The sequence below is a fragment of the Roseibium sp. MMSF_3247 genome (assembly GCF_030733765.1).
Taxonomy (GTDB): Bacteria; Pseudomonadota; Alphaproteobacteria; order Rhizobiales; family Stappiaceae; genus Roseibium.
Window position 1 is genome coordinate 55,671 of record NZ_JASHII010000004.1, and the last position, 55,359, is coordinate 111,029.

General features: G+C 55.6%; 61 protein-coding genes and 1 tRNA gene (1 of these 62 cut by a window edge). 42 read left to right on the forward strand and 20 right to left on the reverse strand.

Features of this window, described 5'->3' with window-relative positions:
* Positions 1-186, forward strand: partial view of a FliM/FliN family flagellar motor switch protein gene (locus tag RBB44_RS14130; RefSeq protein ID WP_008192565.1) — the 3' portion only. It extends 81 nt beyond the left edge of the window; the window shows 186 of its 267 coding nt (coding positions 82-267); its start codon lies off the left edge, out of view; its stop codon occupies positions 184-186.
* A gap of 120 nt (positions 187-306) precedes the next feature.
* A tRNA-Leu gene (locus tag RBB44_RS14135) sits at positions 307-393 on the forward strand.
* A gap of 427 nt (positions 394-820) precedes the next feature.
* Here RBB44_RS14135 and RBB44_RS14140 read toward each other — a convergent pair.
* From RBB44_RS14140 to RBB44_RS14155, 4 genes are all read right to left on the reverse strand, one after another.
* Complete coding sequence (locus RBB44_RS14140; RefSeq protein WP_306148375.1) at positions 821-1,471, reverse strand: NAD(P)-dependent oxidoreductase; 651 nt, start codon at positions 1,469-1,471, stop codon at positions 821-823.
* 192 nt (positions 1,472-1,663) lie between these two features.
* Positions 1,664-2,428 carry a DUF3750 domain-containing protein gene (locus RBB44_RS14145; RefSeq protein WP_306148376.1) on the reverse strand — a complete coding sequence of 255 codons (765 nt, stop codon included), beginning with the start codon at positions 2,426-2,428 and terminating at the stop codon, positions 1,664-1,666.
* Positions 2,429-2,509: 81 nt separating this feature from the next.
* A complete protein-coding gene (locus tag RBB44_RS14150; protein ID WP_306148377.1) occupies positions 2,510-3,235 on the reverse strand; it encodes an SUMF1/EgtB/PvdO family nonheme iron enzyme in 726 nt (241 codons plus the stop codon).
* 170 nt (positions 3,236-3,405) lie between these two features.
* Positions 3,406-4,137, reverse strand: coding sequence for a dienelactone hydrolase family protein (locus RBB44_RS14155; protein WP_306148378.1), 732 nt, complete (start codon positions 4,135-4,137; stop codon positions 3,406-3,408).
* A 264-nt stretch (positions 4,138-4,401) separates the two neighbouring features.
* On the opposite strand from RBB44_RS14155, the gene RBB44_RS14160 reads away from it, so the two are divergent.
* Positions 4,402-4,962, forward strand: a complete 561-nt coding sequence (locus RBB44_RS14160; protein ID WP_306148379.1) for a hemerythrin domain-containing protein — start codon at positions 4,402-4,404, stop codon at positions 4,960-4,962.
* Between the two features lie 27 nt (positions 4,963-4,989).
* On the opposite strand, the gene RBB44_RS14165 is transcribed toward RBB44_RS14160, so the two are convergent.
* Positions 4,990-5,154, reverse strand: a complete 165-nt coding sequence (locus RBB44_RS14165; RefSeq protein ID WP_306148380.1) for a DUF2805 domain-containing protein — start codon at positions 5,152-5,154, stop codon at positions 4,990-4,992.
* Positions 5,155-5,260: 106 nt separating this feature from the next.
* The gene (locus RBB44_RS14170; RefSeq protein WP_306148381.1) at positions 5,261-5,842 is read right to left on the reverse strand and encodes a heme-binding protein; all 582 of its coding nucleotides are present in this window, start codon (positions 5,840-5,842) and stop codon (positions 5,261-5,263) included.
* A 261-nt stretch (positions 5,843-6,103) separates the two neighbouring features.
* Here RBB44_RS14170 and RBB44_RS14175 point away from each other — a divergent pair, with 261 nt between their 5' ends.
* Positions 6,104-7,090, forward strand: a complete 987-nt coding sequence (locus RBB44_RS14175) for a zinc-dependent alcohol dehydrogenase family protein (RefSeq protein WP_306148382.1) — start codon at positions 6,104-6,106, stop codon at positions 7,088-7,090.
* Between the two features lie 140 nt (positions 7,091-7,230).
* Here the strand turns inward: RBB44_RS14175 and RBB44_RS14180 are convergent, their stop codons facing one another.
* Positions 7,231-7,605 (reverse strand): PAS domain-containing protein, encoded by a 375-nt coding sequence (locus RBB44_RS14180; RefSeq protein ID WP_133946906.1) that lies wholly within the window; start codon positions 7,603-7,605, stop codon positions 7,231-7,233.
* 194 nt (positions 7,606-7,799) lie between these two features.
* On the opposite strand from RBB44_RS14180, the gene RBB44_RS14185 reads away from it, so the two are divergent.
* From RBB44_RS14185 to mgtE, 4 genes are all read left to right on the forward strand, one after another.
* The gene (locus RBB44_RS14185) at positions 7,800-8,159 is read left to right on the forward strand and encodes a DUF2237 family protein (RefSeq protein WP_306148383.1); all 360 of its coding nucleotides are present in this window, start codon (positions 7,800-7,802) and stop codon (positions 8,157-8,159) included.
* Positions 8,160-8,282: 123 nt separating this feature from the next.
* Positions 8,283-8,738, forward strand: a complete 456-nt coding sequence (locus RBB44_RS14190) for a DUF1499 domain-containing protein (protein WP_306148384.1) — start codon at positions 8,283-8,285, stop codon at positions 8,736-8,738.
* Positions 8,739-9,038: 300 nt separating this feature from the next.
* Positions 9,039-12,293 (forward strand): EAL domain-containing protein, encoded by a 3,255-nt coding sequence (locus tag RBB44_RS14195; RefSeq protein WP_306148385.1) that lies wholly within the window; start codon positions 9,039-9,041, stop codon positions 12,291-12,293.
* Between the two features lie 549 nt (positions 12,294-12,842).
* Entirely contained in the window at positions 12,843-14,258 is a 1,416-nt protein-coding gene (mgtE, locus tag RBB44_RS14200) for a magnesium transporter (protein WP_306148386.1), read from the forward strand.
* Between the two features lie 18 nt (positions 14,259-14,276).
* On the opposite strand, the gene RBB44_RS14205 is transcribed toward mgtE, so the two are convergent.
* The gene (locus RBB44_RS14205; RefSeq protein WP_306148387.1) at positions 14,277-15,017 is read right to left on the reverse strand and encodes a MarR family winged helix-turn-helix transcriptional regulator; all 741 of its coding nucleotides are present in this window, start codon (positions 15,015-15,017) and stop codon (positions 14,277-14,279) included.
* A gap of 145 nt (positions 15,018-15,162) precedes the next feature.
* Between RBB44_RS14205 and RBB44_RS14210 the strand changes: the two genes are divergently transcribed.
* Positions 15,163-15,588, forward strand: a complete 426-nt coding sequence (locus RBB44_RS14210; protein ID WP_209174959.1) for an organic hydroperoxide resistance protein — start codon at positions 15,163-15,165, stop codon at positions 15,586-15,588.
* 77 nt (positions 15,589-15,665) lie between these two features.
* Here RBB44_RS14210 and RBB44_RS14215 read toward each other — a convergent pair whose 3' ends face one another.
* Positions 15,666-16,580: a hypothetical protein gene (locus RBB44_RS14215; RefSeq protein WP_306148388.1), complete on the reverse strand. Its 915-nt coding sequence runs from the start codon at positions 16,578-16,580 to the stop codon at positions 15,666-15,668.
* A gap of 290 nt (positions 16,581-16,870) precedes the next feature.
* Complete coding sequence (locus RBB44_RS14220; protein WP_306148389.1) at positions 16,871-18,808, reverse strand: tetratricopeptide repeat protein; 1,938 nt, start codon at positions 18,806-18,808, stop codon at positions 16,871-16,873.
* A 171-nt stretch (positions 18,809-18,979) separates the two neighbouring features.
* On the opposite strand from RBB44_RS14220, the gene RBB44_RS14225 reads away from it, so the two are divergent.
* The 11 genes from RBB44_RS14225 to RBB44_RS14275 all read left to right on the forward strand — a co-directional run bounded on the left by RBB44_RS14225 (position 18,980) and on the right by RBB44_RS14275 (position 26,860).
* On the forward strand, positions 18,980-19,402 hold the full coding sequence (locus tag RBB44_RS14225) for a VOC family protein (RefSeq protein ID WP_306148390.1): 423 nt from the start codon (positions 18,980-18,982) through the stop codon (positions 19,400-19,402).
* Positions 19,403-19,457: 55 nt separating this feature from the next.
* Entirely contained in the window at positions 19,458-20,168 is a 711-nt protein-coding gene (locus RBB44_RS14230; RefSeq protein WP_306148391.1) for a GH25 family lysozyme, read from the forward strand.
* A gap of 79 nt (positions 20,169-20,247) precedes the next feature.
* Entirely contained in the window at positions 20,248-20,646 is a 399-nt protein-coding gene (locus RBB44_RS14235; protein WP_306148392.1) for a MerR family DNA-binding transcriptional regulator, read from the forward strand.
* Between the two features lie 2 nt (positions 20,647-20,648).
* The gene (locus tag RBB44_RS14240) at positions 20,649-21,092 is read left to right on the forward strand and encodes a PaaI family thioesterase (protein ID WP_306148393.1); all 444 of its coding nucleotides are present in this window, start codon (positions 20,649-20,651) and stop codon (positions 21,090-21,092) included.
* Positions 21,093-21,094: 2 nt separating this feature from the next.
* The gene (locus RBB44_RS14245) at positions 21,095-21,553 is read left to right on the forward strand and encodes a GNAT family N-acetyltransferase (protein WP_306148394.1); all 459 of its coding nucleotides are present in this window, start codon (positions 21,095-21,097) and stop codon (positions 21,551-21,553) included.
* Positions 21,550-22,722, forward strand: a complete 1,173-nt coding sequence (locus RBB44_RS14250) for an isovaleryl-CoA dehydrogenase (protein WP_008189642.1) — start codon at positions 21,550-21,552, stop codon at positions 22,720-22,722. Before RBB44_RS14245 ends, RBB44_RS14250 begins: the two co-directional genes overlap by 4 nt.
* Before the next feature lie 488 nt (positions 22,723-23,210).
* The gene (locus tag RBB44_RS14255; RefSeq protein WP_133946921.1) at positions 23,211-23,570 is read left to right on the forward strand and encodes a YciI family protein; all 360 of its coding nucleotides are present in this window, start codon (positions 23,211-23,213) and stop codon (positions 23,568-23,570) included.
* A 31-nt stretch (positions 23,571-23,601) separates the two neighbouring features.
* Positions 23,602-24,840 carry an RNA polymerase sigma factor gene (locus RBB44_RS14260; RefSeq protein WP_306148395.1) on the forward strand — a complete coding sequence of 413 codons (1,239 nt, stop codon included), beginning with the start codon at positions 23,602-23,604 and terminating at the stop codon, positions 24,838-24,840.
* A 53-nt stretch (positions 24,841-24,893) separates the two neighbouring features.
* Complete coding sequence (locus RBB44_RS14265) at positions 24,894-25,388, forward strand: SET domain-containing protein (RefSeq protein WP_306148396.1); 495 nt, start codon at positions 24,894-24,896, stop codon at positions 25,386-25,388.
* 153 nt (positions 25,389-25,541) lie between these two features.
* The gene (locus tag RBB44_RS14270) at positions 25,542-26,048 is read left to right on the forward strand and encodes a hypothetical protein (RefSeq protein ID WP_306148397.1); all 507 of its coding nucleotides are present in this window, start codon (positions 25,542-25,544) and stop codon (positions 26,046-26,048) included.
* 122 nt (positions 26,049-26,170) lie between these two features.
* Positions 26,171-26,860, forward strand: a complete 690-nt coding sequence (locus tag RBB44_RS14275) for an SDR family NAD(P)-dependent oxidoreductase (protein ID WP_306148398.1) — start codon at positions 26,171-26,173, stop codon at positions 26,858-26,860.
* Between the two features lie 38 nt (positions 26,861-26,898).
* Here the strand turns inward: RBB44_RS14275 and RBB44_RS14280 are convergent, their stop codons facing one another.
* Positions 26,899-27,210, reverse strand: coding sequence for a multidrug efflux SMR transporter (locus RBB44_RS14280; protein WP_306148399.1), 312 nt, complete (start codon positions 27,208-27,210; stop codon positions 26,899-26,901).
* Positions 27,211-27,364: 154 nt separating this feature from the next.
* Between RBB44_RS14280 and speB the strand changes: the two genes are divergently transcribed.
* The 8 genes from speB (at position 27,365) to RBB44_RS14320 (ending at position 34,408) form a co-directional block, all read left to right on the forward strand.
* Positions 27,365-28,342: an agmatinase gene (speB, locus tag RBB44_RS14285; protein WP_306148400.1), complete on the forward strand. Its 978-nt coding sequence runs from the start codon at positions 27,365-27,367 to the stop codon at positions 28,340-28,342.
* Positions 28,339-28,725: a cupin domain-containing protein gene (locus RBB44_RS14290; RefSeq protein ID WP_306148401.1), complete on the forward strand. Its 387-nt coding sequence runs from the start codon at positions 28,339-28,341 to the stop codon at positions 28,723-28,725. The genes speB and RBB44_RS14290 overlap by 4 nt, the downstream gene beginning before the upstream one ends.
* A gap of 170 nt (positions 28,726-28,895) precedes the next feature.
* Positions 28,896-29,852, forward strand: a complete 957-nt coding sequence (locus RBB44_RS14295; RefSeq protein ID WP_306148402.1) for a TAXI family TRAP transporter solute-binding subunit — start codon at positions 28,896-28,898, stop codon at positions 29,850-29,852.
* Positions 29,853-29,914: 62 nt separating this feature from the next.
* Positions 29,915-31,702, forward strand: a complete 1,788-nt coding sequence (locus tag RBB44_RS14300; protein ID WP_371932266.1) for a TRAP transporter permease — start codon at positions 29,915-29,917, stop codon at positions 31,700-31,702.
* Between the two features lie 35 nt (positions 31,703-31,737).
* Positions 31,738-32,172, forward strand: coding sequence for a hypothetical protein (locus RBB44_RS14305; RefSeq protein ID WP_209174975.1), 435 nt, complete (start codon positions 31,738-31,740; stop codon positions 32,170-32,172).
* A 31-nt stretch (positions 32,173-32,203) separates the two neighbouring features.
* Entirely contained in the window at positions 32,204-32,608 is a 405-nt protein-coding gene (locus RBB44_RS14310) for an ACT domain-containing protein (protein WP_306148403.1), read from the forward strand.
* Positions 32,609-32,755: 147 nt separating this feature from the next.
* Entirely contained in the window at positions 32,756-33,604 is an 849-nt protein-coding gene (locus tag RBB44_RS14315; protein ID WP_306148404.1) for an adenylate/guanylate cyclase domain-containing protein, read from the forward strand.
* Positions 33,605-33,793: 189 nt separating this feature from the next.
* Positions 33,794-34,408 (forward strand): ATP-dependent Clp protease proteolytic subunit, encoded by a 615-nt coding sequence (locus tag RBB44_RS14320; protein WP_133946931.1) that lies wholly within the window; start codon positions 33,794-33,796, stop codon positions 34,406-34,408.
* A 64-nt stretch (positions 34,409-34,472) separates the two neighbouring features.
* Here the strand turns inward: RBB44_RS14320 and RBB44_RS14325 are convergent, their stop codons facing one another.
* Positions 34,473-34,877, reverse strand: coding sequence for a Clp protease ClpP (locus RBB44_RS14325; protein ID WP_306148405.1), 405 nt, complete (start codon positions 34,875-34,877; stop codon positions 34,473-34,475).
* Between the two features lie 59 nt (positions 34,878-34,936).
* Here RBB44_RS14325 and RBB44_RS14330 point away from each other — a divergent pair, with 59 nt between their 5' ends.
* The 3 genes from RBB44_RS14330 to RBB44_RS14340 all read left to right on the forward strand — a co-directional run bounded on the left by RBB44_RS14330 (position 34,937) and on the right by RBB44_RS14340 (position 37,967).
* Positions 34,937-35,812 (forward strand): aldo/keto reductase, encoded by an 876-nt coding sequence (locus RBB44_RS14330; RefSeq protein WP_306148770.1) that lies wholly within the window; start codon positions 34,937-34,939, stop codon positions 35,810-35,812.
* A 9-nt stretch (positions 35,813-35,821) separates the two neighbouring features.
* Positions 35,822-36,628 carry a YdcF family protein gene (locus RBB44_RS14335; RefSeq protein WP_306148406.1) on the forward strand — a complete coding sequence of 269 codons (807 nt, stop codon included), beginning with the start codon at positions 35,822-35,824 and terminating at the stop codon, positions 36,626-36,628.
* A gap of 91 nt (positions 36,629-36,719) precedes the next feature.
* Entirely contained in the window at positions 36,720-37,967 is a 1,248-nt protein-coding gene (locus RBB44_RS14340; RefSeq protein WP_306148407.1) for an adenylate/guanylate cyclase domain-containing protein, read from the forward strand.
* Here RBB44_RS14340 and RBB44_RS14345 read toward each other — a convergent pair.
* Positions 37,850-38,608 carry a DUF599 domain-containing protein gene (locus RBB44_RS14345; protein WP_306148408.1) on the reverse strand — a complete coding sequence of 253 codons (759 nt, stop codon included), beginning with the start codon at positions 38,606-38,608 and terminating at the stop codon, positions 37,850-37,852. The two genes, RBB44_RS14340 and RBB44_RS14345, sit on opposite strands and share 118 nt — an antisense overlap.
* Positions 38,609-39,025: 417 nt before the next feature.
* On the opposite strand from RBB44_RS14345, the gene RBB44_RS14350 reads away from it, so the two are divergent.
* Entirely contained in the window at positions 39,026-39,148 is a 123-nt protein-coding gene (locus RBB44_RS14350) for a hypothetical protein (RefSeq protein WP_286189900.1), read from the forward strand.
* A gap of 101 nt (positions 39,149-39,249) precedes the next feature.
* Here the strand turns inward: RBB44_RS14350 and RBB44_RS14355 are convergent, their stop codons facing one another.
* Both RBB44_RS14355 and RBB44_RS14360 read right to left on the reverse strand, forming a co-directional pair.
* Positions 39,250-39,732 (reverse strand): hypothetical protein, encoded by a 483-nt coding sequence (locus RBB44_RS14355; protein ID WP_306148409.1) that lies wholly within the window; start codon positions 39,730-39,732, stop codon positions 39,250-39,252.
* 146 nt (positions 39,733-39,878) lie between these two features.
* Entirely contained in the window at positions 39,879-40,763 is an 885-nt protein-coding gene (locus RBB44_RS14360; RefSeq protein WP_306148410.1) for an SDR family oxidoreductase, read from the reverse strand.
* Between the two features lie 121 nt (positions 40,764-40,884).
* Between RBB44_RS14360 and RBB44_RS14365 the strand changes: the two genes are divergently transcribed.
* The 3 genes from RBB44_RS14365 (at position 40,885) to RBB44_RS14375 (ending at position 42,859) form a co-directional block, all read left to right on the forward strand.
* A complete protein-coding gene (locus RBB44_RS14365; protein ID WP_306148411.1) occupies positions 40,885-41,319 on the forward strand; it encodes a DUF1489 family protein in 435 nt (144 codons plus the stop codon).
* A gap of 119 nt (positions 41,320-41,438) precedes the next feature.
* Positions 41,439-42,158, forward strand: a complete 720-nt coding sequence (locus tag RBB44_RS14370) for a VWA domain-containing protein (RefSeq protein ID WP_306148771.1) — start codon at positions 41,439-41,441, stop codon at positions 42,156-42,158.
* Positions 42,155-42,859 (forward strand): DnaJ domain-containing protein, encoded by a 705-nt coding sequence (locus RBB44_RS14375; protein WP_306148412.1) that lies wholly within the window; start codon positions 42,155-42,157, stop codon positions 42,857-42,859. Before RBB44_RS14370 ends, RBB44_RS14375 begins: the two co-directional genes overlap by 4 nt.
* Positions 42,860-42,877: 18 nt before the next feature.
* Here RBB44_RS14375 and RBB44_RS14380 read toward each other — a convergent pair whose 3' ends face one another.
* Positions 42,878-44,575, reverse strand: coding sequence for an SPOR domain-containing protein (locus tag RBB44_RS14380; protein ID WP_371932267.1), 1,698 nt, complete (start codon positions 44,573-44,575; stop codon positions 42,878-42,880).
* Positions 44,576-45,298: 723 nt separating this feature from the next.
* Between RBB44_RS14380 and RBB44_RS14385 the strand changes: the two genes are divergently transcribed.
* The 3 genes from RBB44_RS14385 to clpA all read left to right on the forward strand — a co-directional run bounded on the left by RBB44_RS14385 (position 45,299) and on the right by clpA (position 48,821).
* Entirely contained in the window at positions 45,299-45,628 is a 330-nt protein-coding gene (locus RBB44_RS14385; protein WP_209178783.1) for a phasin family protein, read from the forward strand.
* Positions 45,629-46,031: 403 nt separating this feature from the next.
* A complete protein-coding gene (gene clpS / locus RBB44_RS14390; RefSeq protein WP_008195276.1) occupies positions 46,032-46,364 on the forward strand; it encodes an ATP-dependent Clp protease adapter ClpS in 333 nt (110 codons plus the stop codon).
* A 12-nt stretch (positions 46,365-46,376) separates the two neighbouring features.
* Complete coding sequence (gene clpA / locus RBB44_RS14395) at positions 46,377-48,821, forward strand: ATP-dependent Clp protease ATP-binding subunit ClpA (RefSeq protein ID WP_306148413.1); 2,445 nt, start codon at positions 46,377-46,379, stop codon at positions 48,819-48,821.
* A 74-nt stretch (positions 48,822-48,895) separates the two neighbouring features.
* On the opposite strand, the gene RBB44_RS14400 is transcribed toward clpA, so the two are convergent.
* The 4 genes from RBB44_RS14400 to RBB44_RS14415 all read right to left on the reverse strand — a co-directional run bounded on the left by RBB44_RS14400 (position 48,896) and on the right by RBB44_RS14415 (position 52,571).
* Positions 48,896-49,366 carry a DUF427 domain-containing protein gene (locus tag RBB44_RS14400; RefSeq protein ID WP_306148414.1) on the reverse strand — a complete coding sequence of 157 codons (471 nt, stop codon included), beginning with the start codon at positions 49,364-49,366 and terminating at the stop codon, positions 48,896-48,898.
* Positions 49,367-49,432: 66 nt separating this feature from the next.
* On the reverse strand, positions 49,433-50,374 hold the full coding sequence (locus RBB44_RS14405) for an NAD(P)/FAD-dependent oxidoreductase (protein ID WP_306148415.1): 942 nt from the start codon (positions 50,372-50,374) through the stop codon (positions 49,433-49,435).
* The gene (locus RBB44_RS14410) at positions 50,371-51,588 is read right to left on the reverse strand and encodes an FAD-binding domain-containing protein (protein WP_306148416.1); all 1,218 of its coding nucleotides are present in this window, start codon (positions 51,586-51,588) and stop codon (positions 50,371-50,373) included. Before RBB44_RS14410 ends, RBB44_RS14405 begins: the two co-directional genes overlap by 4 nt.
* Positions 51,589-51,686: 98 nt before the next feature.
* On the reverse strand, positions 51,687-52,571 hold the full coding sequence (locus RBB44_RS14415) for a LysR substrate-binding domain-containing protein (RefSeq protein WP_306148417.1): 885 nt from the start codon (positions 52,569-52,571) through the stop codon (positions 51,687-51,689).
* A 104-nt stretch (positions 52,572-52,675) separates the two neighbouring features.
* On the opposite strand from RBB44_RS14415, the gene RBB44_RS14420 reads away from it, so the two are divergent.
* From RBB44_RS14420 to RBB44_RS14435, 4 genes are all read left to right on the forward strand, one after another.
* The gene (locus RBB44_RS14420) at positions 52,676-53,380 is read left to right on the forward strand and encodes an SDR family oxidoreductase (RefSeq protein ID WP_306148418.1); all 705 of its coding nucleotides are present in this window, start codon (positions 52,676-52,678) and stop codon (positions 53,378-53,380) included.
* A 106-nt stretch (positions 53,381-53,486) separates the two neighbouring features.
* The gene (locus RBB44_RS14425; protein ID WP_133946948.1) at positions 53,487-54,248 is read left to right on the forward strand and encodes an AzlC family ABC transporter permease; all 762 of its coding nucleotides are present in this window, start codon (positions 53,487-53,489) and stop codon (positions 54,246-54,248) included.
* Entirely contained in the window at positions 54,245-54,598 is a 354-nt protein-coding gene (locus tag RBB44_RS14430; RefSeq protein WP_306148419.1) for an AzlD domain-containing protein, read from the forward strand. Before RBB44_RS14425 ends, RBB44_RS14430 begins: the two co-directional genes overlap by 4 nt.
* 85 nt (positions 54,599-54,683) lie before the next feature.
* A complete protein-coding gene (locus tag RBB44_RS14435; RefSeq protein WP_306148420.1) occupies positions 54,684-55,343 on the forward strand; it encodes a glutathione S-transferase family protein in 660 nt (219 codons plus the stop codon).
* Positions 55,344-55,359 lie beyond the last annotated feature (16 nt).

The following is a 55,359-nucleotide window of genomic DNA, read 5'->3' on the forward strand; positions in this document are numbered from 1 at the left end:
ATGGGCCGCGGAGCGGTGATCGATCTTGATGTGGATGAAGATGACGACGTCAAGATCTACGCCAACAACACGCTTGTGGCAAAAGGGCAGGTGGTGCTGCTCGGTGAACGCATCGGCATTTCGATCACGGAAGTCCTGATGCGGCCGCCGGAGACCCGCCCGATGCGCACAGAAGGACCGCTTTAATCCGGCGCTTTTAAAAAAGTTAGGCGCCTGTGAATTATTGCAAGCTCGGCTCTTGCGCCTCCCAAAACCTTTTGCTACATGGAGCGCCTCGACGCGATCAGCGCCGAGAAAATTGACTAAGCGGTCGTGGCGGAATTGGTAGACGCGCAGCGTTGAGGTCGCTGTGGGCTAACCCCCGTGGAAGTTCGAGTCTTCTCGACCGCACCATCAATCACACTACCAAGTGATTGAGTTCATAAAGAAGCCGGCCCTTGGGTCGGCTTTTTTGTTTTTGGTATTCACCCCGTTTTTCGCGTCGACTACTGGCCTCGGAATTCTGAAGTTCGCGCACCCTTCGGGACCGCGTTTCTGATATGGTCGTACCTTCAGTTCAAAAAAAGACCCACCAACTGGCGTTGGCGGGTCAGCAGGAGGAGAACGCAATATGCTGCAGGGGGAGCGCAGCAGGCCTTGCGTTGAGACAAGATCCAAGATCGGGATCTAAGTTTGTTACGCACTCATTTTTGATATGGATTTTCAGATGTTGGAATTTTTGATGTGATTTTCGGTTTTTTCAGAGCTGGACAGGTTTTCTTATGTCCTGAGATCCAACCGGCTATCCATCGCCTGATGAGATGAGAGCTGGGTCAAGAGATCACAAAGGCCAGCGGATCAAGACCGGTTTTTTGCAGCCAAGCGGTTCGTCTGACAGCCGGCTCGCGATGAAATCGGCTACGTCCGCGCGCGCAATGATGCCATTGCGCCATTTTTTCGGGTCTTCCAGAACCTTGTACCGCCCGGATTTGGGTTGATTTGTCAGAACGCCCGGCCGAACAATCAGATAATCAAGCCCGCTTTCCGAGATCATCGCTTCCTGCGTGGTTTTATCCGCATATGCGCGTCCGAGAAGCGCCTTGAACGGGAGGCGCTGCAGCGGATTGATGGCTGAGCGGCTATCACCGGCCCCAAATCCCGTCACGGCTATGAGACGGTTGATGTTGGCATTCACCATCGCCGGAAGCAGCACCTGGGTGGCCTTCGAAAACAAGGTTACGGGGCCTGTGATCATGTCCAGGGAAGCCGGAACGCCTAAAGTCAGGACCACTGTGTCGATACCGCCGAGTGCGCGATCGATGTCGCCGCGATCCAACGCATTGCCTTGGATTGCTTCAATCGCGCCGGTATTACCGATCGGAGTTGTTCCACTGCGAGACATTGCGCGCACGGCGTGCCCTTTTTCCGCAACTGCTAGACAGACTGCTTTGCCAATGCCCCGGCTGGCGCCGATCACCAATATGTTCGCCATCAGACCTCCAAATCCTGTTCGTTGAGCGTTTTTGAGCACTCATGCCTGCGGATAAAAATCGGCGAGGAAGGTCAACCGGCAAGCGTGGCCAAACACCGCAGGAACGATTTTTGTAAGGAGAGGCGTGCCGATCAAAGATTGGTTGGGGCATCGCTGATCAGGGCAGTTGCTCTGCCCTTCGCCCAGCGATCTTCAGGCCGAAGGCGTATTTCCGGGCGAAAAACCGATGCGTCCGATCATTGGCAATTTCAGAGAAAAATCTTTGAGATCAATGCCGTAGGTGAGGCCCAAGATATTGAGCTCCAATCCTTCTTCCCAGGCAACCAAAACCCCAAAGAGCCCCATCAAGGACAGTTGGTAGCCGGTGCCACTCGGTGCTGAGGCCCACAAACCGGAGGCTAGGTAGTCCTTGCCAACAGCGGTAGGGGGCAGGTCCAGCCGCAATTCAGGGAGCACTCTGCCAAGATGGGCGACAAATGTATTGGAGTTTGGGCCGGGCCAGACTGTGTAGATGCTGTTGAATTCGTAGGCGTCAATGGCAGTTTGCAGGCGTACAATCGCCTCGTTTGCCGGTTCGCCGCGCAGTTCTGCCAGAAGCTCTGGTTCGGAGCCAAACCATCGGCTGTCCGGTGCACGCCGGGAGGCCCGGACGGCGTTGCCGCCGTAGCGGACCCGCCACCCCGTGACTTCATAAGTGGTAAAATGATCGGCATTCGCCGGTTTCACGGATATCCAGCTGTGGACACCAAAATAGCCGCGCCAGCTGAACGCCCGCGCCGCATAAACCTGAACGATCGCCTGCTGTTCCGTCCGCGGATCTGGCGCAATGCCAATGGGCTCCCGGTTGGCAGTGCTCCAGTGGGTGTCCTGTGACCGGACGCCCGACAGATAGGCGGTCAGCCCCAGCGCCAAATTGAACAGGATAAAACAGGCACTCCAAATCAAGAGCCGACGCATTTTGTTCCTTTCGTCATGGAGGTTCTTGATTGGAGGCAATTTGGGTTTTCTTTTGACAAAGACACTGGCAGCGCACTCCGCCTACAAAGACCGGGCACAGCGAAAGCCGATATAGACCACCGCTGTGCCAGCTGGTTTTGTTGCGATGTGATCCCGATGCATTTGCCGCGGCCCATACCACCAGGAGCCACCGCGCGTGGTTTTTTGACCGCCCGCGCCATTGTCGGTCCACTCCCAGACGTTCGCGCCCATATCGAAGAGACCGTTGACACCGGGCCGTGTTGTTCCGGCTGGAGTATGGCCGGTGCCACGGCGCAATACAGCACTGACGTCAATAGCTGGTGAGGCGCCGCAACCCTCAAGACAGTTGGCGCCTTCTGGGCTCTTTCCGGTCGGGTAGGGGTATGTCACACCCGGTTCGAAGGGCGCGGGCGGTGAGATCCGGCGCTCCGTGTAGGCGGCTTCGACCCACTCCGCATCAGTCGGAAGACGTTTTCCGCGCCAGGCGCAATAAGCTGATGCCTCCTCGAAGGTCACGTGCACGGCGGGCTCCGTGTCCAACGCGGGAAGTCCGAAGGGCGTTCGCCATGTCCAGCCAGGTTTTTGAACCCAGCCGGATTCATACACTTCCCCGCCGCCCGCGATTTCCGCCGAGGTCGTTGTGTTTGTGGCATCAATGAACTCGCGGAAGGCGCCGATTGTGACCTCGGTCCTGTCTATTTCAAAGCTGCCGATATTGACCATCTCTTCAGCATTCGCGTTGCCAGCGAAAGCGAGCATAAGAAACAGGCACGTCAAACTTCGCATAAGCACTTTCTTTGTCGTCTCTGGTTTGCCCTCAGAGGTGGACGGGCAATTATTTGCGATGGGCTTCCCGCCGAAGCCGCGTGCAGCACCGCTTTTGGAATGTTTACTCGGATCGAGCCGTCGTCCGGGACTGCGCGGTTTGGTGGCCGCGCAGGAGTAAAATGACGCCCTCAGAGCTGTTCGCTCAAGAAGGTCGAGAAGGCATCCCAGCTCGCGGTGTCAGCCCGTTCCTGGTAACGGTTCGAGCCGAAGACTGTGAAGGCATGGGGCGCGCCAGAGTATACTTCTATGGAGTATGGCGTGCCGACGGTTTCCAGCTCTTTGGCGAGCGTTGCAACATCATCCAGCGTGATTGATGTGTCGGCGCCACCGTGCAAAACCAACAGCGGTGGTTCGTTGCCGGTCCAGGATTGACCTTCGGGTGTGGACAGTCCGCCATGAAAGCTGGCATAGCCGGTCGCCATGCCGGACATGTCGCTGCGGGCCATTTCAAGGGCGACCGCACCACCAAAGCAGTACCCCATAACCACCATTTGGGTGTCACCTGCCAGTTGTTTCGCCTGATCAACACCTGCTTGGATAAGGGACCTCATGCGATCGCGGTCCTGATAGAGGGCACCGGTCGCAGCCCGACGATGGTCAACTGTTTCGGTTGGTGTGTCATTGCCGAACATATCAAGGGCGAAGGCGTTGTACCCCATGTCTGCGAGCATATCCGCCCGTTTGCGTTCGTAATCGGTCATGCCGTCCCAGTCATGAACGATCAGAACAAGGCCTTTCGGGTCTTCAGCCTTGGCAAAGTATCCGGTGAAGGCTTCTCCGGAGACATCATAGGCAACATCTTCGGCTAGGGCTGGACCGGTCAGCATTATCGCAGCCAGAAGCGGTATCGTGAAACGCATATCAAATCCCACCTTGTATCGAGTCGTTAACGTGCTCTGCGGCCTCCGCCGCTGACCAAACGTCAGATAGAACAGGTGGGCTCCATGGCAATCTCGTGTGGGTTTGCGCTAGTGTGACTGCACGTGAGGTATGCCGAAACACGTGAAGCCCTTTGAATGCGGCGCCACAGCGCTATATCCCGACTGCGCCAATACTTTTTTGAACCATTGCCCCCGACAGAAAGCTTAAACGGCAGTGTTGGGTGCCTTTTCCTGCGAAGTCTTATGGACGAAAAGCTCTCATTGAACTATCGAACCGCGCTTCCGGACGCCTTGCGCGTGCTTTTGGAGGACTATCCACGCACCGGATGGTCGCAAGATGCTGGCTACAACGGTCTGATCCAGTTCTGGCTCGAACGGCACATGATGTTTCGCGATCTTCTCGCGCGCCTGAATTCCCTGTGCGAGCATCGGCTAGACAAAGTGATTGCGCCAGAGGTCTTTGCATCAAACCTTGCCCAATACGGATCCCTGCTGGTTTCTGAGTTGCATGGGCACCACACGATCGAAGATCACCACTATTTTCCAGTGCTTGTGTCTAAAGACCGTCGGCTCGCTCAAGGCTTTGAGTTGCTGGACTCCGATCACCATTTGCTGGACGCCTGTTTGCAGGGTTTCGTTGATCAGGCCAACGCCGTCTTGTCTCAGACGAATGAAGAAACAAACGCTGTCTCTGTTTTCCATGAAACAGTTGTGCGTCTTTCCGGAAAGCTTGATCGCCATCTGATAGATGAAGAAGAGCTCGTTGTACCGGTCCTGCTGAAGTACGGCGCGCATGGTTTGTGAGTTGCCAGCAGCTCTTCCTACGCAACGTCATTTGTAATGCGCGCGCCGGTCGGAGAACTTGCGGACCCGCTTGCGCCAGGCCCGGTAGCTGGAGGGTTTCAAGCGATCCCGCATCAGCGCTTTGACTTGTGGTTCATAGAGCCCGTATTCCAGTTCAATCTCGGCAAAACTGAGGTGATCGGAAAGGGCCATCTCGATCACCTCACTTGCATGCTCTTCAGACAGCTGGGAGGGATCCGTCAGCTTTTTGCGTCGAGTTGAAGACTTGCTTTTGATTGGCAGCCTGTCTTGTTCAGCGTTACTCGACCTCAATTTGAACCTCGTTATATCTATTGGCCGGGAGCACAGACGGTGCATCATAAAATGCGAAGGAGACCGGGCCGGTTGTTGTAAAACCGTTCTCTGTGAGACTGGCAAGCAAATGCATCGCCTCATCCGCGAAATTCTCATCCGACCAGCGGCCGGAGAAACTGCGAACCGCTACCTTTCGTTCGCCAAGCGTCGTTGCTTCAATGCGTGTATTGACCGGCTCTGTTGCGGAGGCTGCGTCGACACCGTCAGGCATAAAGAAAAACATCTCCCAGTCACCATCCATCAGATCGCTTGTCGCGCCTGATCGCGGAGATACGTTGTTTGAACCACACGCCCGCTGCAAAACCGGCGCGGTCATGTCGTAGTGATGCCGGTCTTCGTTGTTTCCGGTGATGTAGCTGTAAAGGGCATTGAAGCCGCTTCGGGTTGCCGCGCTCCGGCCGTTGCTTTCGACAATCCGGACCGCAGCTGCTGGTGGGTAGTGCCGGATCTCGAACTGCCTGTGTTCCTGCAAAAGCTCATAAGCGGGCTGCTGAAGCGTCGCCCGATCGTGATTTGCGCGTACCATCAAGGTCTCCATGACAGGTGTTGTAGAGCCAAATGGTGCACTGGCGAACGAATGCCAGTCCCATCTGTTCGCCCGGATGCGGCATATTTGACAAACCCCTCTAGAATTGCGGGGTCGGCAAACGGGCCAGCAATTTGTATTGGGATCGATCAGTCCAGCTTTTATTAGCAAAATCCGAAAACAGAATGCTGAATTGGCCAGTTTATAGGGAAAATAAAAAATCTCATCTTCGCGGCAACACGCTGTTCAAGGAGATGATGTATGAAAGCGATGGTCTTAAAGGCATATGGTGAGGCTGCTGAATTTGATGCTGTCCAATTGCCGGATCCTGAGGTGAAGCCCGGACAAGTGCTCGTGCGTATTGGTGCGACCAGCGTCAACACTGTTGATACGATGATAAAACAGATGGGGACCGACCTTCCGCTGTCTCCAGAGTTGCCAGCCCTCTTGGGAATGGACTTTGCCGGCACGGTTGAGGCCGTGGGCGAGGGCGTTGACGGCTTTGCTCCGGGCGATGAGGTTTATGGCTGCGCTGGTGGGCTGGCCGATCTGCCGGGCGCATTGGCGGAACTGATGGCAGTTGATGCGCGGCTTATTGCCAAGAAGCCCCAGTCTTTGACCATGCGCGAGGCAGCAGCACTTCCGCTTGTTGGTATCACCGCGTTTGAGGGTCTCACCCGCGCAGGCGTCAAAGCAGGCCAAAAGGTTCTGGTTCATGGTGGCGCTGGTGGAGTTGGACATGTTGCAGTCCAGCTTGCGAAGCATTTTGGTGCGGAGGTCTATGCGACCGGCTCCAAAGACGCGCAATTGTCTGCGATCAAAGGATACGGTGCGACAGCCATCAACTATACGTCCGAGGCGGTCGCCGACTATGTGGCGAAATACACGGATGGCCAGGGTTTTGATGTTGTCTTTGACTCCGTCGGCGGCGCCAATATGGCAAACTCATTCGAGGCAGCAGCGCTGAACGGAAACGTCGCGTCTACAGTGGCACTGGTCGAGCTTGACTTGAGCGTCGCCCACTTCAAGGGCCTGTCCCTTCACGTGGTCTTTATGCTGATCCCCATGCTGCATGATTTCAAACGCTCAGAGCACGGCGTCATCCTCACCAAACTTGCCGAAATCGTTGATGCTGGAGCGCTGAAACCGCTCTTGGATGCAACAAGTTTTCACCTTCCGGAAGTTGGGGCGGCCTATGACCGGCTGACAAGCGGGCAGGCGATCGGCAAGGTCGTTGTGGAGCTGTAGTCGCAATATAGTTTGAAGGCGGGAAACGAGTTTAACTCGCATTTCTCCGCCAATAAAATAGGCCGCCTGACTGTTCTGTTGAGGCGGCCTTTGCCAATCAACAAGCTCGAGCACCGCGTTCGATATCGGACGTGCGCTATTTAAACTGGGTTTTGCGCACCAGCGAAAAAAGTCAGTCGACCATCGCCATCGAAGATTGGCCTGATGCGCAACCGGTTCATGAAGGGCGTGCCGTCTTTTCGATAGTTCAGAATGTCGATTGTAAAGCGCGTTTGGGCCTTCAAACCTTGGCGAATCGCTTCGATCGCGAAAGGATTGGTTTCCGGACCTTGAAGGAAACGGCAATTGCGTCCAACGGCTTCCGCCGATGTGTACCCGGTCTGGCGTTCGAATTCTTCACTAACAAAGATCATCGGATTGTCAGGGACATTTGGATCGGAAAATACGACGCTCATGTCCTGTTCTTCTGTTTCCAAAAGAGATCTCAGTTGATCGTCAGTTAGAGAGGTGACCATCGCGCTTTCCTCCGGATTTTATCTTGCGGCATGACCATAGAAGATCTCATCGGCGCGCCATATTCAACAAAAGCGCAAGCTGAATTCTCCGGGCCTCCCTGATGCCGTCCGCCTTGTCGCCTGGATGTCTTGCTCTATCTGGCTGGCGACTGACCGCAAAGGCAACTTACCTCCATTTTTGACGGAAGCTTTGCATGGCAAAGAACATTCTTGGCGATCTTCTCGAGAGCTGTTGTACCGACCCGATGACCGGATATCTTCGGGATGGGTTTTGTGCAACGCATGATCAAGACCGAGGGAGCCATGTTATCTGCGCTGTGGTGACGGAGGAATTTTTATCCTTCACCAAGGCACGCGGGAACGATCTACAAACGCCCATTCCAGCCTTCGGTTTTCCCGGGCTTAAGCCGGGAGATGGTTGGTGCCTATGCGCCCTTCGCTGGAAGGAGGCGCATGAAGCGGGGGCGGCGCCAAAAATCAAAGCTCGTGCAACTCATGAAAGTGCTCTTAGATTCGTACCGAAGGATGTGTTGCTTGCCTATCGGATTGATTGATGTGCGCTGCGATGAAGCAGGTGCAAGCTCTGCTTTGAACCGCTTTGGCGAAAAACATCAACGGCTGTCCGGCACCTGCTTCAGGCAAAATTCACGTGGCTGCTCTTTGCCTCGGAGGACATCATGAACGGTTTGCAACTCAGTTTCGGCAGTTCATGGCTCTGGGGCTTGGTCGCGCTTGTTGTGGTGTTATGCGGAGTGGGGGCGGCCCTGTTTTTCCGCTTTGTGCCCGTGACCAGAGCGGATGTTCCTGCGGTGACAACGCGGTCCGCCGTTGGAGACGCGGAACTCGCCGGTGGGTTTTATGCGGTCCGCCGGCTTCAGGCCGTCAACCTCTCGGCACTGGAACAGCAGATTGCTGAGACCGCCCGCACACAACGCGTGTCAGGTTCACTGGATGATTTGCCGCTCGTATTCGTTCATCGCTCGAAGGTGTGGGGGTTTCCGGATGTCACCCAGGTCTGGGTGGAGGGCGATTTCGTCCACGTCTACTCGCACCTTGTTTATGGTGGCTCTGATCTTGGCGTGAACCAGGACCGGATGGTTGGTTGGTTCGCAGCTCTTGGCATTCAGCCTTAAGGGCCTGGCACGGCCAAATTCTGAATTGTTGTAGACGTCGCTTCGGCGCACCCGCTTTTGGTTTTAGCGCTGAAAAGCACCGACCAAAGCCGACGATTTGAGCTAGCAGGGTTTGAAGACCATTGGCATTATATGCAGTTGAACAAGTCACACGTTAGAGCTCAAGAAAATTTCTTTGTATATTGCGCTGAATTTACAGGCTTGTGTTCGTGTTTTCTTTAGTCTTTGCTCATGAATATGACTGTTGGGGCGTTGTTTTGCCTTAGAGGAATTTGCGCGTGTGATCTGATGTGAGTGCCAATGAAGCAACCTGCTCAGTTTGACGAGAAGTCCCGCTTTGAAGCTCCGGAATACGATCTCCTGTGTGCCGCATATGAAAATCTGCCGCAACCTGCTTGGGTTTTCGACAGAGCTGGCCGGTATGTCTTCCAAAACAAACTTGATCGAGAAGCCTTCGGGAACCTGATCGGCAAACGGGCTGATGAAACACGCATGCCCAAGGAGCAGGTCGAGCTTTGGGCCACGATGCACAAAAACGTATTGGCGGGGGAAACGGTCCATTGCATGACCGAAACTGAGACCCGCCATGGCCGTATCATGTCTGAAACGACCTTGGTGCCGCTCATAATAGGCGGCCGCATCGTCGGCGGGATTGGTGTTGCGACAGACAAGACTGCGCTTGTGGCGGCAGAACGGCAAAAAGCTGCGGCGCAAGCGCGTCTGGAAACTCTTTTGGCCCTATCGTCCGATTGGTTGTGGGAAGCGGATGCAGAACATCGACTGACGCGCATCCAGGGCGATGATGGCTTGATGGTCAAGCAATTCCCGGACTGGACCGGCAGCAAGCTCTGGGAAATCATAGAAGACAAATCGGACCTCGACGGCAACCCGGCAAAATTCCATGATGTCTTGACCAACCGGCAAGCCATTGAGGGCTTTATCTGTGAGCTCCGAGGGCGCGATGGATCTGCGTCCCATTTTGAGGTCCACGGTGAGCCGCGTTACGATTCCAAGGGCAATTTTCTAGGCCATTGGGGCGTTGCACGCGATGTAACTCGCAGGGAAGCTCTGACTCGGCGTCTGAAGTTTGCCGATCAGATTATCAACGCGACGAGAACACCGGTCATCGTTGGAGATGCAGATGGTGCCATCGAATGGGTAAACCCGGCTTTCGAAGAACTGACTGGATATTCCTTGGAAGAAGTCGCAGGCCGTAAGCCTGGCCACTTCCTGCGCTGTGACGAAACCGATCCTGAAACGTCCGCCCGTTTGACAGCCGCGATCCGGGCAGGCGAACCGGTTCGTGAAACCATACTTAACCAATCAAAATCTGGTCAAAAGTATTGGCTGGATATGGAAATTCGCCCGCTTCGAAATGATGCTGGTGTTTTGACCGGGTATATGGCGATAGAGGCCGATGTGACCGATCTCGTTGGGAGTCGGCAGCGATTGCAGGCGATTGTCGACAACGTCACGGCGGGTGTGGTCCTTCATGGTCAAAACGGCGAGATTATTGCCGCCAATCCAGAGGCTTGCCGTCTTCTTCATATGAGCGAAGCGCAAATGCGTGGTCAGGAAATCATGGACCCGACTTGGGGCACGATATTTCCTGATGGCCGTCCAATGGGTGGAGAAGAAATGCCGTCGACCGTTGCGCTGCGCACCGGCGAGCCGGTCATGAACCAGATTGTTGGGGTCAAACGTCCGGATGGCGGGGTGCAATGGCTGAGGGTGAATGCGAGGCCCACAAGATCTACGCCGACAGGAGAGCAAGAAGTGGTGGCCAGTTTTGTGGACATCACAGCTGAGGAAAACCATAAGCGCGAGCTTGAAGAGGCGCGAACCCTCCTGAGGGATGTGATTGAAACAATACCAGACGCTGTTGTTGCATTTGATAGCAACGACCGTTTGATCATGTGCAATCAAGCTTACCGTTCCAACTATGCCGATACGGCGCCTGCCATCGAGGACGGGGTGACGTTCCGCGAGATGTTGATGCATGGGCTTGACATAGGGCTTTATGCGGATGCGGGAGATACTCCGGAAAAACAGGAACGCTGGTTAAAGCGGAGATTGGAATCGTATCGAAATCCCAAGTCCATCTTGGTGGAAAAACTCACCGATGGTCGATGGGTTCAAATTCGTGAACGGGTTTCAGACAGGGGTGTCAGCGTTGGTGTACGCACAGATGTAACATCTCTGAAAAGGGCGGAAGAAGAGATCCGCCGGATTGCCGATACGGATTCGCTGACGGGCGCTGCCAACAGGAACGTTATGATCCGGGAGCTTTCCACAATAGCGGAAAGAGCAAAGGCGGCGTCAGAGAGCGCGCTGTTCGGGATCGTGGACCTGGATCAGTTCAAATCCGTCAATGATACACTGGGGCATGATGCCGGTGATCTTCTGCTGCAGGAAACCGTTGCCCGTCTGGAACGGTTTGTTGACAAGGCCGGTGGCGGCACGGTCGCCCGTCTTGGTGGCGATGAGTTCGCATTTATCGTTCCGGGCCTCGGTGGCCTTGATGGTGGGCTCTCCGATATGCCTGGCCTTCATGCCGCGCTCTGCCAGCCGGTCCAGCTTGGCTCGCGAACAATCCCTTCAACGGTTTCAATGGGTTTGGCGCGCGTGCCGGCCGATGGAGACACATCTACTGAAATCTTCAAGAGTGCAGACCTTGCGCTCTACCAGGCCAAAGCGTCCGGTCGGAACGGATGGCGATGTTATGACGAGCTCTACAGGCGTAGCCTTGAGCGGCGCCAAGACCTTGCGCTAGGGTTGAAGGCAGCGATCGCGAACGATCAGATTACTGTTGCCTACCAGCCTCAGGTTGAGGCGGCAACGGGCCGTTTGGTGGGTTTCGAAGCTTTGGCGCGCTGGGCGCAAAACGGAGCGCCTGTATCGCCCGCTGAATTCGTGGCCATTGCTGAGGATGCGGGCCTCGGTGTTCCCTTGGGCTGCGCCGTGATCAAGGCGGCGTGCCGCGACTTTGCAAAGCTGATCGATGAGGGATTTGATCCTGGCCGTTTGGCGATCAATCTATCGACGTCTCAGCTGTGCGACCCGGAATTCCCGGATCGCGTTGCGCGCCAGTTGGACAATTTAAAGGTCCTGCGGGGGCGGCTTGAGTTTGAAATCACGGAAACGGTGCTTCTGGACCAGCGTTTCGAGGAAATCCATCGGAATTTGGTTCGGTTGCATGAGTTTGGTGTGCTGATCTCGCTTGATGATTTCGGTACCGGCTATGGATCCCTCAAACACCTTTTGCGGCTGCCGATCAACAAAGTGAAAATAGACAAGTCCTTCGTCGAAAACCTTGATACGAGTGAAAGCGCGGCCACAATCGTCAAAACAACCATTATTCTGGCAAAGAGCCTTGGTATGGGCGTTGTTGCTGAAGGCGTCGAAACCCGGGCACAGCGAAATTTTTTAATTGAGGCCGGGTGTTCGGATATCCAGGGTTTTCTGATCAGCAAGCCGGATAAACTGGTCAATGCGTACCAGGCTGCGTTGGATGCTGAGCAGGATGACTGCCCGGAAAGCTCCTGGAGCATTTAGGTACGTTTCGATTGTTCATCGGCTGAAATGGTTTTGCGAATCGAGCAGGGGTGGCGGATACCTAGGAGATGGCAAAGCACACCTGCGAACGATTGTTTTCAGTACCCATGCCTCGAATGAAGGTCCTTATTGCTCTGGTCGCGCTCCTTTTGTGGCTGCCGGTTGTCCATTCGCAAGAGTTTACGCCAAACAAGTCTTCGCTTGGTTCCTTGACCTGCCAGCAGCTTTGGTATGTGGAGCAGGAAGTGTTGGCAGAAGGCCGCGTATGCTTGAAGAGCCAGCGGGCACAAAACGCGTTCAAACGAGCCAAGCCTTGTGTTTCCTATGAGGAAAGAATTTTGCCGGCGAAGGTAAGGGATTATCTCTCAGCGGTGCGCGAAACGGCAACTTTGAAGAAGTGTTCCTGACTGGACGGGTTTTCGTTAAGCCTGTGGACCTTCATCGCTTTTCCGGTGGCGCTTTTGTACATCTGCCGTTACTTCTGGAGGCACCTGCAAATAGGATGCAGCTGCTTCCGGCAAGAACGCACGGAACCAAAGGGAGGGCGAAATGAGCAATGCTGCCGAGCTTGACATGCCCCCTTCACCCGAGCTGCAGATCCCGGTTCGCGACGAGGACGAACGGCTTAATCCGGACTTCATTTCGGCCGTAGAAACCGCAATCGCGGCGGAAGACAAATCCGGGCTGTCAGCAATTGCAGCTGATTTGCACGAAGCAGACACGGGAGACCTACTTGAGGCCTTAAATCCGGATGACCGAGCCGCCTTCATCCGGCTTCTCGGCGAGGATTTTGACTACACCGCCTTGACGGAGACGGACGAGGCGGTCCGTCTGCAGCTTCTGGAAGACCTGCCGAACGAAGTCATCGCGGAAGGGCTTGGCGAACTTGATTCCGATGACGCGGTCTACATCCTTGAAGATCTGGACGAAGACGACCAGGCTGCAATCCTTGAGGAACTGCCCTATGCGGACAGGGCCCAGCTCAAAAAGGCGCTGGATTATCCGGAAGACAGCGCCGGCCGCCGCATGCAAAGTGAGTTCATCGCGGTAGCGCCGTTCTGGACCGTTGGCCAGACCATCGATTACATGCGCGAAGCGCGGGATCTCCCGGATGACTTTTATGAGATCTACGTTGTCGATCCCTCGTTCAAACTGTTGGGGTCTGTCCATCTCGACAAGATCTTGAGAACCAAGCGGCGCGAAAAAGTCACCTCGATCATGGCCGAGCGGCTGGACGCCGTCCAGGCGACGGAAGATCAGGAAGAGGTCGCACGCCGGTTCGAACGCTACAATCTTGTATCTTCTGCGGTGGTTGACGAAAATGACCGGCTTGTCGGCGTTTTGACTGTCGACGACATCGTTGACGTCATCCAGGAAGAAGCCGAAGAAGATCTGCGTGCCCTCGCCGGGGTGGGCGATGAGGAAATTTCGGACAATGTTATGACAATTGCGAGGTCCCGGTTGACCTGGCTGGTTGTCAATCTTGGCACCGCGGTTCTGGCGTCTGTCGTGATCGCGCTTTTCGAGGACACAATCGAAGCGATGGTTGCACTTGCCGTTCTGATGCCGATCGTGGCGTCGATGGGGGGCAATGCCGGCACCCAGACGATGACCGTTGCCGTCCGGGGTATCGCAACCCAGGAACTCAGCGCCCGGAACCTGATGCGGGTTCTCAATCGCGAGGTCCTCGTCAGCTTTTTGAACGGACTGGCATTGGCCGTCCTGATCGGTGTGACCGCCTGGTTGTGGTTTTCAAGCGTTGGGCTTGGCGTTGTGATCGGCAGCGCCATCGTGATCAATATGCTGTTTGCCGGTTTGTCCGGCCTGTTGATCCCGATCGCACTCGACCGGCTCAATATTGATCCGGCAATCGCATCGAGTGTGTTCGTGACAACCGTGACGGACGTCGTCGGTTTCTTTGCCTTTCTCGGCATTGCCGCCCTTTGGTTCGGTTTGCCGTTTTAAGGATCCGAAGACCTTGCATCAGTTGAGGTCAGTGTTTCTGAGGTTATCCCGCAATTTCATAATCTTGGTTTGAAGATCAACGATCTCCTCAAGGCTCAGGCCAGTTGACGAGAAAATGCACTCTGCAAAATGTTCGGTCTTTTTTTGAAGGTTTCGGCCCATTCGGGTGAGCTTCAGGATCACCTGCCGTTCGTCCTTGGTGGAGCGGGTGCGGGTGAGGAGACCCATGGCTTCCAGGCGTTTCAACAGCGGTGTGAGCGTGTTGGTGTCCAACTGAAGTTTTTGCGTGATCGCCCCGACCGGGACGTTGTTCTTGTCCCACAAGACAGTCATGGCAAGAAACTGCGGATACGTCAGACCGACGTCTTTCAGCAACGTTTTATAGACACCGTGCATCGCATGGTTCGCCGAATAGAGCGAAAAGCACAGATACTTGTCGAGCGGCAGCGGGCCATCAGGACGGATCCCCAGCGTGTCGATGCCGTCGGATTTCTCGCCGTTTTCAATTGGATTTTCTACGGCTGCGTCCGATGTGTTCGCCGAATTGTCAGCGGTTTCATCTTCTGGATCGGTGACTTCAACTGCTTCCACATCCGAAGCCATGGCTGCCGTTTCAGCGGTCTTTTTGGCCTTCCGTTTCTTTGGCTTGGAAGACTTTTCCGGCGCAGCTGACTTTTTGTCTTTGTTGGGTTTTTCATCTTCGGGCGCATTGAAGCCGATTGCGTCCAGAAGAGACATTTGATTGGTCGTCGTGCTCATAATCCGCCTTATAAATCGCGCGCGACTTGATCGCAACCTATTGACGTTTTTGCCAGTGCAGCTTATGTGGGTAAATTATATCGTGCGCGATATAAAATAATGCCATCGGGCAAATCCAGTTTTAACGTTGTAAGGGAATGATGAGATGAGCGTTGAAGTGCTTTATGAAACGAAAGCAAAGGCAACCGGCGGGCGCGATGGAGCGGTTGAAACCCTTACCGGATCGTTTAAGACCAAGCTGACGACGCCGAAAGAACTCGGTGGTGCCGGAGGTGAAGGCAACAACCCGGAAGAGCTGTTTGCGTCCGGTTACGCAGCCTGTTTCATCGGGGCCATGAAATTTGTTGGCAGCCAGGAAAAAATCGCGGTCCCTGCAGACACATCCATCACTGCGACAGTCGGCATTGGCCCGAGATCCGAGGGTGGATTTGGTTTGGAGGTCGCTCTGGAGGTTTCGGTTCCGGGCATGGACAAGGCTGAGGCCGAAGCGCTGGTCGCCAAGGCGCATGAAGTATGTCCGTATTCCAATGCGACCCGCGGCAACATCGACGTGAAATTGTCGGTCGTTTGACGTGATCCGCCGGTTCATCTCCAAAGGTGGACCGGCAATCTATTTTAGCCCGAACATAAAACTGGATTAGATTGCTACTACCGAGTGGTAGTTTGTTCGGTGCGATCGTAGGTGAACGGATCGAAAATGTACTCTTTCCAAGCCGGATCCAGTTCCGAAATATGAGGATTGGTTAGTCGGAAGATTTTCCGCGATCCGAGTTTTACAAACTTGATGCTGGATCCATACTCTCTTTGCCACAACGCGATCAAGGAGCGGTCGTTATACGCACGGATCAGGCCTTTATTCAGCCTTTCAATCAATTCGGTATTTGATTTGGACGTGACAAGAAAGCGGGGAAGAGGGTAATAGAGCGCAATACCTTCGTCATAAGCCAAATTCAAAATGGACCTGTGTGTTTCCCATTCCGCTTTCAGCTCGTTGGCGCCGCGCGGAAACAGATCTACCCGGTTTAGCGCAACCATTCTGAACATGCTGTTGTGATCCCCGATTGTCCGGACATCAAACCCGTGGTGCCGCAAGATTGCAGTATCAAGCCACCCGATCCCTTGTACGACGTTAAATTTTTTCAAGTCCTCCAGTGTCTCCACAGAAGTGAGGCTAGCTTTTGTTTTGTTTGATGCAAAGGCAACACGGTAGCCCACGATCCCTAGATCGACTGGGAATGGAACCATCCCGACCAAGTTTGCCAACTGATTGTTCGCTGAAGCTTTTATGACGTAGTTTTTGTAAGAACCGTTCGCTGCGGCGGCAAGGGCTCTTTGGGTGTTCTGGCCGATTGGGGTTTCCTTGATAATGAAGTCGCCATACTCGGCTCTGGTCTTTTCCAGAGCGAGGTGAAACACCGCATGATCGTAGTCGTAACGGGCGTCGGTTTCTGTTTCAGGTCCCTGAACTGTAACAACAAGGGGGGCTGCCAGTACCGCACCATTGGCAACGAACAGCAGGGTGCTCCCAAAAAGGAGGGTTCTAATCAGATTCCGCGACGTCATCCTCCCCGCCAGTAGAGTCACGCAAATCTGGGCGATAATGCCAAATAATAAGTTAGTAATCTGGGGGAGGTTTCGCACAAATGGGGCAACCTTGCATCGAGGGCATTCTCGCGACTGCGTTTTATGTCAATGACATGGATGCTGCGCATGGCTTTTGTGACGGGGGTTGGGCCTGGTAGCTGCAGGTGGCCATCTTCACTGGCAAGACACTCCTTCGACGTCGTCCCAGTACAGCGAAACAAACGACAAACTTATCTGCTTCGCTGGATCTGGAACGAGCTGCGATCAGTTCAATGCTCACTGGCGATGGGGGGAGGGGTCTGAAGTCTGATGTTTCGGGCGAGCGGATAACATTCGCTCAGTTTGCGTTTTGTCTCATCGATGACGTTGGGGATCATGTCACGAGAGTTTGCCGGCTCACGGACTGGAATGAACGTTACGGACCGGCTCCATGGCACAAAGTCCTGGCCCATAGTTAGCTGAGGGGTGACGCCGCCGAACCTAACGCACGGCACGTCCAACACGCCTGCCAAATCAGCAACGTTGGTGTTTGCAGATATAACGACGTCACAAAGATTTATGAGGCACGCAAGTGTGTCGAGGTCATTGAAAAGGTCGGCATCCTTGAAGTGGAAAAAGCGGCCCTTGCACTTGGAGGCAATTTTCTCGATCTCTTCGTCAGTGACTTTGTATTGAAGGTTGATATAGATCGCGTCTTCTTTGTCGATGATTTCTATCATATCGTCCGCGTCCATGTAGTAACGGGCGCGGCTCGCCTTCATGTTCTGAGATCGCCAACACAGACCGATGATTGGCTTTTCATCATGGCCAGGAACATCGGATAAGATGTTTCGAGCCCGTTCGATATCGGTGGTGTAGACAGTTTCCCTGACCTTTTCGAAGCTTTTAAGGTCCGGCCTCAGAAATCTTGGCGTGTCACTCAAACAAAATGCCAGGTCAAAGTCTGTTTGTTTTTTTGACTTCCGCGCAGCCTGTGTTCCGGTGGTTCCGGTAAAGGGACGGACTTCTATTTGCGGAAACGAATTACTGAAGAACGGGACAAACCGTGGCTCGGTTTCGAGGATGACTTTTTCTGCGCACTGAGCAAGCTCGGGAATGAGCGAAGCGCCTTTCAACGTGTCTCCGAGGCCTTGATCGGACCATACCAACAACGTCTTGCCTTTCAGATCCTCTCCGGTCCAAGAGGGTGCAGGATAGTTTAGAGAAACAGCGCCATTGACGGCCCCGGTGTCAAATCGCGCGCCGTAGTGTTCCCAAGCTTGTTCGATATTGCCGCGTCCGAACTCTATGAACGCCCTGAGCCACTGAAACTGGCCAAGTGTTCTTTTGCGCTCCGAAGTGGGTGTCGTATGTTGATGGTGCTTGATCCAATCCCGAATGAGTAGATCCGCTTGATCGTAGCGCTCCAGCATCAGCAGGCAATGAACATGCAACTCGCGGCCCTTAGCATCGCTCGGGTTGTTGTTCGTACAGAGCTCAAGATACGGCAATGCCTCATAGTTTCTTGACAAATGCAGCAAGAGGTTTGCGAAGCAGAAGGCGATAGCTGTATTTTGTGGCTGATCTAAAGCTGCTTTGGACAGAATGTTGAAGCACTCAAGGTGTTGTTCCCTTGCAAACTGAATGTCTGCCTTCAGAACGATGAAGTCGGTGTCGTTTGGAGCGGCTTCCAGGAGATAATCGGCAATCTGTTCAGCCCGTTCGGATTTACTCACTTGCTGGAACGCTTTTGCGCATTGAGCCAGGAATTTGAGGTCCGGCTTCAGCTTGGCCATTTCTTGGTCAATCAAAGCTTCAGCGTCGTCAAACCGAGCGTGTTTTATGAGCAAAGAAGCTTTCAGAGCATTCGCTTCCATTGATCCTGGAGCGAGTTTGAGCGCTTTATCCAAAATATTGAGGATTGATTGAAGCTCTGCGTTTTTCTTCACCAGGGCTGTGGCGAGTTTTATATGCGCCGCTGGGTCCTCCGGGGCAAAGCGGACCGCTTTTCGAAAGGCGTCCACCGCTTTTTCCGCCTCGCCATTGCCCAGGTATGCCGAACCCAGGAGAAGATTGACTTGCGGCGATTTTGGAAGTTTTTTTGCAAGTGGTTTGAACAGCTTTGCTGCATCCTCGAACTGTTTCGAGTGAAGATATTGAGCTGCTAGGTGTAACTTTTCCTGATAAGGATTGGCGGCTTTGGTCTTCTTTGAAACGAGCTGTTGCAATGTTGTGCGTCCATTTGCTTTTGCCAGAAGAGCACCGCTTCCATGCGCAAAACGCTCATCTTTCTTAGAGCCGTTTTTTCCTCTGGAGCGATAATCTCGGACCAGGCTAATTGGCGGAGCTGACGCGAAGCTGAACTTGGACCCTGCCAGCCACGATGAGGAGTTAAGCGCGTGCGGCCAAAATTGGACGGAATTCTTGAGACTGCGGTCTACGTCGATGACATGGACGCTGCGCATGTCTTTTATGAAGGGGTTTTGGGCTTGAAGCGCATGGTCGCTGGCGATCGGCTGTTCGCCTACGATGCGGGGCCGGCGCAGACTCTTCTTGTCTTCTACCGCGGACACACCGGAGAGGATGTTTCAACGCCGGGCGGAATTGTTCCTGGCCATGACACAAGCGGGCATGGGCATTTTGCCTTCCGGATTTCAAATGATCAGCTCGATCCCTGGAGGGATTACCTCTCATCGAAAGGCGTCGACATCATCAGCGAGGTTGTATGGCCGGCGGGTGGCACAAGCCTTTATTTCAAGGATCCGGACGGCAATATTCTTGAACTCGCATCGGCGCCGCTTTGGCCGAATTTTCTGGCCTAAATTATAAAGACTTTTACGCCATGGTGGCCGCTGCATGGGGACGGCGAGGGATGGTATGAAATTCTTGCAAGCGGTATTGCGGACCTTGTTCTACATTGCCGTCGGTGGTGTGATTTCGATTGCAGGGGCGGCTTTCTTTTTCATGAACTGGGAACCGGACCGGGACGATTTTCCTGTGCGCGGCATTGATGTCTCGCATCATCAAGGCGACATCGACTGGGTGAAGGCTGCGCGCGACGACGTTGCCTTCGCTTACATCAAGGCGAGCGAAGGTGGTGATTTCCGCGACCGGGCATTTGCTGCCAACTGGCAGGCGGCGAGGGCCGCCGGCCTGCCGACGGGGGCCTATCACTTCTTCAGCTTGTGCAAGGACGGAGCCTCGCAGGCGCGCAACTTTTTGGCCGTCCTGCCGGACGAGCCGGACATGCTGGCACCCGTTGTTGATCTGGAGTTTGAAGGAAACTGTGCCCGGCGGCCAACAACTGACGAAGTGCTGCGGGAAATAAGCGCCTTTGTTGCGGCGGTGGAACCGATCGCGGGCAAGCGGGTCATTTTCTATGCGCCGGAAGAGTTCTACCGGATGTATTTGAGCGGCAATGGGCTGAACCGCAGGCTTTGGGTGCGCTCCATCTGGCATGCGCCGTCCTATGCCTCAGATTGGGTGCTTTGGCAGTATCACCAGCGCGGGACTGTCGACGGAATATCCGGCAGCGTTGATTTGAATGTTCTCCAGAACGATTTGTCAGTTGTTGATATTCAAAGTTAAAATATTGAAATAAATATCGAAAATAAGATCTATTGACTTTAACGTAAAAAGACGGAAATGTGCCCGCGAAGGATCGGGTATGCAGCGCTATTTTACCATTACACAGCTCACGCAAGAGTTCGACATCACCACCAGAACGCTTCGGTTTTATGAGGCGCAAGGGTTGGTGACGCCGCAGCGCCGTGGCCGTCAAAGGCTGTACACGCCCGGTGACCGGACCCGCATAAAGTTGATATTGCGCGGCAAACGGTTGGGCTTTTCGCTGGCGGAAGTCAAAGAGCTCATTGGCATGTACGGCAGTGCACCAGGAGAAGCCGGGCAGCTGCGTCTCCTGATGGAGAAAATCGCTGCACGGCGCGAAGAGCTTTTGGAAAAACAGCGTGACATTGAATTGACGTTACTTGAACTGGAAGAGGTGGAAGCCGGTGCGCTCGCGCGTATGGAAGAGCTTTCCCCCGTGACCAATGAGGAGCGTTGAAGATGGATTTGAAACCGCGATCAACCAACTGGGAACAGCGGGTGCGCAAGAGTTTTGAGGCGCAAGCCTTCATGGAGCACCTCGGTGCCCGCATGGTCCATTTGGCACCGGGGGCGGTTGATCTGGAACTGTCGATGCGCCCGGAACTGACACAACAGCATGGATTCTTTCATGCAGGTGCCACATCCTCGATTGCCGACAGCGCCGCCGGCTATGCGGCTCTGACCCTTTTTGCCGATGGCACTGGCGTTCTGACCACCGAATACAAGATCAATCTTCTCAATCCGGCGGCCCAGCCAACGCTTGTTGCCCGCGGCCGGGTTCTGAAACCGGGGCGGACGCTAACGATTGCCCGTGCTGATGTTTATGGGCTGTCGGACGACACCCAAGTCCATGTGGCAACCGGACTTTTCACCCTTATGAGCCTTGCGGGCATGAAGGATTGAACATGACACCAGTTACGATCAGACCGATCGAGCGGGCGGACAAAGCCGCATGGCTGCCGCTTTGGCAGGCCTATCTGGCGTTTTACGAGCAGAGCCTGGCTGACGAAGTCACCGACGGGCTTTTCGAGCGGCTGCTCTCAGATGGCTTTCATGACGGGCTGGTGGCGGAGCAAGACGGCAAACTGGTCGGTTTCGTGCATTTCCTTGAGCACGCCTCGACCTGGTCGCTTACCCCGACCTGCTATCTCGAAGATCTTTATGTCGACAACGCTCAGCGCGGCGGCGGCGTTGGCCGCAAGCTGATTGAGGCCGTCTACGCAGCGGCTGAGCAAAGCGGCTGCAGCAATGTCTACTGGCACACACACGATCACAACAACGTTGCCCGGCAGCTCTATGACCGGGTCGGTATCCTGAGCAATTTCGTGCGCTACGAAAAGCGCAAATGGGAGGACAGCGTATGATCCGCAACGATTTTCCAAGCTTCAACTTCGACCTCGGCGAAACGGCTGACATGCTGCGCGATACAGTGCGGTCCTATTCCCAGGACCGGATCGCGCCTTTGGCTGAGAAGATTGACAGGGACGACTGGTTCCCGCGCGAGCTGTGGCCGGAAATGGGTGAGCTGGGCTTGCACGGCATCACGGTTGAAGAAGAGTGGGGCGGTTCCGGCCTCGGCTATCTTGAACACTGCATTGCCATGGAAGAGGTCAGCCGGGCCTCGGCCTCGATCGGCCTGAGTTATGGGGCGCATTCGAACCTGTGCGTGAACCAACTGCGCCGCTGGGGCAATGACGATCAGAAAAAACGCTATCTCGGCAAATTGGTGTCCGGTGAGCATCTTGGCGCGCTGGCGATGTCCGAGCCGGGGGCAGGGTCTGACGTTGTGTCGATGAAACTGCGCGCCGATAAAAAGGGCGACAAATACATCCTCAACGGCTCCAAGATGTGGATCACCAACGGTCCGTCCGCGGACACGATGATCATCTATGCCAAGACCGATATGGATGCGGGCCCCAAAGGCATGACGGCCTTCCTGGTCGAGAAGGATTTCAAAGGTTTCTCCGTTGCCCAGAAGCTCGACAAGCTGGGTATGCGCGGATCTGAAACTGGGGAACTGGTCTTCCAGGATTGCGAAGTGCCGGAGGAAAACGTGCTCGGTGAAGTCGGCAAGGGCGTCAATGTCCTGATGTCCGGCCTTGATTATGAGCGCGCGGTTCTGGCCGCAGGTGCAGTTGGCATCATGCAGGCCGCCATGGACGTGGTCATCCCGTATGTTCACGAGCGTGAGCAGTTCGGAAAGCCGATCGGCACGTTCCAGCTGGTTCAGGGCAAGGTCGCGGACATGTATGTCTCCATGAACGCCTCCAAGGCCTACGTCTACGCGGTCGCAAAGGCCTGTGACCGCGGTGAAACCACCCGCGAAGACGCCGCCGGCGCAATCCTATATGCGGCAGAAAACGCAACCAAGATGGCGCTGGATGCCATCCAGCTTCTCGGCGGCAATGGTTACATCAACGAGTATCCGACCGGACGGCTTCTGCGTGATGCCAAGCTCTACGAGATTGGCGCGGGCACCTCAGAAATCCGGCGTATGCTGATCGGCCGGGAGATCTTCTCTAAGACAGCGTGATTTTTCTCACCCGAGATTGGAAAAGACTCCGGACTTCTGACAAAGCCTGATTTTCCCTCCGGCGTCATGTTCGGACTTGTTCCGAACATCCATAATATTTTGAAAAATATGGATCCTCGGCACAAGGCCGAGGATGACTACCGAGAGGAATGAGGTTTGTCATCAAGCTCGCCCCGGCATTGTCTGCCGGGGCTTTTTGGTTTCTAAAGCGCTTCTTGTTGCTGCGGTCGGACGATTTTTTCAAATTAATTTTCGGGCATGTCGAAAAAGACGGACGCCGAACGTCTGAAGGGTGTTGAAACCTGAATTGGGTTTGAGTGGGTCCACTCTTGGATCGGAATAGGGGTAACCCTGCTCACTTCCTCCAATTGGTTGAAGGATGCCTTGGGAGTAAGCGTCTTGCGATTTGGTCGGAAAAGAACAAGTCTGCTCGCGGCCCGATTTTGGATTTTGACAGTTTTTGACACTGAGGAAACGAGGATTTCAGTATGAAATACATGATGTTGATCTATGCAGACCCCGCCCGCGAACCGGTTTACGGAACTCCGGAATTTGAAAAAATGATGGCCGGCTATTTCGCCTTGAGTGAAAAACTCACCGCGGACGGTGTCATGCTGGCAGGCGAGGGGCTAAAAGAAGCGGAGACGGCCAAAGCGCTGCGTGTGCGCGGCGGAAAAGTGGAAACCATGGATGGACCGTTTGCGGAGACCAAGGAGCACCTTGGCGGGTTCTATCTTATCGATGTTCCGGATCTTGATACGGCCCTTGGTTATGCCGCCCAGATCCCGAGCGCGGAATACGGGACGGTCGAAGTACGGCCCGTGATGGACTATCCTGACGCTGACTGACGGCGGTGTCTTAAACCGTCTGGAAGGTTCCATGACCGCGCCCGCTTCTAATGCCATCGCAGTTGCCAAAGTCCTGGGCGGCCTCGCCCGGGACGAGCGGGGGCGGTTATTGTCAATTCTAATTGGCAAATTCCGGGATTTTCAACTCGCCGAAGACGTCCTCCAGGATGCCATGGTGTCCGCAGTCTCTCACTGGGGGCGCAACGGTCTGCCCAAATCTCCTGAGGCCTGGCTCCTGAAGGTTGCCTATCGAAAGGCAATTGATCGCATCAGGCGCAAACAAACAGTCGATCGCGCCGAGACCGACCTTTCCATGATGATGGATGAGGTGTCCGGGCTTGAAGAAAACGATGATATCCCGGATGAGCGATTGCGCCTGATCTTCACCTGCTGTGATCCGGTACTTGAAACCAAATCCCAGATGGCGCTAACGCTTCGCACTTTGTGCAGGCTGACGACTGGAGAAATCGCGCGGGCGTTCCTGGACCGGGAGACTACCATGGGGCAGCGATTGTCCCGCGCGAAAGCGAAACTTGGTGGCGCAGGCATCTCGTATGAAGTGCCGGGTCCCGAACAATGGGCGGAACGGCTCGATGCCGTTTTGGGCGTGGTTTATCTGATCTTCACAACCGGCTTATCTGCACCTGAGGACGATCAACGCGGTCTCGCACACGAAGCTATCTTCCTCTGCAACATATTGAACAAACTTCGGCCTGGTGACCCGGAGATCGAAGGGTGCCTTGCGCTTTTGACACTCAACTATGCGCGACGTGGCGCACGGTTTGACGGCGAAGGAGCGCGCGTTGCCTTTCTCGATCAGGACCGGGGGCTCTGGAAGTCGGCAGAACTGCAAGACGGCATCTCGCTGGTCGAAACTGCCCTGGCGCGCCGAAAACTTGGGCCTTACCAAATCAAAGCGGCGATTGCCGCCTGCCATTGTGAAGGCGCATCACCAGACTGGGCGCAAATCCTGTTGCTCTATGACGAGTTGCTGGTTTTCGAGCCGACGGATGTGGTCCGCCTGAACCGGGCTGTTGCATTGGCGGAGATCGGCGCCCTCGACGAGGCACTGGAGCTGATTGCGGCGTTGGAGCCGGATCTCTCGGACTATCAGCCTCTTTATGCCGCCAAGGCGGAACTGCTTTATCGCGCCGGACACCTCGGCAAGGCGCACTCCGCCTATTCGAAGGCAATCGCGTTGGCACAGGCAAAAGCAGACCGGTTGTTTCTGGAACACCGTGCAAGGCGGTGTGTCAGGCAGCGGTCATGACCAGATGATATCGGTCGATTTCGCCATACGATATTTGAAGGAATTCTGTCACAATGACGATGACCTGGTTTTCGCCAAAGGTGGAAAAGCGACCCAGCGGAATTGAAGGGCGCGGTCTTTTTGCCATTGCGCCAATCCCCAACGGTGAGCTGGTTGTCGTCAAAGGCGGTCATGTGTTTGATCGTGCAAGGCGCGACGAACTTGCAAAGAGTTTGGGACCGGCAGAGATCCAAATCGGTGACGACCTGTTTATTGGCCCGATTTCTGCTGACGAGCGGGAAAGCTCGATGATGCATCTCAATCATTCGTGTGCACCGAATCTCGGAATTCGGGGCCAGATTGCGTTTCATGCGATGCGGGATATCAAGGAAGGTGAAGAACTCGGTTTCGACTATGCAACGGGCGATGACGATGACTGGGAAATGGAATGCGCTTGCGGCACTGACCGCTGCCGCGGATTGATCACCGGACAAGACTGGCGCCGTGCAGAACTGCAGGTTCGGTATGCTGGTTGGTTCTCGGATTACTTGGCGCGGAAAATTACATAAAATATAGATTTGATTTTGTTTGATTGCCTTACAATAAGGCCATGGTTTCCTGTAGTAAATTTAATGATTAAACATCTGAAATAATTATTGAATATATGAACGGGTGGTCGCATCTCCAGTGCATCGGACGGCACAAACTCATGGAGGAATGACATGCCCCTGAAAAAAACACTTATTTCAGCAACTCTCGCCACCGCAGCTTTGGGAATTGGCAGTGCGCACGCACTTGAACAATGCCAACCATTTTCGGTTACAGCGCCGATGAATGAACACCGCGTCGTCAAAGTGGTCAAACAGGGATCCGATGCACCGATGCCCGGTGATCTTCGGATCGGTCACAGTGATCTGGTCGACAACAACGGCAACGCGGTCGGCTCAGTTGAATGGGAAACCCGGGTCCTCGGTGAAGATGATGCAGGTCAGGTCCGGCTGGCGTCCGATGTTGTCCTGAGCTTTGAAAACGGCAATCTCTATGCCCGGTCGGGAGCTTACACGGTCGATAAACCAGTTCATTCACCGGAAACTCGCACGATCGCCAATGACCAGACCCGCGATGTGCTCGGTGGATCGGGCGTGTTCGAAGATGCCAATGGCAGGATCACCTTTTCCATGCAGGAAAATGGTGATGCCAAACTCAATGTGAACATTACCTGCACCTGATATCTCAAGGCAGATCGGGCTCCAATCAAACCGGTCTGCCTTGCCCTCCACAATTGTCATCGTCTCCACAAATCCCGATTGGCCGTTGTTGCGTAACGACATAAACGCAAACAGGACGATCTATGGGTACTTTGGCAATTGTGATTGGGGCAACGGGCGGTATCGGGTCCGCTTTGGTGCGGGTGTTGGATGAAAGCGGGCCCTATGACCGCGTGGTTGGCCTTTCCCGCAGAACCCATCCCGGTTTGGATTTGCTTGACGAGACCAGCATTCAAGCCGCTGCCAAATGGGTTGCCGGGCAGGGGGATGATCTGCGGCTCGTGTTTGATGCTACTGGTGCTTTGACGCTCGGCGATCGTAAGCCGGAAAAAAGTCTTCGGGAGCTAGATCCCCAAGCGCTTGCAGAATCTTATGCCATCAACGCCATCGGCCCGGCGCTCTTGATGAAGCATTTCCTTCCGCTCCTGCCCAAGGAAGGCAAAAGCGTCTTTGCAACACTTTCGGCGCGGGTTGGATCCATTTCAGACAACAGTCTAGGGGGCTGGTACGGTTACCGGGCATCGAAAGCGGCCCTCAATCAGCTTGTGCGGACCGCGTCCATTGAGCTCGCGCGGCGCAAAACGCATGCGGTCTGTGTGGCGCTGCATCCTGGAACCGTGCGGACACCTTTGACCGAAGGGTTTGCCAAATCGGGTCTGGAGGTGCAGGCGCCCGAAAAGGCCGCCGATCGCCTGCTGTCGGTGATCAATGGCCTGACACCGGCTGAGACCGGCGGCTATTTTGATCACATGGGCGAACGGATCGAGTGGTAGCCCACCCCGATCCGGTCTTTCTGTTGCTTGCGGTGTGATCAAGACAGTTTCATGGTCACCATGCCAGCGACGATCAGCAGTGCGGCGATCAAGCGTTGCGGGGTGATTGCTTCGCCAAGGATCCAGACACCGACAGCAAAAGCGCCAATCGCACCAATCCCGGTCCAGATCATGTAAGCCGTTCCGAGCGGCAAGCTGCGCATCGAAACGGCCAGCAGGCCGAAAGACCCGGCCATGGCCACTGCCATAATGAGGGTTGGCAAGAGGCGACTGAAGCCGTGCGACTGTTTCATCGCATACGCCCATATGATTTCCAAAAGGCCGGCCAATAACAACAAGACCCAAGCCATGTTTGTCTCCATGCTCGGGTCGTCCCGGATTGATTTTTAGGGAATACGCGGACGTCCGCGTGACTGACAGATAAGAAGTCCCTTGACGGGTTCAAGTCTGGTTATGTTCAATCAGACACCTTTTGCTCCAGCCGTCTCGCCTTGGGAGTTGTTCATGTCAGATCCGTTCTTTCAGCCCGTTTCCGGGTTCGACCTGCCGCGCTTTGCCGGTGTGCCGACATTCATGCGGCTGCCGCATGTCGAACTCGACAGCCCCCGGCTGGCAGACGTGCAGATCGGGCTGATCGGAGCGCCGTGGGACGGCGGCACGACCAACAGGCCGGGACCGCGCCACGGTCCGCGGCAGCTCCGGGATGCCTCGACAATGATCCGGGCTCAAAACGGGGACACCGGCGTCCGGCCGTTTGAACTGGTCAATTGCGCGGATCTTGGGGATGTCGGCCCCAACCCGGCAAGCGTCGACGACAGCCTGCACCGCATGACTGCGTTCTATGATGACGTTCTGGAAGCGGGTGTTGTACCGCTGACAGCGGGCGGCGATCACCTGTGTTCCCTGCCGATACTCCGAGCAATTGCAAACAAGCACGGCCCGGTTGGGATGATCCATTTCGACAGCCATACGGATCTGTTCAAGAGCTATTTCGGCGGCATGCAATACACCCACGGAACGCCCTTCCGGCGCGCAGTCGAGGAGGGGCTGCTGGACCCAAAACGGGTCGTGCAGATCGGCATCCGGGGCACGGCCTATGATTTTGAGGACCGGGACTTTGCCGAAAGTGTCGGCATTCGTGTCATTGCAATAGAGGAGTATTTCGCCCGCGGCGTGCAGGATGTCCTGGCGGAGGCAAAGGAGATCGCCGGTTATGGCGCGACATACGTCTCCTACGACATTGATTTTGTCGATCCGGCGTTTGCGCCAGGAACCGGCACACCGGAAGTGGGCGGGCCGAATTCGTTTGAAGCGCTGCAAGTCGCGCGCATGCTCGACGGGGTCAATATTGTCGGAGCGGATCTTGTTGAGGTGTCGCCACCATTCGATCAAAGCGGCGGGACGGCCTTCCTGGGTGTTTCGATCATGTTCGAACTCTTGTGCAATATGGCCTTGAACCTGAAAGGCCAGGAGGGCCAATGAAAACCACAACGTTGGCTGATAAGCCCGATGCCATGTCGCCTGCAGGTGCTGAGATCCGCTTCATCATGGATGGCGAGACCGGCAACATGATCCACAGCACTGTTCCATTCGGGCAGATCAACAAGGCAACGCGCCACAAAACGGTGAGTGAGTTCTGGCATGTGCTGGAGGGGCGCGGTCAGATCTGGCGTGCCAGGGAAGGGCGTGAAGAAACGGTGGTATTGGAAGCTGGAGTGTCCATCGACATTCCGGTTGGGACTGCGTTTCAATACCGCTGCGACGGCGAACAGCCGCTGAAATTCATTTGTATCTCCATGCCGCCATGGCCGGGAGACTCAGAAGCCGAGCCTGTTAAGGGAATTTGGGAGCCAACCATCGCCTGAACGGCCTTGGATTGCCGGATAATCTCCGACTTAGGCTTCTGATGTTTATTGGACGTTTTATGGTCAAGCTGATCCGGTTTAAACAACCGACGTACCATTTCTGCTTGTAATAGCATTGCGCCTTGGATGCGCTCCCAATAACGTTGATCAAAACCATAGGGAGCGAACGCATGAAATCCGGTCTTTTGAAACTGGCCATTGGCCTGTCCTTGTCGTTTGGTGCCGTTCAAGCACAAGCGGAAACGCGCATCACTTACAAGTCGGCGAAATCCACCTCGTCCTACTACCAAATGGGCGTTCAGATCGCAGAAGCGGTCAAGGAAGGCAGCAATGGAGACATTATCGTCACCGTTGAAGAAAGCCAGGGCTCTGTTCAAAACGTGATGGAAGCCCGCGCGCGCGGCGGAGACTATGTCTTCACGACGCCACCGGTGCTCGTGAGGCTTGCCCAGGGCGGCAAAGCCATGTTCGAGGGCAAGGGCGATCCGAAATTTGACGAGATCCGCGCCCTTTTTCCGATCCCGTCGCTGACCATGCACTTTGTTATGTCCGAAAATAGCGGTGTGACCGACTTTGCAGGCATGGAAGGCAAAACCATCCTGCTCGGCAAAGGCTCTTTTGGGGCGCGTGAAGGTGAGAAATACCTCAAGCTCTTCGGCCTGGAAGGCAAGGTCGATCTTGCCGAGGTTGAGCTGTCCAATGCGGTTGCAGCGCTCAAGAATGGCCAAATCGATGGATTTGTAACCGCCGGCTCCTGGCCGGCACCGAACGTTATTGAAGCAGCTGCATCGACCGGAGTGAATGTCATTTCATTGTCTGATGATCAGATCGCACAATCCAAGCGGGCCAAGCTGGTCATTCCGGCCGGCACCTATGCCGGACAGAGCGAGGACATCACCACAACATCCTTGCCGGTGGTCGCCTTCACCACGACTGCGATGGACGACGACACGGCCTACGCCTTGACCAAGACCTTCTGGGAGCAGAAGGCGAAGATGGGTGAGGGTGCAGCTTGGTGGAACGGCGTTGACCAGGGCCTGATGGAAAACATCACCGGCAAAATCCATCCAGGTGCCGTCCGCTATTACCAGGAAGCGGGCATCGATCTCACGGATGCTCAAAAGTAACGCAATTGTCTCCCGGTCCGGCGCTCATTTGGCGCCGGATCTCTCTTTTTTGAACAGTTTCCATGATCAGCACTGACACCCCGACGTCGCCTGTCTGGCGATCCCTCATGCTTTGCCTTGCCGTTGTCCTCGTGGTGTTTCACCTCGGACTGATTTTTTCTGGCCTGGTGCCGAACCTTGTCAGCCGGCCGCTGCACCTTGCTTTGGCCTTGCCGTGGATCTTCCTGTTCGTTGAAGGCGGACTGCTCAAGCGTGCAAGCGGGGTTGTGCTGTGTGTCCTCGGTGTCGCTGCATGCCTTTGGGTGGCAATCAATCAGGACATGTTGTCCGATCAATACGGCTTTCTGGAAGGCTCCTTTCAGTATTGGGTGGCTGCGGTGCTTTTGATCGTGGTTTTGGAAGGTGCTCGCCGTGCCATCGGCTGGCCACTGCCGATTGTGGCTGCTCTGGCGTTGGCTTACGGGTTGTTCGGCCAGCATATTCCAGGTGAATTTGGGCATTCTGGAACACCGCTGGCCAGCTTTCTTGGAACCCTCACCATCGCCGAAGGCGGTATCTGGGGCAGCCTGACCGGGGTGTCGGTCAATGTGGTTGCGATCTTTGTGATCTTCGGCGCGGTCTTGAATGCCGGGGAAGCGGGCCAAGGCTTCATGAATCTGGCAGCGGCCGCCGCGGGCCGTCTCAAGGGCGGTGCGGCCAAGGTGTCCGTGCTTTCTTCGGCCCTCTTTGGGTCCATCTCGGGTTCAGCGTCGGCGAATGTCGCCTCTACAGGCGCAATCACATTGCCGGCGATGACCCGGCTGGGATATCCGAAACGTTTGGCTGGCGCTGTTGAGGCTGTTGCGTCTTCTGGTGGTCAGATCATGCCGCCGCTGATGGGGGCAGGCGCTTTTGTCATGGTCGAACTGACCCGGGTGCCGTACACGCAGATCATGATGGCCGCGCTGTTGCCGGCTATTCTCTACTTTTTCGCGGTCTGGATCGGGATCAACGCCTATGCCCGTCATCATGATCTGAAAGCCGTTGCGAAGGAGGATCAGCCACCGGTCCGCCAGGTGCTCATCACCTCGGCTTTCTTCATGGTGCCCTTTGCAGTGCTGCTTTACGGAATGTTTGGTGCGAAATACACACCGCAATATGCGGCCTGCCTCGCCATTCTGGCAGGCTTTCTACTTCTGTTTTTCACTGCAAAGGGTGTGGCTTCGGGCAAGGAGATCCTTGGACGGTTGGAAAGCGCCTTTTTAAATGCAGCGCGCCAAGTCTCCGTCATAGCCTCGATCATCATCTGCGCCTCGATCATCATTGGTGTTCTCGCGATTACCGGGCTCGGTGTAAAAATCACCTCGTTGATCCTTTCCGGGTCGGGGGGGTACTTGTGGCCGGCGCTGTTGCTGACAGCCATTGCCTGTCTGGTTTTGGGCATGGAAGTTCCAACGACGGCGGCTTACGTCATCTGTGTGTCTGTTGCTGGACCAGCCCTCATCGAGCAGGGCCTTGAGCCGCTTCAGGCGCATTTGTTTGTGTTCTGGTTCGCGCTGATTTCTACCATCACGCCCCCAGTCTGTGGGGCGGTTTTCATTGCAGCCGGGATGATCGGCGAAAACTGGCTGAAAGTGGCTTTCACGGCGATGGCGCTGGGCATTGGGCTCTACGTCATTCCCTTGGCGATGATCGCCAACCCGTCGGTGATTGCCCTGTCGGAAGCGCCAACTTTCGCGCTGTTGGCTGCAGCCAAGATCGGGCTCGGTCTCGCCCTGATTTCCTTTGGCGTGATCGGGTTTACAAAGCCGCTGCAGAAACTTTTGGCCATCGGCAGCGGTCTTCTTGTTGTGTTTCTGGCGGGTGTTTAGTCTCGGGCTTTGGAAGTCTATGACAGGGGAAACAGTTGACCGCACATGAAGATTTTGCCCTCTGGCGGATAATGAAAGGGTATTTTTATGGATGCGTCACAGCAGCAATAGTTTTGTTGATTTTCCTATTATTGCTATCTGGCTATTTCTCAGAGGCAACTGACCGGCCAACTGGTTCGATATCCGCAGTCTTCATTGTGACACTTGTTTTGGTTTTCTTTGCTTACGCTCTGAGTATTTTGCCCGTCACTTTTATTCTCATAACAGCGGAGATATTTCACATACGACATTCGATCTTTTACACGTTGTCCGGCGCAGTTATAGGTTTTGGGGTCACCAGAGTGATAGACGATCAGGTGTATACCCTGTTTGATCTTGTGTCGTTTATGAGCTCCGGTGCGCTCGCCGGTTTGGTTTACTGGCATATTGCAGGCCGGGATGCTGGGCGGGGACGATGGCCGCGTTTCTAGAACTTCAGTTAACTGATAGAAATGAACAATCATGACCGGTGAGACCGACCTTCAAAACCTGATCTCCCACATGCGGCCGATGCTGGATCCCGAGCCCTATGTGTTTTGCACGTTCGCGACCAAGAGCCTGGTTGAACTCGCCGAGTACGAACCGATCGGTCTTTTTTCCGAAACGGAAGGCATGACGGCCATTCTCCCGCTGGAACGGGCACGTGAGCTCGGACTGGCAGAGGCAGATTGGTTTCGCAGGATCACACTGACAGTGCATTCGTCGCTTGACGCAGTTGGATTGACGGCAGCTGTTGCCAAAGCCTTGGCGGAGCAGGGCATCCCGGCAAACGTGGTTGCGGCGTTTTTTCACGACCATGTTTTTGTTCCTGAAGAACGGGCCGAAGATGCGCTGAACGCTTTGAGAACGCTGGCTGAAACGCAATAAAATACTGCGACCGGAACTCATCTGACGGTTGGCATTGCGACAATTGACAAAGGTTTTTCCTTGCAATTTCAGTCGAGGATTCCCATTCCTAACTAAGGTGCCGGTCACAAGTTTGTTATCGGGTGCCGGGCAATCAGGGGTAGATGGATGGAACGGGCGAAGCGCCGTTTGGCCGCGATCATGTGTGCAGATGTTGCACACTATTCCAGGCTCATGGAGCAGGATGAAGACGGCACGCTCAATCGCCTTAAAACCTACCGCAGCATCATGTCCTCCCTCACAGCCCGCCATAACGGGCGCATCGTCAATACATGGGGCGATGCGGTCATCGTGGAGTTTTCTTCCGTAATTGAGGCGGTCCAATGCGCCGTCGAAATCCAGAACGAGCTGTCTCATAAGAACGCCGAGTTGCCGGACGCGACCCGGATGGAGTTCCGGATCGGGTTGAACCTCGGCGATATCATGATTGAGGGCGATGACATCTATGGTGATGGCGTGAACGTCGCCGCACGGCTGCAGGAACTGGCACCAAAGGGCGGCATTATGCTGTCGCAATCGGTTTACGACCAAGTCCGCACAAAACTTGCGCTCGGCTTCGAGCCTCTTGGCCCTAAGCAGGTCAAGAACGTCTCCGAGCCAGTGCAGACGTTCTCTGTGCGCTTGGGCGGCCGGAACTCTCCTGAGACCGCTGGAACTAAAGAGGACGATTTGCAGGACACTGCTGAACCCAACAGTCGTGGCAATTGGGAAAAAGACACGCAGGCGGTGGCGAACGGATTTGAACAAGCGCGCCGGTGGATCCGGTCTCAACCGAGGCGGGTCCAGTCCTGTGTTTTCATGATTGGGTTCTTCTTCATCCTCAATTTGCTGACGTCGGGGCTGTCGACTCTGTGGTTTGTCTGGCCGTCTTTGCCATTTGGGATGATGTTGGCCTGGCATCTGATCGCGGGGCGTCGGGGCGACAAACTCCCCATTCATCCACACCGGCCGGATTGAAAAGCGTCTTTGTGAGCATATGTTGCCGGTCTGATAACTCTTTTCGGCTTAAGAACGCTGACAAGATTTGCGAGAGCGCAGCTCTTCGCTTACACATGGGACAAACCGGTTCGGCTCGGCGCGCTGACCAGACCGGAAAGAACCGCCGGTCGTGACCGGCACAACAGCCAAGGGAGCTAAATCCTGCGCATGAAAAACTATTCGACCACGGTGCCTGCACGCCTCGACGATGACGACGAGGACAAGTCCAAAGCCCAACCGTCGATCCAGGTCGACAAGCATCTGTTCGAAGCGCGCACGGTCCTGATTACAGGTCCGGTGACCCAGGACATGGCCCGTGATGTGTGTGCCCGCCTTCTGGCGCTGGCACAGGTTTCCAACGATCCGATCACTGTCATCGTGTCGTCTCCGGGCGGCCATGTTGAATCTGGTGACATGATTCACGACACCATCAAGTTCATTTCGCCGGAAGTTCGTATTCTCGGCATGGGCTGGGTCGCAAGTGCCGGTGCCTTGATCTACGTGTCCGTGCCGAAAGAACTGCGCTTCTGCACGCCGAACACTCGCTTCCTTTTGCACCAACCGTCCGGTGGCGCCGGTGGCATGGCAACGGACATTGAGATCCAGGCCAAGGAAATCATCAAGATGCGCGACCGTCTGAACAAGATCTTCGCGGATGCCACCGGGCAGCCGATCGAGCGTATCGAAAAAGACACTGATCGTGATTACTGGATGAGCCCGGAAGAGGGCATTGACTATGGTCTCGTCGGGAAAGTCGTGACCAGCGTTAACGAACTCGGCTGATCCCCTTCAGTCTTTCAACAAAGAACGCCGGTGATGGAAGTCGCCGGCGTTTTTGTTTGTGGCGTCAGGCACGCAGTTGATCGTTGTCCACGGAATAGACCAGAACAGGAGCCGTGGGCCTTGGCGCAAGAACATGTGGCCGCAGACGCTCCATGAGCGAACGCAGTTCCGCTTCGCTTTCTTCGTTTAGGTCATCGTGAAGCAATACCGCCACGAGGTGGTCTACGAAACGGCCATAAACATCGTCGCAATCGCAAAGCGGTGAGAGAAGGTCGGTCACAGGCTTGCCGTCATAGAACGGGGAACCACCAAAGAGGAAAACCAGGAACTCGCAAAAGTCTCCCGCCGCATCAAACTCACCGCGCAGCGGTGCAAGATCGAAACAGGGATCGGACTCCAGTCGGTCTTTGAGCGGGGGAATGGCAGCTAAGACTGCCTTTCTGCCACCAATTTTCATATACAATGTCATATCATTGTCTCCGGCCATCTTTGCGAACGTTCTGGGAAGTTTGCCCCTGTTCGTTGGCGGTGGCTGTGACTGTCATCACAGCTGTTTCATCCATGGAAGAATTTACAATGATTTCCAGATCTATTCGTGACGTATCGATCCCGGCAATTGGGTTGGGCACCTGGGATTTGCGTGGGCCACAATGCTCCCAGACTGTGTCATTTGCTTTACAGAACGGTTACAGCCATGTGGATACGGCGGCCTATTATGAAAACGAATCTGAGGTCGGCGAGGGCATCCGCATGTCCGGTCTCAACCGGTCAGAGCTCTTTCTGACCACTAAGGTCTGGTGGGATCAACTCGCCGCTGATGCATTCAAAACATCGGCGGAGACAAGTCTCCGCAAGCTTCAAACCGATTATGTGGACCTCCTGCTCGTCCACTGGCCAAACCCAGATATACCACTTGCGGAAACCATCGGCGCACTTGTCGAGGCGAAAGACCGGGGACTTGCAAGGTCGATTGGTGTGTCCAATTTCCCGTCTGCGCTGTTGCGGCAGGCGCAAGATCTTGCCGGTGGCCAGCTGGTGACCAATCAGGTTGAGTATCATCCCTTCTTGAGCCAACGAACGCTCTTGCAGGCGACACAGGATCTTGGAATGGCGCTGACCGCGTATTGTCCGATCGTCAAAGGGCGGGTTGATCAGGAAGGCGTGTTCCGCGACTTGGCTGAGAAATACGGCAAATCGCCGGTTCAGACTGCATTGCGATGGCATGTGCAGCAGCCGAACGTCATTGCCATCCCGAAGAGCAGCAATCCGGATCGGCTGAAAGCCAACATTGACATTTTTGATTTCGAGCTCGACAGCGGCGAGATGGCGCAAATTTTCGCCTTAGGTAGTCCTGACTGCCGGCTGATCAACGCCGCCTGGGGGCCGGTCTGGGATCCGGAGTGACTTAAGTAGATGTTCTTCTATCTTTCTAAGATTGCCGCGTTTTTTATTCAGCCGTCCAATTTTCTGATCGCGCTGGTCGTGTTCGGCTTGGTGATGTCGATGGGGAAGCGGCTTCAAAAGTGGGGGCGGCGGTTCATTTGGGTTGGTGCAATTGGACTCATTGTTTGCGGGTTTTCTCCGGCAGCAAACTTGTTGATCCAGCCTTTGGAAGACCGGTTTTCAAGACCAGCTGAGCTCGTGTCTTATGACGGCGTCATCATTCTGGGCGGCGCGGTCGATACGGTTGTCACCGGAGCGCGTGGTGAGACGGCTTTGACCGTTTCCGGGGAACGGCTGACCATTGCTGCCCGGCTTGCCAAATTGCTCCCTGAAGCCTTGATCATTCATACTGGCGGCCAGGGAACAATCATCACGGGGCAGGCGACGGAATCCGAAGGAGCATCGCGCCTGTTTGACGACTTCGGTATCGTGTCAGAACGCATCGTTTTGGAAGACGAATCCCGGAACACCTGGGAGAACGCTGTTTTGACGAAAAAGCTGGTCGATCCAAAGCCGGGACAGACTTGGCTTTTGGTGACCTCAGCGTACCATATGCCACGATCTATGGGGGTTTTTGAAGCTGCCGGATGGAGCGGCGTGACGGCCTATCCTGTCGACTACCGAACCCGTGGCGGTGCGGATTGGGGACTTGGCTTTGATGGCGCGTCCAAGGGATTGCGGCGCGTCGACATTGGCGTTCGGGAGTGGATCGGTTTGGCGGTTTATTGGCTCACCGGCCGAAGCAGTGCCTTGTTTCCGGGCCCGGTGAATTCTTAACCAGTTTAAAGTTTCCGCAAAACACCACTTTTATTCTCCGGTTAAGAGACCCATATACCAATCATCTCATTTGAAAAGTAGGGGCGGGCAGATGGTCCTCGAAGCGCCGCTTGTCGCGGCAGATGTGGTGCAATGGCTCTACAGCGATGCACCCCAGCTGGACGGCACTCTTGAAATCGTTAGTGAACTTGCGCAGCGGCTGCGGGCGGGTGGCGTGCCGGTCGATCGTGCGACAACTGGTATCTGGATCGTTCATCCGAACGTCCGGGCGGAAGGTTCGATTTGGGACAGCGAAGGCACACGTGAGCTGCGGCGCTATGTGCCGGGCGAAGACGCCGATGCTAATTATGAGAGCAGCCCGATCAAGCGTGTTCATGAAACAAAACAGCCGGTTCGGGTCGATATCGCTAACTGTGCCGGCACCGACGATGATTTTCCGGTCTGCCAGGAACTCCGTGAAGAGGGCTACACCGATTACATCGCTCTGCCGATGCCATTCTCCGATGGCTCCGTGAAGGTTGCGACCTTCGCGACGAAGGCTCCCAGAGGCTTTTCGGGCGCAAACCTGAGTGTTTTCGATTCGATCATGCGGCCGTTGGCCTTGGTGTGCGAACTCAAAACGCTGCGTCGCACTGCTGAAACAGTGCTCGATACGTATGTTGGTCCGCGCGCTGGTCTGAGGGTTTTGGATGGAACCACGCGGCGCGGTGAGGGCGAGTGGATCAAAGCCGTGATCAGCTTTGCTGACATCCGCGGGTTTACTCGTCTGTCCAACAGTCTGCCTGCCGACAAACTTGTTCTGTTCCTCAACAAATACTTCGGTGCGATGACCGAAGCCGTTGAGGCTCACGGCGGTGAGGTGCTGAAGTTCATCGGCGACGAGGTGATGGCCATCTTCCCGTATGAGACGGAAGAGGAAGCAAAGTCAGCTGCGTATAATGCCTTGTTGGCTGCACGGGACACGCTGAAGAAGATCGGAGAGATTAATCAGCAGAAAACCTGCATGGTGACACCGGACATGAGCGTCGGGATCGCCTTGCATGCCGGCGATGTCTTTTATGGTAATGTCGGCAGCGAAACGCGTCTCGATTTCACGGTTGTCGGACCAGCCGTCAATCTCGCCGCGCGCATTGCGGAACTGGCCAAGGACCTCGGCCGCGAAGTGCTCGTGTCTGACAATGTTGCAGGTCTGATGGGCTGCCGCTCAGGACTGTTTGGCAGTTATCGCGTGAAGGGGTTCGATGATCCGGTGTCGGTGTATTCTCCCAATTTGACGTCTGGAGAAAAGTTCGACAACTGCCCGGACATTACGGTCGCGCGGGCTTTGGAAGAAAACTGACGGCGCAGGAGCACCAAAAACACGGCGACGGTCAGGATCGCGAAGGCGATCGGGCCGGCAAACCATCCCAGAAAGCCAATGGCGAAGAAGAGCGCGCGCTGGCCTCTATTGAAGTGGCGGCCGGCAAGGACGTTTAGCTCCCCTGCTTTTCCTGCAATTTCGCGAATGGCGTCCGGATCGCCCTGGCTGCGCTCCGGAACAGCACCCATGACGATGCTGGCGTAGTTGAAGAGCCGATACGCCCAGCCAAATTTGAAGAAGCTGTAAGCGAAAATCAGCATCAGCCCCAACACCTTGATTTCCCAGAGAGCACGGCTGTCGGAGACCGGGATGGAGAGGTCGCCAGCGACTTGAAGAATACGATCGGTCGCATCCAGAAGGGCAAAGCTGCCCCCGATCGCCAGCAAGGCCGTTGATGCAAAAAAGGCTGTGCCTTGCTGCAAGCCGGACAGGATCGCGGTGTCCATAATCCGGACTTCGCGGGTTGACATGGTCAGCATCCAGTTCCGGCGCTGGGTTTCCATCGCATATGACAGGGTTTTCTTGCGCAGCGGACCCAGATCAATCAGCAGGTTGAAACCGAGCCAAGCCACCAGGAACAGGCCGGCAGCGGCATAATCGAGTTGGGATAGGGCGTGCATAGAAGTCCGTATGGTCTTGAGAGCGATTAACTTGGAACCTGCGCATCTTATCGGGAACGTCAGCCCAGCATAAGCGGTGAAGGGAAAAATCCAGAGGCAACTGCAACGGACGTGCGGATAGGCGGGAAAAGGGCCCCAAATCAGCTGCCGTGTTTGCCCTGGAATCGGACGTAAATGAGGCTGAGATCTTACGTTTACGGCAAGCTGATCAAACTATGTGCAAGTGCTCTCCAAGCCGTAAGTTGTTCAAACAAAAACAAAAAAACGGCAATGTGAAAATTGCAAATCTGATGCCGGATTTTTGCACTTGCGAACAGGTAAGGGATCGTTTACCACCTCGCCTCACTAGCGCCACATTTGCAGCCGGAAGCGGCTTGCAATGCTTAGAAACGACATAGGGATTTTATGGACGAAAACGTGCAGAAATCTTGCTGGAGCGTGACACTTTGGACAGTTGGTGCCGTTGGCATCGCACTCGCCATGGTTCTCTTGTTCAACGACGTTGACAACGCCCAACAAGCCGTCGCCATCGCCAAATAAGCCTGAGGGCGCACGAAACACAAAAGCCGTAGCGATCGCTGCGGCTTTTTTGCTTTTTGGCTGTCCGACTGGCCGGTGAAACAGTCAAGTTCTGGTGGTGTTCAATTCAATACGGGGGCTAGAACAGTCGCTTTTGGGTCTGGGCGGTTTGGCGGTCCTGAGACTTTGCGCAGCTCCATCTGGCGCACCACCGTACTGTTTCCCGGATGGCTGATCAGGAAACTGCTGTAGGCATTTTCGCCCAGCGGCAGAAGCACCAGCTGCACTTCGCCTTGTCCCGGCCAAGTGACATCGGCGCCCCAGGCCTGAACGTGTTCTGGCAGGGTGTGAGGGCTCAAATCCAGAATGTCCGAAACTTCCAACAGAGATGAGTTTCCTGGGTTCCAGGCCAGACCAGCGAGGCCATTTTTAACCTCAAAGAGTTCGATGTCTGTTTCGCTGATGGTCAAAACCAGATTGCCCGACAGATTTCTTTGGAGCGTCAGTTCGCCTGTCTCAAGATCAGATGCAAGCGGCGCCCGTTTCCCGTCCCGCTCGATAAAGCCTGCCGTGTTGATGACATGAAACTTTCCAAGCGGCTGCATGGTCTCTGCCTGTGCAGGACCAGAAAGTATCCAAAATAGAACCAGCGAGAGGAAAAGCCGCAATGTAGATCATCCGTTCGGTTTTGATCTTCAAAAGCTACCGTACGGATGTTGATAAAGTCTTCGCTCGGTTGATTAGGTGCCGATTATCTGGAAAGCGAGATCACCAGATCCTCGACCGTGGAGTGTTCCGGAGACCAGGAGAGGAGCCGTTTCGCATGTGTGTTGTCGGCTGATTGGGACAGAGCGTACCCAGCCGCCCAGTCTTGGTCGGGGTCAACACCGTCCGGTGCCTGCTGCGTGACGATGTCCAGGGGCTTGCCGTGACGGGCTGAGATATGGCTTGCAAGATGGTCGACGGAGACACCGGAGATACCACTGCCTATTACGGACATTCGGAACCGGGTCTGACGCAGCACAAGTGCATAAAGCCTTGCAAGGTCCGAAACTTCGACCAGCGGCCAAAACGTGTGTTCCGAGGCCCGGGTTTCAAACCTCCCACACTCTTTCAAGGCAGCTGTCATCTCTGCAACCGGACCAAAATCTGGTCCGCACACGAGGGCAGGGTGGACCACGGAAAGCGCAAGGTCTGTCCCTGTAGAGAGCGTCTTGATGGTCTCTGTCATGAACCGAAAGGCAGGTAGCGGTGAAAATGGGGTCTTCTCACTGAGCATGTCTCCCGCCTTGCAGGTCGGGTACAGCCAAATCCCACCGGTATAAACAACCTTGAGCGGTTGTTTGCGATGCCGGGCGGCTTTTTTCATCTCCAGCATGGCGATCCTGTCGACCTTGCCCATGTCGGGTGAGAAGGTCGCTCCAAGGTGAACGACAGCATCGCATGCTGTTGCCCGCTCGACCCAGGTAGCCGGATCCCGCAGGTCGCCGGGATAAGCCGAGGCGCCGAGGCTGCGCAGTTTTTCCGAAGATTGATCGGACCTGGAAAGACCGATGATCTGGCAGCCGTCCTCGACGAGCTGTTTGATCACTGCCGAGCCGATCCCGCCCGTGCCACCTGTAACGAATACATCCATTGTACGAGATGACCGGTTTCGCGCTGCAAGCGCAAGAGCGGGAGCCCTTGTTATAATCACTATCCACCGCTGCAGACGGTCGCTCTCTTGACCTTGCTTTGTTAACTGATAGGTCAGTTTCATGACCTTGCATCTTGTGAAACTCTGTGTGGGTGCTGATAGCGTCGAGAGCCTTCAGGCGTGGATCGACTTTCGCGTCGAGCAGGCGCGGGCAGCGGGGCTTGGCGCGCACACCGCCCACACCACGCGTATGGTGCCGACCCGGCGTGAGGAGCTGCTGGATGGCGGGTCCCTCTATTGGGTCATCAAGGGAAAAATACAGGCGCGTCAGCATCTCCTGGATATTCGGCCATTTACCGACGATGCGGGGGTGAAACGCTGCGACCTGGTGCTGGAGCCGCGGTTGATCCTCACACAATATCAGCCGAAACGGCCGTTCCAGGGGTGGCGCTATCTAAAGGCCGAAGATGCACCAAAGGATATTCGTGCCGGTGGCGATGTTCAGAACATGCCGGACAGCATGCGGCGGGATCTCACCGAACTCTGTCTCATTTGATTGCAAACCGCCTGCGGCAATTGCGGCAATAGCGTTGACGCGGACGGTCTCAAGAACCAAGTTCGGGTTGTGAGCGGCAGGATAAGGGACACTCATTCTTGGCAAAGACACGGGATAGTATGAACACACCGGCGAAGCGGCAGGATCAGACTGTCCGTTCGACTGAGGCTGATGTGTCCGCTTTTCTTGACAAGGTGAAGTCAGCTCCGCGGCCGGCACCGGGTACATCCGGCCGGCTGATCTTCGCGCTCGATGCAACAATGAGCCGGCAACCCACGTGGGACACAGCTTGTCAGTTGCAAGGTGAGATGTTTCGGGAAGCTGCGTCCATCGGTGGGCTCAAGATCAAACTTGTCTATTTCCGCGGCTTTGGCGAGTGCCGAGCCTCGCGCTGGTTTGAAACAGGGCAGGAGCTCGCCGGAGTGATGAGCCGGATTACCTGCCAAGGCGGTCACACGCAGATCCGTAAAGTGCTTTCGGCTGCGATCAGCGCGGCGGAAAAAGAGAAAATTGCGGCGGTTGTTTATGTCGGCGACTGCATGGAAGAAAACGTCGACACCTTATGTGATAAGGCGGGGCAGCTCGGCCTTCTGGGTGTGCCGATGTTCCTTTTTCAAGAAGGCCGGGATCCGGTTGCTGAGAGTGCGTTCCGCGAAATCGCCCGCTTGACTAATGGAGCTTATTGTCCGTTTGATGCCGGTGCTGCGCGTCAACTTTCCGAGCTCTTGAAGGCGGTTGCTGTTTTCGCCAGCGGTGGTCACAAGGCGCTGACTGCATTTGAAAAGAAAGGCGGGCAGGGCGCCCGATTGTTGTTGGAGCAACTCAAGCCGTCATCATGATCTATTTGCTTCTCGGCCTTGTGCTGCTTGTCGTTTTCATTGCTGTGATGCGGCAGTTCGTTCAGGCCAACCCGGCCAGGCTCGCGCAGTCTATCCGCACCTATGGCGGTATCCTGTTGATGATACTAGCGGGCGTTTTTGCCGTAACCGGACGGTTTGCACTGGCAATCCCAGCCTTTGGGTTTGGGGTGTCGCTGCTTGGATTGGCCGGACTGCGAAACTTGTCGGGCTACAATCCTCAAAAGACTGCCGGGCAGCAGTCCCAGGTCCGGTCTGCCATGGTCGAAATGGAATTGGACCATGACACGGGTGCTTTATCGGGAACGGTCCTCGCCGGCAGTTTTCAGGGCCGTCGGCTGGATGACCTCGCAGATGATGAGCTGCAGACCTTTTGGCGGGAAGCTCATCAGGACGATCAAAGCCTGAAGTTAGTCGAAGCTTATCTCGACCGCAGGCTTGCCGGTTGGCGTGAAGACTTCGAGGCGGATGCCACAGATCGGGAGAGAAGCGCGTCGAGCTCGGGCCCCATGACAAATGAGGAGGCCTACCAGATCCTGGGGCTTTCGCCCGATGCCGGGGACGCGGAAATCCGAGCCGCGCACCGCAGGCTTATGATGCGGGTCCATCCCGACCAAGGAGGCTCCGGTTTCCTCGCGGCGAAAATCAACGAGGCGAAAGACACGCTTCTCAGAAGACATTAACGACATCCGTTACTCAATTTACTCATAGATGGCGAAGCAGGCGAATTTCGCCTTTTTCAAGGTACGGCAAGCCCGACGGGCTGCAGATTTGTTGTCGAACCCGGCAAAACGGGCGCGGTAGAGGGTCGTGCCATTGGCCTCGACTGGCTCTGTGAAAGGTGTGCGGTTGTTCAAGGCATTGCCGGTCCGTGCTTCAGCTCTCTGAAGAAGGGCCATAGCCTGGGCTTCAGTTTCGGCGGCAGCAATTTGCACCTGCCAGCCAGAGACCGCGATAGCAGGTTCGGCAGTGTCGACGTCAACGCGTTCATTTTCGTCAGCATCGCCCTGCGCCAGTTCTTCTGAAGTTGCATCGATCTTTTGCGACAATGACGCTGTCTGCGTTGCACCGACTTCGGCCACCGGGATGACTTCAATGGCTTCAGTTGCGACAGTGCGTACAGGGATCGGAGCGCTTGGAGCCTGCTCGTCATTACGGACCGGCAGATCGATACCCGCCTGCTGGCGCGCCGCCTGAAGTAGAGCCGTCTTTGAAATCGACTGTGTCGTGATCGACGCGTCCGGGCTGGTTCTCGGGATCGGGGGCAGAGATGTCGCGACCGCGAATGTGTCGTTGAAGCGGGACTTCACGGCCTTCGGCGGGATCGGAACTTCATTGCCAAAGCCTGGAACCGGTGCTGGAGCCGGGGCAGGGACCTGATTGGCCGCCAGCGCGTCTTCCGGAAGTTTTACCGGTGCGTAGGCACTTGCAAGCACGACCGGCGCGCCAGTCGCAGGCGGTGCAATTCCACCGCCCGGCTTATTTGCCGGTAGCGGCGGTTCCTTTAAGGATGCCGCGTCAAAAGCGAAAACGGGACCAGCCGACGCGATCAGCGGCGCTGTCCGCGGACCTCTGCTCGCCTTGTGCAGGTACCGTCCGATCAGGTCAGTCATGTGAGCATTCCGGCGTGCGCCGGTGCGGCCGCCCATGACAACTGCAACAATGTGCCGGTTATCGCGTTTGACAGATGTCACCAGGTTGAACCCGGACGCCCGGATATAACCGGTCTTGATCCCGTCGACACCGCGGACGGTTCCAAGAAGCCGGTTGTGATTGCGCAAAGGGCGGCCTTTGTACTTGTAGACCCGCGTGTTGAAGAGTTTGTAGTACTCCGGAAACCGCTCCTGGATCGCACGACCCAAGGTCGCCATGTCGCGCGCAGTGGTCCGCTGTTTCGAGTTCGGCAAACCATGCGCGTTGCGGAAGGTTGTCTTGGACATGCCAAGCTGGCGGGCGGTCCGGGTCATCCGTCTGGCAAATGCGGATTCGGAACCGGCGATGTTTTCCGCAACGGTGGTTGCCACATCATTGGCTGATTTGGTGACCAGCGAACCAATCGCATCTTTCACAGAAATGGTGCTGCCCGGTTTCAAGCCGAGTTTCGACGGCACTTCAGCAGCAGCGTTTTTTGAGACTTTCAAACGGCTGGACAAGGAAAGCCGACCCGCCTCAAGCTCTTCGAAGATGATGTACGTGGTCATAATCTTCGTCAGCGAGGCCGGGAACCGGTAGGCGTCCGCATTGGCCGCATAAAGGGTCTTGCCGGTCTTGGCATCCACGACGATGCCAGCATATTTCGGATTGGCCGAAGCCACGGTTGGGGCGCAGAGCACAAGAGTGCCGACGACAAGCATCTTGCCAAAACGGCCAATCATTCGCGCAGAGCGTGAAGAACGCATACCTAACACTGTTACTTTTCCCAATTCGGGTCACGCGTTTCTGTTTGTGGACGGGGATGATCGGCCAGCCCCAGGCCGTTCATTCGAGCCGTCCGCGAAGTTCAGGTGCTATTTGATGGAATCACGGTTACGAATGTGTAAAGGAGATACCAGAAAAACACTTAAAAAATTTGTTTTTTGTTATGGTTAATCAAGTGTAAATGTCAATTTTTGGCGGGTGTGGATTTTCATTTATTGTATACATTGATCTATTTGGTCAGTTATTTTCGATTATATCTGTCGAATATCAATTAGTATTTTCTTGATTGGAATATTTAGGGAAGGTGTAGGCGTTTTTCTTATTTTATACTTTGTATTTGAAGAATTTTTCGATTTTTCAAGTTTCTAAAACTCGGGCTGCGGCCTCAGGTGAGCCGTTTTGCTGCGATGCGGTGTATTTGCTACAGAGCGCCGGTTGCGCATGTGTGGAGACGGGGCGGGTATTGGCCGTCAAAAGGGAGCGCTCAACCTCGCAACCTTTAGCGGGCTGGGGATTTGCTTTTCGGGATTTACTTAAGTTATTCGCGTTAAAGTTGTTTTTGCATTGCAAAATCACCTTGACAGAAATTGTGCAGCGCATTATGAAGCTTGCGTTAGGTAAAGCGATAAGCGCGCCGGACAGTCCAGACGGGTCACAGTAGATGGCACTGGCAACCGGCTCGCCGGAGAAGGGCAAACGACATGATGAACAACTTCGATGAAATCCAGAAAATGAGCAAAGACAGCATGGACATGGCCATGGAATCATTCGGCTCTATGAGCAAAGGATTTCAGGCAATTGCTGCTGAGGTTGCTGATTATCAGAAGAAATCCTTCGAAGAAGGCACTGCTGCTGTTGAGAAATTGGTCGCCTCCAAGTCCCTGGACACCGCATTTGAAGCCCAGGCTGACTATGTGAAGACTTCCTACGAAAGCTTTGTTGGCGAAATGACAAAGATCGGTGAAATGGTCACGGATCTGTCCAAGGACGCCTACAAGCCGTACGAAGGCATCATCGGCAAATTCGGCAAGTAAGTTGCCAACGCCGGGCCCTTGCCCGGATTGAGTTTTTTGAAAACCCGGTCGGTGACGGCCGGGTTTTTGTGTTTTTGCGATTTACCCAATTATTCTTTTTTCCCGGTCGTGGTGAGAGCGCCAGTCGATTTTCGCTCAAAGCACGGTCTTTTAATCGGATTTTAGAGACCTACATCCGTAATTGACAACATGCTGATGCATCCGGGATGGCAAATGCCCAGATGTTGATGAAATCGACCATTGCGAAAGTGCCTCGGGCGCGGCAGGATTACATATCCAAAGGCCGGATATCCGGCGGAATGTAACCTGCGTAAGATAAGGCCCGGACCAGCTCTGATTGCTAAGCGGGCCTATTGGAAATGAGACGGTTAGGGCTGGAGTGACACAGACGAGTGTAACGGAAATGACTGCGGGACCTGATTATGACAAGGACGGTGGCGACGCCGGAACGGTTGTTGTCACCCGGACGAAAACAGTCACCAAGCGGCCAAACCTGTATCGCGTGCTGCTTTTGAACGATGACTATACGCCGATGGAATTCGTGATCCATGTGGTGGAGAGCTTCTTTCAAAAGAACCGTGAGGAAGCCACGCGCATTATGCTGCACGTGCATCATCACGGCGTTGGGGAATGTGGGATCTACACCTATGAAGTTGCCGAGACCAAGGTGACCCAGGTGATGGATTTCGCGCGCCGGCACCAGCATCCCCTGCAATGCGTCATGGAAAAAAAGTGAGGACTTACACACGTGCCTTCTTTCTCGCGCAGTCTTGAAAAAGCCCTCCACCAGGCCCTGGCGCTCGCCAATGAGCGCCAGCAGGAATATGCCACGCTAGAGCATCTTCTTTTGGCTTTGCTGGACGATCAGGACGCGGCCGCAGTCATGCGGGCGTGCAACGTGGATCTCGATACGATCCGCCAGAACCTGATCGAATATATCGAAACCGAACTCGACAACCTTGTCACCGACAGTGACGAGGACGCCAAGCCGACCGCCGGCTTCCAGCGTGTGATCCAGCGCGCTGTAATTCATGTGCAGTCGTCAGGGCGCGAAGAGGTGACCGGGGCAAACGTGCTTGTGGCGATTTTTGCCGAGCGTGAAAGCCACGCAGCCTACTTCCTGCAAGACCAGGACATGACCCGTTACGACGCGGTCAACTACATTTCCCACGGGATCGCGAAGCGTCCTGGCATGTCGGAGACCCGGCCGGTTGAGGGTGCGGAAGAAGAAGATGTGCTTTCCGGCAATGATGCGGAGAAAAAGCCGACACAGAAAACCGACGCTCTGGAAGCTTACTGCGTTAACCTCAATGAGAAGGCGGAGAAGGGCAAGATCGATCCGCTGATCGGGCGAGACGACGAAATCCAGCGGACCATTCAGATCCTGTGCCGCCGGTCGAAAAACAATCCGTTGTTCGTGGGTGACCCGGGTGTGGGCAAGACGGCAATTGCGGAAGGGTTGGCCCACCGCATCGTCAATGCCGATGTTCCCGAAGTTCTTCAGGATGCCACGATCTTCTCACTCGACATGGGCGCGCTGCTTGCGGGTACGCGCTACCGCGGTGATTTCGAAGAACGCCTGAAGCAAGTGGTCAAGGAAATCGAAGACTATCCGGGTGCGGTGATGTTCATCGATGAGATCCACACGGTCATCGGTGCGGGTGCCACATCAGGCGGGGCAATGGATGCTTCCAACCTCCTGAAACCGGCGTTGGCATCCGGTGCGATCCGCTGCATCGGGTCGACGACCTACAAGGAATACCGTCAGTTCTTTGAAAAGGACCGGGCACTCGTGCGCCGGTTCCAGAAGATCGATGTCAACGAGCCGACTATTCCGGACGCCATCGATATTCTGAAGGGCCTTAAGCCGTATTTCGAAGACTTCCATAAGGTGCGGTACACGAACGATGCCATCAAGACGGCGGTTGAGCTGTCGGCGAAGTACATTGCCGACCGGAAGCTGCCGGACAAGGCCATAGACGTTCTGGATGAGACCGGTGCGAGCCAGATGCTGGTTCCGGAAAACCGCCGCCGTAAGACCATCGGCGTCAAGGAAATCGAGAACACCATTGCAACGATGGCGCGGATTCCGCCGAAGTCGGTCTCCAAGGACGATGCAGAGGTTCTGGAAAACCTTGGCAAGGATCTGAAGCGCGTTGTTTACGGTCAGGACAACGCCATCGAAACACTGGCATCCGCGATCAAGCTGGCCCGTGCCGGATTGCGCGAGCCAGACAAGCCGATCGGGTCTTACCTGTTCTCAGGTCCGACCGGCGTCGGTAAAACTGAGGTCGCGCGCCAGCTGGCATCGTCGTTGGGCGTGGAGCTGATCCGCTTCGATATGTCGGAGTACATGGAGCGGCATACGGTGTCCCGCCTGATCGGTGCACCTCCGGGCTATGTCGGCTTTGACCAAGGTGGTTTGCTCACCGACGGTGTCGACCAGCATCCGCACTGTGTTCTGCTGTTGGATGAAATCGAAAAGGCCCATCCGGACCTCTTCAACATCCTCCTGCAGGTGATGGATCACGGCAAACTGACCGATCACAACGGCAAGCAGGTGGACTTCCGCAATGTTATCCTCATCATGACCACCAACGCAGGCGCGGCCGATATGGCCAAAATGCCGGTGGGCTTCAACCGCATCAAGCGGGAAGGAGACGATCAGGAAGCCATCAACAAGCTGTTCACCCCGGAGTTCCGCAACCGTCTGGATGCGATCATTCCTTTCGGCAATCTGCCGGTCGAAGTTGTTTACAAGGTCGTCGAAAAGTTCGTCATGCAGCTGGAAGTCCAGCTTGCAGACCGGAACGTCACCTTCGAACTTGGCGACGACGCCGTCAAATGGCTCGCCGACAAGGGATACGACAGTCAGATGGGGGCCCGGCCGCTTGGCCGGATCATCCAGGAGCACATCAAGCGACCGCTGGCTGATGAAGTGCTGTTCGGCAAGCTCAAAAAGGGCGGCATGGTCAAAGTCTCGGTCTCCGAGGACGGCAATGGTCTGCTCTTGGAGAGCGTTGAAGAACGCGCCACACCGCCAAAAGCCAAGCCGAAAGCGGCTACCAAGGCAAAGCCAAAGCGAAAGCGCAAACCGGCTACCAAGGTAGCAGCTACCAAGGCTTCAAAACCAACGGACAAAGGCGGTTCGTCGAAGAAAAGCCTTGTTCCGAAAGTTCCGCTTGCGGACTGAAGGTATTGAAATCAAATGTAAACGGGCGCCCAATGGGCGCCCGTTTTCGTTCGTGGGAAGTGGGTCTTATCCGGTTACCAGTGTTCAGTCCCCGGGGCACCTTTAGGTATTCCGTGAAGGTTGGGGGTCAGCCAGCCGCCGTAGAATTTACCGGCTTGTGGATCTACGCGCTCTGAACCCACCTGGCAAAGATCCATTTTCCCGGGGTAGAAGGCGAGGTGGTCTTTGAGCGCCTGAAATTCGGGTGTCGGCCGCGAATAACACCACGCGGCGGCCCGTGCCGTCCGGGTGCCGGCTGACACATCGAAATAGGTGGCAGCGCCTTTCCACTCACATAGGGTGGATTGCGGGAGGCGGCGCAAATGAGCTTTCACATCCTCCGGGGGAATGTAATAGGTCGGCGGGTGATGGGTTTCGAGGACCCGCAGGGCCCGCGTGGTATCAACGATCTCCACGGACCCCAGAACTATCAGAATTCGCTGCGGCACCGGTTCGACAATCGGTGGCCGTGGATAGGATTGGACGTTTTCGATCGGTAAATCCATGCTTGCTGTCTCTCTCGTTTCGGGAATGGCTTCGGTTTGACCGGTGTATGCGTCGAAAATGCTGCGTCACAGCTCGTTTAGAAGGGCTTCCGCGATTGCGGTGCCGCTTTGCCACGCGGCTTCCACACGGGCGTCTAGGCACCAATCACCGCCCAGGAAAAGCGTTTTCGACGCGTTTGAAAGAAACGGTTGTCCGAGCGGAGTGCCGACCTTGGCATAGCGCCACCGGTGCGCGTCGATATAAACCACTTTGCCCCGGTCAAGGTCCAGGGTCTTGCAGAGCTCACTCAGCATCAGGTCAGCCGCGACGGCTTTGTCGAGTTCCAGATGGTCTTCGCTCCAGTTGGGACTTGCCTGGGCGACAAGTGCAGTCCGGCCGGGGCGCCCTGGCTTGGTTTTCTCATTCGCGATCCAGGCCAGCGGGGCGTCCGGGTCGCGGTGGGAAGCCGGTAGAGCGTCAACCTCATCGTCAAAGGCAGCCATCAAGGTCCAGCAGGGCAAGAGACTGACATGGGCGATCTGTTTTGAGATCGGGTGGGTGGTGCCCAGCAAAGCCATGGTTTGCGGGGCCGGGGCGGTGATGATCAATCGGTCGAAGACACGGGTTTCTTTATCGATTTCCAAAGACCAGTGGCCCTCGGTCTCGGTGATCGAATTCACCTGTGCTTGCCGGCGGATGTCGAGGTCACTGGCCAACGCTTTTGCAAGCGCGTTCATGGAGGGCACGCCGACAAAGCCAGTCCGCTCGCCCATGTCCCATTCACCGGCGGCATCAACGGACATGAGGCTTTCGATCAGTTTCTGAAATTCCTTAGTCTTTGCTGTGATGTATTGCGCGCCATGATCAAATTGAAGACCATTGTCGGCCCGCCGGGTCGCGAGGCGCCCGCCAATTCCGCGGCCTTTGTCCAGAATCACAGGCGTGTGCCCGGCATCTTTGAGTGTTCGGGCGCAAGAGAGCCCTGTCATGCCGGCCCCAATGATGCCGATGCGAACGGGTTCTGTCATGCGATCTCCAGTCGATTGAGGATGTTTGGAATCTCCTTCTTCACCTTGAAGAAACCGGCCGTTGCATATCGCCAGATCGCATCATCCCAAGGACGCCGGATTTCGGTCAGGGTGAGGCCATGGTTTTCGAACTTCGGCCGGGATGCGTCCAGCCAGTCCTTGAGCGGTCCGGTCGGGACATAGGGCATGACGATCTGCTTGGCTCCGGCTTCTGCCGCCCACTCAATGATTGGGGCCGGCGAAGCGGTGTTCAACCTTGTCGCCGCTTGTCCAATCCGTTGTGCAGCATCTTCTAAAGCTCCTGCTTCGAACGACCGAATGTGGTCTGGAACAGGTCGTGGTGATCTCAGGTCACTTGATGTCAGCGTTGCGGTTGCAACGAGTTCGATGCCGTCTGGGATCAGTGTCTCCGGCAGACAATCGTCCTCGGTGAGCAGAAGAGCCGTTGGCATGCCCGGTTCCGGCGCAGCAAAATCTCGTGTCGGTTGGGCGGACGGGAGCCCGTTCGGCTCGCTCCAATCAAGAGACGTTACCCCGGTTTCTAAGTCTGAACTTTCCGGCGCAAACCGACCACCTGTGAACTTCGCGATGTTCCATGCTTGGGCTTCGTAGGTCTTGCCCCGCGTATGCAGTCCGGCAACCCAGCGCCAGCTCAACGTGTTCGAGGCTGGGTCTCCGTCCAGCAAGTGGCGATAGAAAAAATCTGCGCCGATACGCCAGGGAAGCTTCAAAGTGAAGATCCAGATGGACGCAAACCACATGCGTGCGTGGTTGTGGAGGTATCCAGTGTGGACGAGCTCATCCACCCAGGCATCAAAGCAGTCGATCCCGGTTTGCCCGGCCTCCGCACGGGTCACTGCCTGACGCAGGCCGCTGTTTTTCTCCAGATCCTCCAGGTCGGTGGCCAGACCTAGCCGATAAGATACCCAGATCGAAGGGCGACGTTCGAGCCAGCCTTTGAAATAGCCGCGCCAGAACACCTCCTGAATAAACTTTTCAGCCCTATCAAGACCGTGGTTTTGCAGGGCTGCGGTCACAACTTCCTGCTCGCTGATCAACCTCCGGCGGATGAACGGCGACAAGCAGGAAACGGATGTGTGCTTGCCTGGGCCGCGATCATAGTTCCGCTGAGCTGCATAGGCTCGGCCCATCTGCGGCGTAAAATCGTCAAGGTGTTGGAGAGCTGCTTCGCGGGTCGGCGAAAAGATCGTCATATGGCAATGTCCAGCGCTGTTTTTTGCTTTGCTTACGCAAGGCGCACTGCTTTGGATGGCCCGAACGGACGTTAGAACGCTGCAAAACTGGACAGATTCTATGCCGACTGGTCTTTGCCAAACTCCCGGCAGATCCAATCAATAACCTTCTGCCGTGCTTCGCCAAATCGGACTGGATTTTCAGGGTAAACAAGATGGTAGCCGCGTGTGCCGATGCGCTGATCGGGCTGGCGCCACAAACACGTCAATGCACCGTTTGTAAGTTGCCGCTGTACCAGAAGCTCCGGGACAAGGGCGATGCCTTGCCCCTCCAACGCCGCGTTGATGGCAAGGCTGGAATGGCTGAAGCTCAAGTAGGTAACATCATTCGGCAGCACTTCGGTCCCAAGCACCTCTTCCCAGGAGGTATGGCTGTCCAGAAGAATGCGCAGGTGTGGCATATCCTGAATATTTTCTATTGTCTTTCGATCCTTGGTCAGCGCTGGCGATGCGACGGCCACCAGTCGAATTGGTGCAAGGAAATGGCTCTTGAGGCCTGGAAAAGGTGGGGTGCCGATCCGAAGGGCCAAGTCGACGCCATCACCTTTAAATGTTGCCAGCCGCTCGGTGGCGAGAGTAGCAAGATCCAGTCCGGGGTTCTTGTCCAAAAAGCCGTGGAGGCGGGGAACAAGCCATTGCGCTGCGAAAGACGGTGGCAGACTGAGTGTGATCCGCGGAACCTGTTGCGATATTTCAGCTATTGCCCGATCGATTTCATCGAGTCCGCGCCGGACCTGCGCGTGAAACCCTTCCGCCGGCCCGGTCAGCGCGAGACCGCGGGGAAGCCGATCGAACAGTTGAACGCCAAGTTCATCCTCCAGAGCGCGCACCTGTTGGGCTACTGCCCCTTGTGTGAGGTTGAGCTCCTCTGCAGCCAGCCGGAAATTGAGGTGCCGGGCCGCAGCATCAAATGCTCTGAGTTTGTTGAGGCTGGGAGGACGCATCGCCGTTTCGCTAAAGCAGTAGTTTTTCTACTGATTAAGTGCAGAAAGCATGATTGGTCAAGCGCATAGTCCGTTGCTAAAATTGCACCTAAAGGAGACAAGTCATGAGCGAACAAAAAGTTGCCCTGATCACAGCCGGTGGATCCGGCATGGGGGCGGACGCTGCAAGACGGCTGGCGGCAGACGGGTTCAAGGTCGCGATCCTGTCGTCTTCCGGTAAGGGGGAGGTGCTCGCCGCGGAACTGGGCGGGATTGGTCACACCGGCTCGAACCTGAACAATGATGACCTGAAAGCATTTGTCGACAAGGCAATGACTGCCTTCGGGCGCATTGATGTTCTCGTGAACTCGGCCGGGCACGGTCCAAAGGGCGACATCATGGAGATCCCGGATGAAGACTGGCATCTCGGCATGGATTATTATTTGATGAATGTGATCCGTCCGAGCCGTCTTGTGGCACCGATCATGACACGCCAGGGCGGCGGCACTGTCATCAATATCTCCACCTTTGCCGTATTCGAGCCGGACCCGATGTTTCCGACCTCCGGCGTGTTCCGGGCCGGTCTTGCTGCCTTCACCAAGCTGTTTTCGGACAAATATGCTACTGAGAATGTGCGCATGAACAACGTGTTGCCCGGCTTCATCGACAGCTTGCCGGAAAAGGAAGACCGCCGGTCGCGCATCCCGATGGGCCGTTATGGCCGATCGGAGGAGGTTTCCGGGTTAATTTCCTATCTCGCCAGTGATCTAGCGGCCTATGTCACAGGTCAGAACATACGAATTGATGGCGGGCTGACACGGTCGGTCTAAAGCGGATTTTGATCGGGTGGCCGAAGCCACCGGACAGTGGGCTGGACAGGTTTGCTGGATAAAGGTAAGGAATCCTTACTAACTTCAGCAATTTGGACACGCCTTCATGACTGCCTCAAAGGACACGGGGCAACCGCAGCTATCCTCGAAGCCACCCGTTTCCGGCCGGGGCTGGATGCTGCGCGGCGCGCGCGCCGCGATTTCCATTCCCGCCTTCATCCTGACGTCTGCTTTTGTCGGGTTTGCCGGGATGGCCCGCGAAACAGGATTGAGCCTGGCCGAAACACTTCTCATGACAGGGGCGGTGTGGGCCTTGCCATCCGTGGTGGTTTTGACCGGGGCCATGGCGTCGGGCATGGGCTTGATCCCCGCCGCTGTCGCGGTTGCGTTGGCATCCGTGCGTTTGATGCCCATGACGATGGCGTTGATGCCGTTCCTGAAGGTGCCAGGAAAGACCAAAACCTGGCACTTGCTGATCGCATCGCATTTCGTGGCGGTGACGGCTTGGGTCTACGCGATGAAGAACTTGCCCGACCTGCCGAGGGAAGGGCGGTTGCCGTTTTTCATCGGGTTTGGCGGCGGGGTGACCAGTTTTGTCTTTGTGTCCACCGGGATTGCCTACATGCTTGTTGAGCGGATGCCGCCCATGGCTGCCGGGGCTCTTGTCCTTGTGACACCGGTCTACTTCCTGTGTTCCTTGTGGGGCGCTGCGCGGATGAATGCCGACAAGGCGGCAATGATTTCCGGCCTTGTGCTTGGCCCTTTGTTCTTCCTTTATTTTCCGGGTCTTGATCTTCTTTGGACTGGCCTGCTTGGCGGAACGCTTGCCTATCTCGTCACACGATTTTGGCGCCGGGGGCTGTCATGAGTGACCTGATGACAGAAACCTGGTGGTGGCCCTATGTGATGATCCTCGTCGCAGGGTGGTTTGCAACCGATGTGTGGCGGTGGCTGGGCGTTTTTGCAGGCGGCAAACTGCGCGAAGACAGCGAACTTTTCATCTGGGTCCGGTGCGTTGCAACGGCACTGGTTGCCGGTGTGATTTCTAAGCTTGTTCTGTTTCCTCAAGGTGTGCTGGGCGACACACCGATCTGGTTGCGGTTGGCGGCCGCGGCCTTCGGGTTCGTCTGCTTCTTGGCGCTCGGCCAGCGCGTGATCGTCGGTGTGCTGTCCGCGGTTGTTTTTCTACTGACTGGATGGTGGGTCTTGGGCTCCTGACACTCCTGACAGAGGGGTGTCAGCAGGGGGCTGATACATGGCGCGCATTGGCCAACTGGCCACACCGGATCAAAGGAGCCCCGCCATGACCGATCACAAACTCGTCCTTCATTATGCACCGCGCAGCCGCGCCAGCACGCTCCGCGTACTGCTGGATGAACTCGGTGCCAATTACGAGCTGAAAGTACACAATGCGAAAGCTGGTGACCTGCAGTCGCCGGAGTATCTGAAAATCAATCCCCTCGGGAAGGTGCCGGCGCTTCAAGACGGTGAGGCGGTCATTACCGAATCTGTTGCCATCGCCTTGTATGCCGCTGATCTTTATACCCAGGCAGAACTGACACCAGGTTTGAGAGATCCGCGGCGTGGCGCTTATCTGCGGTGGATGGCGTTTTATGCTGCGTCCTTTGAGCCCGCCGTGGTCAACAAGGCGTTCAACACGGATATACCGCAGCAGATCGCGCCGTATTGCAGCTATGACGCCGTGATGAAGGCTCTAGCGGCGCAGCTTGATAAAGCGCCCTATCTCCTCGGAGATCAGATTGCCGCAGCAGACATCTTCTGGGGATCTGCTCTGCGCTGGACCTTGATGTTCGGTCTGGTGCCGGACTGGTCGGTCTTTACCGAGTATGCCGAGAGAGTTACCGCACGGCCGAGTTTTCAGCGTGTCTTGGAAGATGAGGCCTTGCTCGATGCAGCGCAGGAGGCCGCTGCGAACCCGGCAGGGATCTCCGCCGCGAGTTGAGCCAAGGCCTCGTCGT

Coding starts and splice junctions, on each gene's coding strand:
- RBB44_RS14290 (WP_306148401.1), top strand. CDS start 28,339: ATGAAAACCACAACGTTGGCTGATAAGCCCGATGCCATGTCGCCTGCA.
- RBB44_RS14150 (WP_306148377.1), bottom strand. CDS start 3,235: ATGCGAAGTTTGACGTGCCTGTTTCTTATGCTCGCTTTCGCTGGCAAC.
- RBB44_RS14145 (WP_306148376.1), bottom strand. CDS start 2,428: ATGCGTCGGCTCTTGATTTGGAGTGCCTGTTTTATCCTGTTCAATTTG.
- RBB44_RS14345 (WP_306148408.1), bottom strand. CDS start 38,608: ATGCACGCCCTATCCCAACTCGATTATGCCGCTGCCGGCCTGTTCCTG.
- RBB44_RS14310 (WP_306148403.1), top strand. CDS start 32,204: ATGACCGGTGAGACCGACCTTCAAAACCTGATCTCCCACATGCGGCCG.
- RBB44_RS14325 (WP_306148405.1), bottom strand. CDS start 34,877: ATGACATTGTATATGAAAATTGGTGGCAGAAAGGCAGTCTTAGCTGCC.
- RBB44_RS14430 (WP_306148419.1), top strand. CDS start 54,245: ATGAGTGACCTGATGACAGAAACCTGGTGGTGGCCCTATGTGATGATC.
- RBB44_RS14280 (WP_306148399.1), bottom strand. CDS start 27,210: ATGGCTTGGGTCTTGTTGTTATTGGCCGGCCTTTTGGAAATCATATGG.
- RBB44_RS14260 (WP_306148395.1), top strand. CDS start 23,602: ATGACCGCGCCCGCTTCTAATGCCATCGCAGTTGCCAAAGTCCTGGGC.
- mgtE (WP_306148386.1), top strand. CDS start 12,843: ATGAGCAATGCTGCCGAGCTTGACATGCCCCCTTCACCCGAGCTGCAG.
- RBB44_RS14155 (WP_306148378.1), bottom strand. CDS start 4,137: ATGCGTTTCACGATACCGCTTCTGGCTGCGATAATGCTGACCGGTCCA.
- RBB44_RS14275 (WP_306148398.1), top strand. CDS start 26,171: ATGGGTACTTTGGCAATTGTGATTGGGGCAACGGGCGGTATCGGGTCC.
- RBB44_RS14210 (WP_209174959.1), top strand. CDS start 15,163: ATGAGCGTTGAAGTGCTTTATGAAACGAAAGCAAAGGCAACCGGCGGG.
- RBB44_RS14315 (WP_306148404.1), top strand. CDS start 32,756: ATGGAACGGGCGAAGCGCCGTTTGGCCGCGATCATGTGTGCAGATGTT.
- RBB44_RS14265 (WP_306148396.1), top strand. CDS start 24,894: ATGACGATGACCTGGTTTTCGCCAAAGGTGGAAAAGCGACCCAGCGGA.
- RBB44_RS14385 (WP_209178783.1), top strand. CDS start 45,299: ATGAACAACTTCGATGAAATCCAGAAAATGAGCAAAGACAGCATGGAC.
- RBB44_RS14365 (WP_306148411.1), top strand. CDS start 40,885: ATGACCTTGCATCTTGTGAAACTCTGTGTGGGTGCTGATAGCGTCGAG.
- RBB44_RS14205 (WP_306148387.1), bottom strand. CDS start 15,017: ATGAGCACGACGACCAATCAAATGTCTCTTCTGGACGCAATCGGCTTC.
- clpS (WP_008195276.1), top strand. CDS start 46,032: ATGACTGCGGGACCTGATTATGACAAGGACGGTGGCGACGCCGGAACG.
- RBB44_RS14415 (WP_306148417.1), bottom strand. CDS start 52,571: ATGCGTCCTCCCAGCCTCAACAAACTCAGAGCATTTGATGCTGCGGCC.
- RBB44_RS14295 (WP_306148402.1), top strand. CDS start 28,896: ATGAAATCCGGTCTTTTGAAACTGGCCATTGGCCTGTCCTTGTCGTTT.
- RBB44_RS14255 (WP_133946921.1), top strand. CDS start 23,211: ATGAAATACATGATGTTGATCTATGCAGACCCCGCCCGCGAACCGGTT.
- RBB44_RS14175 (WP_306148382.1), top strand. CDS start 6,104: ATGAAAGCGATGGTCTTAAAGGCATATGGTGAGGCTGCTGAATTTGAT.
- RBB44_RS14230 (WP_306148391.1), top strand. CDS start 19,458: ATGAAATTCTTGCAAGCGGTATTGCGGACCTTGTTCTACATTGCCGTC.
- RBB44_RS14405 (WP_306148415.1), bottom strand. CDS start 50,374: ATGACAGAACCCGTTCGCATCGGCATCATTGGGGCCGGCATGACAGGG.
- RBB44_RS14160 (WP_306148379.1), top strand. CDS start 4,402: ATGGACGAAAAGCTCTCATTGAACTATCGAACCGCGCTTCCGGACGCC.
- RBB44_RS14300 (WP_371932266.1), top strand. CDS start 29,915: ATGATCAGCACTGACACCCCGACGTCGCCTGTCTGGCGATCCCTCATG.
- RBB44_RS14380 (WP_371932267.1), bottom strand. CDS start 44,575: ATGCGTTCTTCACGCTCTGCGCGAATGATTGGCCGTTTTGGCAAGATG.
- RBB44_RS14270 (WP_306148397.1), top strand. CDS start 25,542: ATGCCCCTGAAAAAAACACTTATTTCAGCAACTCTCGCCACCGCAGCT.
- RBB44_RS14195 (WP_306148385.1), top strand. CDS start 9,039: ATGAAGCAACCTGCTCAGTTTGACGAGAAGTCCCGCTTTGAAGCTCCG.
- speB (WP_306148400.1), top strand. CDS start 27,365: ATGTCAGATCCGTTCTTTCAGCCCGTTTCCGGGTTCGACCTGCCGCGC.
- RBB44_RS14180 (WP_133946906.1), bottom strand. CDS start 7,605: ATGGTCACCTCTCTAACTGACGATCAACTGAGATCTCTTTTGGAAACA.
- RBB44_RS14165 (WP_306148380.1), bottom strand. CDS start 5,154: ATGGCCCTTTCCGATCACCTCAGTTTTGCCGAGATTGAACTGGAATAC.
- RBB44_RS14140 (WP_306148375.1), bottom strand. CDS start 1,471: ATGGCGAACATATTGGTGATCGGCGCCAGCCGGGGCATTGGCAAAGCA.
- RBB44_RS14435 (WP_306148420.1), top strand. CDS start 54,684: ATGACCGATCACAAACTCGTCCTTCATTATGCACCGCGCAGCCGCGCC.
- RBB44_RS14250 (WP_008189642.1), top strand. CDS start 21,550: ATGATCCGCAACGATTTTCCAAGCTTCAACTTCGACCTCGGCGAAACG.
- RBB44_RS14170 (WP_306148381.1), bottom strand. CDS start 5,842: ATGGTACGCGCAAATCACGATCGGGCGACGCTTCAGCAGCCCGCTTAT.
- RBB44_RS14370 (WP_306148771.1), top strand. CDS start 41,439: ATGAACACACCGGCGAAGCGGCAGGATCAGACTGTCCGTTCGACTGAG.
- RBB44_RS14215 (WP_306148388.1), bottom strand. CDS start 16,580: ATGACGTCGCGGAATCTGATTAGAACCCTCCTTTTTGGGAGCACCCTG.
- RBB44_RS14410 (WP_306148416.1), bottom strand. CDS start 51,588: ATGACGATCTTTTCGCCGACCCGCGAAGCAGCTCTCCAACACCTTGAC.
- RBB44_RS14235 (WP_306148392.1), top strand. CDS start 20,248: ATGCAGCGCTATTTTACCATTACACAGCTCACGCAAGAGTTCGACATC.
- RBB44_RS14360 (WP_306148410.1), bottom strand. CDS start 40,763: ATGGATGTATTCGTTACAGGTGGCACGGGCGGGATCGGCTCGGCAGTG.
- RBB44_RS14375 (WP_306148412.1), top strand. CDS start 42,155: ATGATCTATTTGCTTCTCGGCCTTGTGCTGCTTGTCGTTTTCATTGCT.
- RBB44_RS14425 (WP_133946948.1), top strand. CDS start 53,487: ATGACTGCCTCAAAGGACACGGGGCAACCGCAGCTATCCTCGAAGCCA.
- RBB44_RS14240 (WP_306148393.1), top strand. CDS start 20,649: ATGGATTTGAAACCGCGATCAACCAACTGGGAACAGCGGGTGCGCAAG.
- RBB44_RS14420 (WP_306148418.1), top strand. CDS start 52,676: ATGAGCGAACAAAAAGTTGCCCTGATCACAGCCGGTGGATCCGGCATG.
- RBB44_RS14355 (WP_306148409.1), bottom strand. CDS start 39,732: ATGCAGCCGCTTGGAAAGTTTCATGTCATCAACACGGCAGGCTTTATC.
- RBB44_RS14245 (WP_306148394.1), top strand. CDS start 21,095: ATGACACCAGTTACGATCAGACCGATCGAGCGGGCGGACAAAGCCGCA.
- RBB44_RS14190 (WP_306148384.1), top strand. CDS start 8,283: ATGAACGGTTTGCAACTCAGTTTCGGCAGTTCATGGCTCTGGGGCTTG.
- RBB44_RS14400 (WP_306148414.1), bottom strand. CDS start 49,366: ATGGATTTACCGATCGAAAACGTCCAATCCTATCCACGGCCACCGATT.
- RBB44_RS14340 (WP_306148407.1), top strand. CDS start 36,720: ATGGTCCTCGAAGCGCCGCTTGTCGCGGCAGATGTGGTGCAATGGCTC.
- RBB44_RS14320 (WP_133946931.1), top strand. CDS start 33,794: ATGAAAAACTATTCGACCACGGTGCCTGCACGCCTCGACGATGACGAC.
- RBB44_RS14185 (WP_306148383.1), top strand. CDS start 7,800: ATGGCAAAGAACATTCTTGGCGATCTTCTCGAGAGCTGTTGTACCGAC.
- RBB44_RS14335 (WP_306148406.1), top strand. CDS start 35,822: ATGTTCTTCTATCTTTCTAAGATTGCCGCGTTTTTTATTCAGCCGTCC.